This window comes from Microbacterium sp. Mcb102, assembly GCF_024519805.1.
Classification (GTDB): domain Bacteria; phylum Actinomycetota; class Actinomycetes; order Actinomycetales; family Microbacteriaceae; genus Microbacterium.
In genome coordinates, this window is sequence record NZ_JALJRG010000004.1 from 269,559 (window position 1) to 325,918 (window position 56,360).

Annotated in this window: 57 protein-coding genes (1 of these 57 only partly in view); 32 read left to right on the top strand and 25 right to left on the bottom strand. The window is 69.3% G+C overall.

Annotated features, from left to right (window positions below; all coding sequences use genetic code 11):
* Positions 1–284: 284 nt before the first annotated feature.
* From OC372_RS12650 to OC372_RS12660, 3 genes are all read left to right on the top strand, one after another.
* Positions 285–935 (top strand): GntR family transcriptional regulator, encoded by a 651-nt coding sequence (locus tag OC372_RS12650; protein ID WP_029273773.1) that lies wholly within the window; start codon positions 285–287, stop codon positions 933–935.
* Between the two features lie 197 nt (positions 936–1,132).
* Complete coding sequence (locus tag OC372_RS12655) at positions 1,133–2,155, top strand: TerC family protein (protein ID WP_262002275.1); 1,023 nt, start codon at positions 1,133–1,135, stop codon at positions 2,153–2,155.
* A gap of 94 nt (positions 2,156–2,249) precedes the next feature.
* Positions 2,250–3,530, top strand: a complete 1,281-nt coding sequence (locus OC372_RS12660; RefSeq protein WP_262002276.1) for a hemolysin family protein — start codon at positions 2,250–2,252, stop codon at positions 3,528–3,530.
* Positions 3,531–3,548: 18 nt separating this feature from the next.
* On the opposite strand, the gene OC372_RS12665 is transcribed toward OC372_RS12660, so the two are convergent.
* The 5 genes from OC372_RS12665 to OC372_RS12685 all read right to left on the bottom strand — a co-directional run bounded on the left by OC372_RS12665 (position 3,549) and on the right by OC372_RS12685 (position 7,078).
* On the bottom strand, positions 3,549–4,454 hold the full coding sequence (locus OC372_RS12665; protein ID WP_262002277.1) for an arginase family protein: 906 nt from the start codon (positions 4,452–4,454) through the stop codon (positions 3,549–3,551).
* Positions 4,455–4,494: 40 nt separating this feature from the next.
* A complete protein-coding gene (locus OC372_RS12670; protein WP_262002278.1) occupies positions 4,495–5,400 on the bottom strand; it encodes an SDR family NAD(P)-dependent oxidoreductase in 906 nt (301 codons plus the stop codon).
* Between the two features lie 34 nt (positions 5,401–5,434).
* Entirely contained in the window at positions 5,435–6,103 is a 669-nt protein-coding gene (locus tag OC372_RS12675; protein ID WP_262002279.1) for a cation transporter, read from the bottom strand.
* On the bottom strand, positions 6,103–6,441 hold the full coding sequence (locus tag OC372_RS12680; RefSeq protein ID WP_262002280.1) for an ArsR/SmtB family transcription factor: 339 nt from the start codon (positions 6,439–6,441) through the stop codon (positions 6,103–6,105). The genes OC372_RS12675 and OC372_RS12680 overlap by 1 nt, the downstream gene beginning before the upstream one ends.
* Before the next feature lie 94 nt (positions 6,442–6,535).
* Complete coding sequence (locus OC372_RS12685) at positions 6,536–7,078, bottom strand: hypothetical protein (protein ID WP_029263804.1); 543 nt, start codon at positions 7,076–7,078, stop codon at positions 6,536–6,538.
* Between the two features lie 156 nt (positions 7,079–7,234).
* Here OC372_RS12685 and OC372_RS12690 point away from each other — a divergent pair, with 156 nt between their 5' ends.
* The 11 genes from OC372_RS12690 (at position 7,235) to OC372_RS12740 (ending at position 20,050) form a co-directional block, all read left to right on the top strand.
* Positions 7,235–8,434, top strand: a complete 1,200-nt coding sequence (locus OC372_RS12690; RefSeq protein WP_262002281.1) for a sensor histidine kinase — start codon at positions 7,235–7,237, stop codon at positions 8,432–8,434.
* Positions 8,431–9,033: a response regulator transcription factor gene (locus tag OC372_RS12695; RefSeq protein ID WP_105711110.1), complete on the top strand. Its 603-nt coding sequence runs from the start codon at positions 8,431–8,433 to the stop codon at positions 9,031–9,033. Before OC372_RS12690 ends, OC372_RS12695 begins: the two co-directional genes overlap by 4 nt.
* A 225-nt stretch (positions 9,034–9,258) precedes the next feature.
* Positions 9,259–10,023: a 23S ribosomal RNA methyltransferase Erm gene (erm, locus tag OC372_RS12700; protein WP_262002282.1), complete on the top strand. Its 765-nt coding sequence runs from the start codon at positions 9,259–9,261 to the stop codon at positions 10,021–10,023.
* Between the two features lie 91 nt (positions 10,024–10,114).
* Positions 10,115–10,621, top strand: a complete 507-nt coding sequence (locus tag OC372_RS12705; RefSeq protein ID WP_262002283.1) for a methylated-DNA--[protein]-cysteine S-methyltransferase — start codon at positions 10,115–10,117, stop codon at positions 10,619–10,621.
* 89 nt (positions 10,622–10,710) lie between these two features.
* Positions 10,711–12,114 (top strand): threonine synthase, encoded by a 1,404-nt coding sequence (gene thrC / locus OC372_RS12710; protein WP_262002284.1) that lies wholly within the window; start codon positions 10,711–10,713, stop codon positions 12,112–12,114.
* Positions 12,115–12,357: 243 nt separating this feature from the next.
* Positions 12,358–13,695 carry a purine-cytosine permease family protein gene (locus OC372_RS12715; RefSeq protein ID WP_262002285.1) on the top strand — a complete coding sequence of 446 codons (1,338 nt, stop codon included), beginning with the start codon at positions 12,358–12,360 and terminating at the stop codon, positions 13,693–13,695.
* A gap of 40 nt (positions 13,696–13,735) precedes the next feature.
* On the top strand, positions 13,736–15,283 hold the full coding sequence (locus tag OC372_RS12720) for a hydantoinase/oxoprolinase family protein (protein WP_262002286.1): 1,548 nt from the start codon (positions 13,736–13,738) through the stop codon (positions 15,281–15,283).
* A gap of 1 nt (position 15,284) precedes the next feature.
* Entirely contained in the window at positions 15,285–16,385 is a 1,101-nt protein-coding gene (locus OC372_RS12725) for a DUF917 domain-containing protein (protein WP_262002287.1), read from the top strand.
* Positions 16,382–17,500 carry a DUF917 domain-containing protein gene (locus OC372_RS12730; protein ID WP_029263813.1) on the top strand — a complete coding sequence of 373 codons (1,119 nt, stop codon included), beginning with the start codon at positions 16,382–16,384 and terminating at the stop codon, positions 17,498–17,500. The genes OC372_RS12725 and OC372_RS12730 overlap by 4 nt, the downstream gene beginning before the upstream one ends.
* Before the next feature lie 10 nt (positions 17,501–17,510).
* Positions 17,511–18,539, top strand: a complete 1,029-nt coding sequence (locus OC372_RS12735) for a DUF917 family protein (RefSeq protein ID WP_105711115.1) — start codon at positions 17,511–17,513, stop codon at positions 18,537–18,539.
* Positions 18,536–20,050 carry a PucR family transcriptional regulator gene (locus OC372_RS12740; protein ID WP_262002288.1) on the top strand — a complete coding sequence of 505 codons (1,515 nt, stop codon included), beginning with the start codon at positions 18,536–18,538 and terminating at the stop codon, positions 20,048–20,050. The genes OC372_RS12735 and OC372_RS12740 overlap by 4 nt, the downstream gene beginning before the upstream one ends.
* Positions 20,051–20,061: 11 nt before the next feature.
* On the opposite strand, the gene OC372_RS12745 is transcribed toward OC372_RS12740, so the two are convergent.
* From OC372_RS12745 to OC372_RS12755, 3 genes are all read right to left on the bottom strand, one after another.
* Positions 20,062–20,475 (bottom strand): VOC family protein, encoded by a 414-nt coding sequence (locus OC372_RS12745; RefSeq protein ID WP_262002289.1) that lies wholly within the window; start codon positions 20,473–20,475, stop codon positions 20,062–20,064.
* 100 nt (positions 20,476–20,575) lie between these two features.
* Positions 20,576–20,842: a glutaredoxin domain-containing protein gene (locus tag OC372_RS12750; RefSeq protein WP_105711117.1), complete on the bottom strand. Its 267-nt coding sequence runs from the start codon at positions 20,840–20,842 to the stop codon at positions 20,576–20,578.
* 69 nt (positions 20,843–20,911) lie between these two features.
* Positions 20,912–21,649, bottom strand: coding sequence for an SDR family oxidoreductase (locus OC372_RS12755; protein ID WP_262002290.1), 738 nt, complete (start codon positions 21,647–21,649; stop codon positions 20,912–20,914).
* Between the two features lie 152 nt (positions 21,650–21,801).
* Here OC372_RS12755 and OC372_RS12760 point away from each other — a divergent pair, with 152 nt between their 5' ends.
* The 3 genes from OC372_RS12760 to OC372_RS12770 all read left to right on the top strand — a co-directional run bounded on the left by OC372_RS12760 (position 21,802) and on the right by OC372_RS12770 (position 25,548).
* Positions 21,802–22,623 (top strand): MerR family transcriptional regulator, encoded by an 822-nt coding sequence (locus OC372_RS12760; RefSeq protein WP_181156296.1) that lies wholly within the window; start codon positions 21,802–21,804, stop codon positions 22,621–22,623.
* Between the two features lie 68 nt (positions 22,624–22,691).
* Positions 22,692–24,032, top strand: coding sequence for a M20/M25/M40 family metallo-hydrolase (locus OC372_RS12765; RefSeq protein ID WP_262002291.1), 1,341 nt, complete (start codon positions 22,692–22,694; stop codon positions 24,030–24,032).
* Between the two features lie 55 nt (positions 24,033–24,087).
* Positions 24,088–25,548 carry an MFS transporter gene (locus OC372_RS12770; protein WP_262002292.1) on the top strand — a complete coding sequence of 487 codons (1,461 nt, stop codon included), beginning with the start codon at positions 24,088–24,090 and terminating at the stop codon, positions 25,546–25,548.
* Between the two features lie 12 nt (positions 25,549–25,560).
* On the opposite strand, the gene OC372_RS12775 is transcribed toward OC372_RS12770, so the two are convergent.
* The 5 genes from OC372_RS12775 to OC372_RS12795 all read right to left on the bottom strand — a co-directional run bounded on the left by OC372_RS12775 (position 25,561) and on the right by OC372_RS12795 (position 29,129).
* Complete coding sequence (locus OC372_RS12775) at positions 25,561–25,806, bottom strand: hypothetical protein (protein WP_262002293.1); 246 nt, start codon at positions 25,804–25,806, stop codon at positions 25,561–25,563.
* 195 nt (positions 25,807–26,001) lie between these two features.
* On the bottom strand, positions 26,002–27,171 hold the full coding sequence (locus tag OC372_RS12780; protein ID WP_262002294.1) for an RtcB family protein: 1,170 nt from the start codon (positions 27,169–27,171) through the stop codon (positions 26,002–26,004).
* A 275-nt stretch (positions 27,172–27,446) separates the two neighbouring features.
* Positions 27,447–27,851 (bottom strand): VOC family protein, encoded by a 405-nt coding sequence (locus OC372_RS12785; protein ID WP_105711122.1) that lies wholly within the window; start codon positions 27,849–27,851, stop codon positions 27,447–27,449.
* A 32-nt stretch (positions 27,852–27,883) separates the two neighbouring features.
* The gene (locus OC372_RS12790; protein ID WP_105711123.1) at positions 27,884–28,270 is read right to left on the bottom strand and encodes an MmcQ/YjbR family DNA-binding protein; all 387 of its coding nucleotides are present in this window, start codon (positions 28,268–28,270) and stop codon (positions 27,884–27,886) included.
* A gap of 91 nt (positions 28,271–28,361) precedes the next feature.
* Complete coding sequence (locus tag OC372_RS12795) at positions 28,362–29,129, bottom strand: siderophore-interacting protein (RefSeq protein ID WP_091035461.1); 768 nt, start codon at positions 29,127–29,129, stop codon at positions 28,362–28,364.
* Between the two features lie 100 nt (positions 29,130–29,229).
* Between OC372_RS12795 and OC372_RS12800 the strand changes: the two genes are divergently transcribed.
* Genes OC372_RS12800 through OC372_RS12815 form a run of 4 tightly spaced genes read left to right on the top strand, consistent with a single transcriptional unit; the run spans position 29,230 to position 33,045 of the window.
* Complete coding sequence (locus OC372_RS12800; protein ID WP_105711124.1) at positions 29,230–30,222, top strand: siderophore ABC transporter substrate-binding protein; 993 nt, start codon at positions 29,230–29,232, stop codon at positions 30,220–30,222.
* A 48-nt stretch (positions 30,223–30,270) separates the two neighbouring features.
* The gene (locus OC372_RS12805) at positions 30,271–31,257 is read left to right on the top strand and encodes an ABC transporter permease (protein WP_105711125.1); all 987 of its coding nucleotides are present in this window, start codon (positions 30,271–30,273) and stop codon (positions 31,255–31,257) included.
* Positions 31,250–32,293 carry an iron chelate uptake ABC transporter family permease subunit gene (locus OC372_RS12810; RefSeq protein ID WP_258134185.1) on the top strand — a complete coding sequence of 348 codons (1,044 nt, stop codon included), beginning with the start codon at positions 31,250–31,252 and terminating at the stop codon, positions 32,291–32,293. The genes OC372_RS12805 and OC372_RS12810 overlap by 8 nt, the downstream gene beginning before the upstream one ends.
* Entirely contained in the window at positions 32,290–33,045 is a 756-nt protein-coding gene (locus tag OC372_RS12815) for an ABC transporter ATP-binding protein (RefSeq protein ID WP_105711127.1), read from the top strand. The genes OC372_RS12810 and OC372_RS12815 overlap by 4 nt, the downstream gene beginning before the upstream one ends.
* Positions 33,046–33,069: 24 nt before the next feature.
* Here the strand turns inward: OC372_RS12815 and OC372_RS12820 are convergent, their stop codons facing one another.
* From OC372_RS12820 to OC372_RS12830, 3 genes are read right to left on the bottom strand one after another with little or no spacing between them, the layout of a single operon-like run.
* Positions 33,070–33,267, bottom strand: coding sequence for a hypothetical protein (locus OC372_RS12820; protein WP_105711128.1), 198 nt, complete (start codon positions 33,265–33,267; stop codon positions 33,070–33,072).
* Positions 33,268–33,290: 23 nt separating this feature from the next.
* Positions 33,291–34,250 (bottom strand): DNA-3-methyladenine glycosylase family protein, encoded by a 960-nt coding sequence (locus tag OC372_RS12825; protein WP_105711129.1) that lies wholly within the window; start codon positions 34,248–34,250, stop codon positions 33,291–33,293.
* Between the two features lie 43 nt (positions 34,251–34,293).
* Entirely contained in the window at positions 34,294–35,001 is a 708-nt protein-coding gene (locus OC372_RS12830; RefSeq protein ID WP_105711130.1) for a winged helix-turn-helix domain-containing protein, read from the bottom strand.
* A gap of 332 nt (positions 35,002–35,333) precedes the next feature.
* Here OC372_RS12830 and OC372_RS12835 point away from each other — a divergent pair, with 332 nt between their 5' ends.
* The 5 genes from OC372_RS12835 to OC372_RS12855 all read left to right on the top strand — a co-directional run bounded on the left by OC372_RS12835 (position 35,334) and on the right by OC372_RS12855 (position 42,201).
* Positions 35,334–35,642, top strand: a complete 309-nt coding sequence (locus OC372_RS12835) for a GNAT family N-acetyltransferase (protein WP_262002295.1) — start codon at positions 35,334–35,336, stop codon at positions 35,640–35,642.
* A 52-nt stretch (positions 35,643–35,694) separates the two neighbouring features.
* Entirely contained in the window at positions 35,695–36,177 is a 483-nt protein-coding gene (locus tag OC372_RS12840; RefSeq protein WP_105711131.1) for a DIP1984 family protein, read from the top strand.
* A gap of 310 nt (positions 36,178–36,487) precedes the next feature.
* Positions 36,488–37,933: an MFS transporter gene (locus OC372_RS12845; RefSeq protein ID WP_262002296.1), complete on the top strand. Its 1,446-nt coding sequence runs from the start codon at positions 36,488–36,490 to the stop codon at positions 37,931–37,933.
* Between the two features lie 110 nt (positions 37,934–38,043).
* A complete protein-coding gene (locus OC372_RS12850) occupies positions 38,044–39,213 on the top strand; it encodes an exonuclease SbcCD subunit D (RefSeq protein WP_105711133.1) in 1,170 nt (389 codons plus the stop codon).
* On the top strand, positions 39,214–42,201 hold the full coding sequence (locus tag OC372_RS12855; protein WP_262002297.1) for an AAA family ATPase: 2,988 nt from the start codon (positions 39,214–39,216) through the stop codon (positions 42,199–42,201).
* Between the two features lie 30 nt (positions 42,202–42,231).
* On the opposite strand, the gene OC372_RS12860 is transcribed toward OC372_RS12855, so the two are convergent.
* A complete protein-coding gene (locus OC372_RS12860; protein WP_262002298.1) occupies positions 42,232–42,789 on the bottom strand; it encodes a nucleoside phosphorylase in 558 nt (185 codons plus the stop codon).
* 109 nt (positions 42,790–42,898) lie between these two features.
* On the opposite strand from OC372_RS12860, the gene nadE reads away from it, so the two are divergent.
* Together nadE and OC372_RS12870 are read left to right on the top strand one after the other, a co-directional pair.
* Positions 42,899–43,717, top strand: a complete 819-nt coding sequence (gene nadE / locus OC372_RS12865; protein WP_262002299.1) for an ammonia-dependent NAD(+) synthetase — start codon at positions 42,899–42,901, stop codon at positions 43,715–43,717.
* Positions 43,718–43,804: 87 nt separating this feature from the next.
* Entirely contained in the window at positions 43,805–47,275 is a 3,471-nt protein-coding gene (locus OC372_RS12870; RefSeq protein WP_262002300.1) for a TM0106 family RecB-like putative nuclease, read from the top strand.
* A gap of 59 nt (positions 47,276–47,334) precedes the next feature.
* On the opposite strand, the gene upp is transcribed toward OC372_RS12870, so the two are convergent.
* The gene (gene upp, locus OC372_RS12875; RefSeq protein WP_262002301.1) at positions 47,335–47,967 is read right to left on the bottom strand and encodes a uracil phosphoribosyltransferase; all 633 of its coding nucleotides are present in this window, start codon (positions 47,965–47,967) and stop codon (positions 47,335–47,337) included.
* Between the two features lie 80 nt (positions 47,968–48,047).
* On the opposite strand from upp, the gene OC372_RS12880 reads away from it, so the two are divergent.
* Positions 48,048–48,503 carry a nucleoside deaminase gene (locus tag OC372_RS12880; protein WP_105711139.1) on the top strand — a complete coding sequence of 152 codons (456 nt, stop codon included), beginning with the start codon at positions 48,048–48,050 and terminating at the stop codon, positions 48,501–48,503.
* A 32-nt stretch (positions 48,504–48,535) separates the two neighbouring features.
* Here the strand turns inward: OC372_RS12880 and OC372_RS12885 are convergent, their stop codons facing one another.
* Together OC372_RS12885 and OC372_RS12890 are read right to left on the bottom strand one after the other, a co-directional pair.
* Positions 48,536–48,961, bottom strand: a complete 426-nt coding sequence (locus OC372_RS12885) for a hypothetical protein (RefSeq protein ID WP_029263844.1) — start codon at positions 48,959–48,961, stop codon at positions 48,536–48,538.
* Between the two features lie 14 nt (positions 48,962–48,975).
* Positions 48,976–49,947, bottom strand: a complete 972-nt coding sequence (locus OC372_RS12890; protein WP_029263845.1) for a cation diffusion facilitator family transporter — start codon at positions 49,945–49,947, stop codon at positions 48,976–48,978.
* A gap of 59 nt (positions 49,948–50,006) precedes the next feature.
* On the opposite strand from OC372_RS12890, the gene proC reads away from it, so the two are divergent.
* Both proC and OC372_RS12900 read left to right on the top strand, forming a co-directional pair.
* Entirely contained in the window at positions 50,007–50,846 is an 840-nt protein-coding gene (gene proC / locus OC372_RS12895; protein WP_262002302.1) for a pyrroline-5-carboxylate reductase, read from the top strand.
* A gap of 3 nt (positions 50,847–50,849) precedes the next feature.
* Positions 50,850–51,137, top strand: a complete 288-nt coding sequence (locus OC372_RS12900) for a DUF1905 domain-containing protein (RefSeq protein WP_029263847.1) — start codon at positions 50,850–50,852, stop codon at positions 51,135–51,137.
* Positions 51,138–51,152: 15 nt separating this feature from the next.
* On the opposite strand, the gene OC372_RS12905 is transcribed toward OC372_RS12900, so the two are convergent.
* The 4 genes from OC372_RS12905 to OC372_RS12920 form a co-directional block, all read right to left on the bottom strand.
* Positions 51,153–52,745 (bottom strand): hypothetical protein, encoded by a 1,593-nt coding sequence (locus OC372_RS12905; RefSeq protein ID WP_262002303.1) that lies wholly within the window; start codon positions 52,743–52,745, stop codon positions 51,153–51,155.
* A complete protein-coding gene (locus OC372_RS12910) occupies positions 52,727–53,503 on the bottom strand; it encodes an ABC transporter ATP-binding protein (RefSeq protein WP_029263849.1) in 777 nt (258 codons plus the stop codon). The genes OC372_RS12905 and OC372_RS12910 overlap by 19 nt, the downstream gene beginning before the upstream one ends.
* A gap of 77 nt (positions 53,504–53,580) precedes the next feature.
* Positions 53,581–54,252, bottom strand: coding sequence for a potassium channel family protein (locus tag OC372_RS12915; RefSeq protein WP_029263850.1), 672 nt, complete (start codon positions 54,250–54,252; stop codon positions 53,581–53,583).
* Positions 54,245–55,675 (bottom strand): TrkH family potassium uptake protein, encoded by a 1,431-nt coding sequence (locus tag OC372_RS12920; RefSeq protein WP_029263851.1) that lies wholly within the window; start codon positions 55,673–55,675, stop codon positions 54,245–54,247. Before OC372_RS12920 ends, OC372_RS12915 begins: the two co-directional genes overlap by 8 nt.
* A gap of 106 nt (positions 55,676–55,781) precedes the next feature.
* On the opposite strand from OC372_RS12920, the gene OC372_RS12925 reads away from it, so the two are divergent.
* Complete coding sequence (locus OC372_RS12925; RefSeq protein WP_029263852.1) at positions 55,782–56,189, top strand: ArsR/SmtB family transcription factor; 408 nt, start codon at positions 55,782–55,784, stop codon at positions 56,187–56,189.
* A 7-nt stretch (positions 56,190–56,196) separates the two neighbouring features.
* Here the strand turns inward: OC372_RS12925 and OC372_RS12930 are convergent, their stop codons facing one another.
* Positions 56,197–56,360, bottom strand: partial view of an ABC transporter permease gene (locus OC372_RS12930; RefSeq protein ID WP_262002304.1) — the 3' portion only. The gene runs 664 nt beyond the window's last position; the window shows 164 of its 828 coding nt (coding positions 665–828); its start codon lies beyond the right edge, outside the window; it ends in the stop codon at positions 56,197–56,199.

Consider the following 56,360-nt stretch of genomic DNA (forward strand, 5'->3'; position numbering starts at 1 on the left):
GGGTCGACGAAGGGATCGACGAGGGGATGATCCGCGCGTCATGCTCTGTCGTCGATGCCCCGGATTGACATCGGCACCTGGCCGGAGATGACCTGTCGCTGTGGGAGCCGCTGCGACCGGAAGGCTTCTGCACCCCGGCCTGGCGCCCTCACGGCGGTTTCCACGGTCGTCGGCCTCTGGGATGCGATACATTGCATGGTAGGTAGAACTTCAGGCTCTACGTCGCTTTCCGTTCGAGTGGAGGAAAATTGGCACTCTCAGGTGGACCCCTCGAGCGCAGATCCATGAGTGACGAGGCATACGCCCGGTTGCAGGAAGCGATCATCAGCGGCGAGCTGCGCCCCGGTGAGCGTCTGCGGGACTACGAGCTCGCCGAGCGGCTCGGCACCTCGAAGACGCCGATCCGCCACGCGCTGGACCGCTTGGCCGATCACGGCCTGGTCGAGATGCAGCGCAACCGCTACACGCGAGTCGCGCCGATCGACCTCGATCGGGTCCGCAACGCCGTCGACCTCTTCGGCGACATCTGGATCGGCTCCGTACGCCACGTCATGCCGGTGATCCAGGATGACGACGTCGCGTACCTCACGGATCTCGCCGACGACATGTCGCGGTCGGTGAAGTCACGTGACGTGACGGGCTTCGGGACTGCGCTGCGCGCCATCGCCACCGGCTTCGCCCGCATCGAGGGCAACGCTGCGCGAGCGGTCATCATCGAACGTCTCGGACCGCAGATCCGGCGCTTCGGCGAGCACTCGCGGGACGCTTTCGAGTGGGACAAGATCGAGGCCTTCACCGTCGCCATGCGCGAAGCGATCAACGCGCGCGATGCGGTCCAGACCCGAGCAGTGCTCGTCACGCTCTTCGACGACGTGCTCCCCGCGACGATCGACCGTGCCGAAGTCGCGGGTGTGGACATCATCGACGAGGACTGAGTCCACCGGCGCCGGCATTCCAGGCGAACCCACAGGAATCGCAAAGGGTCGTCTTCTAGCCTGGAGATCCCAAGGGGAGTACTCCGATACGGTCGGGTCGTCATTACGGATGCACGTCGCATCCCGGGCCACCGGTTCCTGTTCAGGAATGGAGAAGACTTTGGCGGTGCAGTCGTACCCCGAAGTCTGGAGCCCGTTTGGACATCACCCCCCTGATCTGGATCATCACGATCGCGGTCACGATCGCGTTCTTCGTCTATGAGTTCTTCGCGCACGTGCGCACGCCTCACGAGCCGACGATCGCGGAGTCGGCGCGCTGGTCGATCTTCTACATCAGCCTCGCGCTGCTGTTCGGCGTCGGCATCGGCGTCTTCTCCGGCTGGACGTTCGGCGGTGAGTACTTCGCCGGTTATCTGACTGAGAAGGCACTGTCGATCGACAACCTGTTCGTCTTCCTCATCGTGATGACCGGCTTCGCAGTGCCGAAGATCTATCAGCAGAAGGTTCTGATGATCGGCATCGTGATCGCGCTGATCCTGCGCGGCATCTTCATCGCCGTCGGCGCGACTCTCATCGAGAACTTCTCGTGGATCTTCTACCTGTTCGGCGCACTGCTCCTCGTGCTCGCCTACCGTCAGGCGTTCAGTAACCACGAGAGCAACCCCGCGAACGGGCGCTTCATGACGTTCGTCCGTCGACACCTGCCCGTCAGCGACGAGTACCACGGCGACAAGCTGACCGTCGTCAAGAACGGCAAGCGCTTCGTCACGCCGATGCTGCTCACGATCATCGCGATCGGGTTCATCGACCTGGTGTTCGCCGTCGACTCGATCCCCGCGATCTACGGTCTCACCGACCAGGCGTACATCGTCTTCACCGCCAACGCCTTCGCGCTCATGGGCCTCCGACAGCTCTACTTCCTCATCGGCGGCCTGCTCGAGCGGCTCGTCTACCTGGCCCAGGGGCTCGCGATCATCCTCGGGTTCATCGGCGTCAAGCTCGTCCTGCACGCGCTGCACGTCAACGAGCTGCCGTTCATCAACGGCGGCCAGGGCGTCGAGTGGGCACCCGAGATCCCGATCTGGTTCTCGCTGCTGTTCATCGGCCTGACCATCGCGGTGGCCACGGCGGCGAGCCTCATCAAGACCCGTCGTGCCCCGGATGCCGTCACCGCTTCTACCGACACCACCCCCACCATCACCCAGAAGGAGCACTCTTGAGCGCGCAGCGCTGTTCTGACTCTTCGGACTCCGACAGTACGAGCGCCCGGTTCATCCCGGGCGCTCACCCCACCACAGAGGAGGCGGCCCGCTGATGGGCGACCTCCTCTGGAACATCGCCCTGGTCTTCGCGTTCGTGCTGATCGGCGGTGTCTTCGCCGCCACCGAGATGGCACTCGTCACGCTGCGCGAGAGCCAGATCAACGCGATCGGCCAGCGCGGGCGCCGCGGGGCGAAGGTCGCGGCCCTCGCCCGCAACCCCAACACCTTCCTCTCGGCGGTGCAGATCGGTGTGACCGTCGCCGGGTTCGCCTCGGCGGCGTACGGTGCGACATCGATCGCGCCGTCCCTGGCGCCCGTGCTCGAGTCGTGGGGGCTGGCCCCCGCGCTCGCGCTCACGGTCGCGACACTCGTTCTCACGCTCGTGATCGCCTACCTGTCGCTCGTGCTCGGAGAGCTCGTGCCCAAGCGCCTCGCGATCCAGCGCAACGCGCAGTTCGCCTACGCGGTCGCGCCCGCTCTCAACGGCTTCGCCACGGTCATGCGTCCGGTGATCTGGCTGCTCTCGGTGTCGACGAACGCCCTCGTCCGGCTGCTCGGCGGAGACCCGCACAAGACGAGCGACGAGATGACCGATGAGGAGGTGCGCGACATCGTGGCCAGCCATCAGGGGCTGCCGGATGACGAGCGACGCATCCTCGACGACGTGCTCTCCCTGCGGGGGCGGCAGGTCAGCGAGGTCATGCGCCCGCGCCCGGAGGTCGTCGCCCTCGACGAGGCCGCGAGCGTCGGCGAGGTGATGGCGCAGGTGCGTGATCTTCCGTTCTCGCGCTACCCCGTCTCGGAGACCTCGATCGACGACATCACCGGGTTCGTGCACGTCCGTGATCTGTTCGAGGCCGCGTCCGACGATCCGACGCGGCCGCTGCGCGCGCTCATGCGCGAGATCCCGTACATCCCCTCGTCCGCGCGTGTGCTGCCGACCCTGACCCGGATGCGTGCGGAAGGGCACCACATCGCCGTCGTCGTCGACGAGTACGGCGGCACCGACGGCCTCGTCACCCTGGAAGACCTCGTGGAGGAGGTGGTCGGCGAGATCTTCGACGAGTATGACGCCGAGGTGTTCATCTCCGCAGACGACGGACTCGACGGGCGACTCAACCTGCAGGACTTCGAGGAGGCCACTGGCCTGGCGATGCCGCGCGGCTCGTCCGACACCATCGCCGGATTCGTGACGGAGCAGCTGGGGCGACTCGCCGTCGTCGGCGACACGGTCGAGGTTCCGGGCGCGACGATCCAGGTGGCGGAGCTCGATCGACGTCGGATTTCGCGTGTGCGGGTCACGCTCGAGCAGGTCGGGGAGCCGCAGGTCTGACCGCGCGATCGTCCGGGCTCAGGGCTGCTGCACGCGGCTGCCGAGCTCGCTGAGGCCTTCGGTGAGGATCTCGACCAGCAGGCGGGCATAGCGTCCGTCGGGATCGAGGTCGGGGTCGAACACCGTGATCGACGCGCCGACCGCGCCCGGTGCGAGTTCGCGCAACAGAGTCGTGAGTTCTGCCGCCCCGATCCCCCCGGGGTCGGGGCTGTCGACGGCGGGCATGATCGCGGCATCGAGCACGTCGACGTCGACCTGGAGCCAGTATGCGGAACCCGCGACGGCGGCGGCCTCCGCGCCGACGTGAGCGGCGCCGAGGGAGAGGATGTCGGCGGAAGAGAAGACACCGCCCAGGATGCCGCGAACCTCCGGCAGATCTTCGTCATCGTCGCGGTGGCCGATGTGCGCGGTGTGCTCGGCCGCGAAGGAAGGGCCGAGCCCGTCGATGTCGGCGACGGCCGGCCAGTGCCTGCCGATCGCCGCGGCGAGAGCCTCTCCGGCCACGCTCGCGCACTCGTCGCTGTTGCCCGGATGCCGGAAGTCGGTGTGACCGTCGACATGCACCAGTCCGATGCCGCCACGGCGCACGGTCGCGAGACCTGCGCCGAGCAGGATCGCGCAGTCGCCGCCGATCACGAGCGGAGCCTCGCCCCTGTCGAGCGCTGCGCCGATGCGTGCCGCCAGACGCCGCGAATGGTCGATCGTGGCACCCTCGTTGCGCACGTGTCCGGGCGGTCTCATGGCATCGTCGTCGACGTAGCGGCCGGCCAGGACGACGCCGGAGTCGGTCGCCCCGAGCTCGGCGAACCGGGCGAACAGGCCGGCCTCGCGCAGAGCCTCCGGTGCCTTCGCTGCGCCGGGGACGCTGCCCGGCTCGGGCGGACGCAGGCCGAGATCGGACGGAGCCGACAGCATCGTGATCATGCCTGCATCCTGAACCGGGGGTCGGACATTCGCGCGGGGATCAGGCAGGGAAGCGCACCCCGGTGATGCGCTCCGCAGCCGCCCACACTGCGGACCCGATCGCCGCGGAGCGCACCTCGTCCGATGCGGCAACCCGCGCCGGCGCCCCACGGAACTCGAGCAGACCGCCGGGGCCCCAGTAGTCGCCGTTCCTCACGTCTGCGGCCGTGGCCGCGTGGACGACGGGCAGCGCGCCGCCGTCCTTGCCCTGCACGAGCAGGCGGGTCGGCGCGGACAGGGCGCGGACGACGCCGGACACCTCGGCGAGACCGGGACGCGCAGGCGTGAGCGGGTCGACCGCATAGCCCGGGTGTGCACAGACAGCCGAGCGGGAGGAGTCCGACCACCGTCGGGACAGTTCGAACGCGAAGGCCATCAGCGCCGCCTTCGACCGCCCGTATTGCCGGAGCGAAGCGCCGGTCCACGGGGCGTCGAGGGTCGCCGCGTCGAGGGTCGCGAAGCGGTGGGCGATCGAGCCCACCGCGACGACACGGGCGTCCGGCCCGAGGCTCGACTCGAGCTGCGCCACGAGGGCGAAGTGACCGAGGAAGTTGGTGCCGACCATGAGGTCGAAACCGTCGCTCGTGCGGGCCGAGCGGTCGGCCGCCTTGACCCCGGCATTGCAGATGACCGCGTCGAGCCGTTCGCCGATGTCGGCTGCCGCTTCGGTCACGCTGTCGAGGGAGCCGAGGTCGAGTGGCAGCACGCGCAGGTCGGCGTCGGGCACCTGGGCGCGGATCGCCGTGACCGCTGTCGCCGCGCGTTCGGCGGAGCGGCATCCGAGCAGAACCCGCGCACCCCTCGCGGCGAGCTGCTCTGCGCACCAGTACCCGATTCCCGCGTTCGCGCCGGTGACGAGCATGGTGCGCCCGAAGAGATCGCGGGGGAGAGGAGGGGCGGCATCCATTCCCCCAACCTAGGCCGCGCGGATGTCTCCTGCCTCAGTGATCGTGGTCGTGGTGCTCGTCGTCTTCGTCTTCGAGAAGCATGCCGACCGACGTCGCGCAGGCGTCGCCCTTCCACGCCTCGATGCCCTCGCGCACGGCGAAGGCCGCGATGACCAGTCCGGCGACGGCATCCGCCCACCACCACCCGAGCAGGGAGTTCGCGACCAGCCCGATCAGCACCGCGGCCGAGAGGTACGTGCAGATGAGCGTCTGCTTCGAGTCCGCGACGGCGGTGGCGGAGCCGAGCTCGCGACCCGCACGGCGCTCCGCGAACGACAGGAAGGGCATGACCGCGACGCTGACGGCGGTCAGGACGATGCCGACGGTGCTGTGCTCCGGACGTTCGACCATGACCAGCGCTGCCACCGAGGTCGCGGTGACGTAGGCCGCGAGGGCGAAGAAGGCGACCGCGATGACGCGCAGGGTCGGCTTCTCCCAGCGCTCCGGATCACGGCGGGTGAACTGCCAGGCGACCGCGCCCGCAGACAGGACCTCGATCGTGGAGTCCAGGCCGAACCCGATGAGCGCGGCCGAGGAGGCGACGGATCCGGCGGCGATCGCGACGACCGCCTCGATCAGGTTGTAGGCGATCGTGATGCCGACGATGAGGCGGATGCGGCGATGCAGGGTCTGGCGACGGGGAAGGGTGAGCGTCGCGGTCATCAGCAGGTGCAGCCTTCACCGGAGCAGCAGTCCGGCTCCACGATGAGCGTCACCCGCATGAGCATGTCGAGCGCGGGTGCGAGGTGCCGGTCTGCCAGGCGATAGCTGCTACGGCGGCCGTCCGGCACGCTCTCGACGAGGCCGCATCCACGGAGGCACGCGAGATGGTTCGACATGGCCTGGCGCGAGACGCCGAGCGCTTCGGCGAGGTCGGCGGGATAGGCGGCGCCCTCCCGCAGGGCGAGCAGGACACCGGCGCGTGTGGGGTCGGAGAGCGCGTGCCCGAGGCGAGCGACGGCGGCCGTGTGCGTGGGGGAAGAGGCGAGGGCGGTGGTCACGTGACCACTGTACAGAAGACAATGAATTCAGAACAGGCTGAACTCAAAGATGTGGGGACGCGACGAGATGTCACGCCCCCGCACCCTGACCTGCTCAGCGGATCGCGTACACCGCGCTGCCGACGATGACGGCGACGATGGTCGTCCAACCGATGATCGCGAGCGCCTGCCAGAAGAGGATGCGGGCCTTGCCGACGCCGGAGGCGGCGAGCATCGTCGCCGTGAACTGCGTCGGCAGCAGGAGGGGGCCGAGCAGGCTGACTCCCGGGACGCCGTAGCGCTCGAACGCGCGCTGGAACTTCTCGCGACGCGGGGTGCTGTGCACGGTGTCCGCGGTGCCCACCGCACCCTCTTCCGTCGTGCCGCCGCCGGCGAGGGCGACCGCCTTGGCTCGCGAGCGGTTCACGACGGCCTGCCGGGCCCCCGAACTCACCAGCACCACCACCAGGACGCACAGGAAGTTGCCCACGATCGCGGCGATCGCGGCGACCACGGGTGGGATGCCGCCGATGATGCCGATGCTCACCGCCCCCTCGCCCTCGATGAAGGGGATCGCGCCGGCGAGGGCGACGATGAGGGGCTGCACGAGCTCGGGAACCTGGGCGACCAGGTCCTGGAAGGTCTCGATGAGGTTCATGGGGGTGCTCCCTGATGTCGGTGCGAACGGTCTCTCCGCTGCGATGACCCCAGTCCACTCGACGCGAGGGCGTGGCGGCAGTGTCGGGCCGTCACCGATTCCCGGGTGGATCGCACGCGGCATCCGTGACAACTGTCACGGCCCTATCGTGGGAGCGTGAGCAGCCGCGCCGAGCCCCTCGCCCCCGTCGAGCCGAGTCCGGGGGCGCGACAGCTGTCCCGCGGCGTCACGGCCACGTGGTGGTACACCGTGACCGCCGTGATCGCGTTCGAGCTCGCGCTGATCGTTTCGTGGACGCTCACGTCCCTCGCGGACGACCTCGCGGGTTTCGTCGGCCTCGTGGTCGGCGTCGGCGGCATCCTCTGGTGCGCGTCCACGATCCCGTTGCTGCTCGACTACCGGCACCGACTGGACGCCGAACCGGGCGTGCGCTGGATGCGTCTGCTGCTGCCGTTGCTCGTCGCCCTGATCTACGGAGTCGTCGCTGGCGTCGTGGTCGGCAGTTGGCAGCTCGCAGTGATGCCCCTCGTGCTGACGCTCGTCCTGCTGAACTGGCCGCGCGGGGTGCGGTACAAGGTGGTGATCACGGCGACGATCGCCCTCATCCTCCTCGGCATCGCGGATTCCGCTCTCGACGTCGCCGACGACAACCCGTTCCTGATCCCCGCCGTGTACACCGTCTTCTTCCCGGTGATGCTGGTCAGCTCGCTGTGGTGGTGGGACGTGCTGATCACGCTCGACCGCGCCCGCGCATCCGAGGCGAGGCTCGCCGCCACGCAGGAGCGGCTGCGGGTCGCCACGGATGTGCACGATCTGCAGGGGCACCACCTGCAGGTCATCGCGCTGCAGCTGGAACTCGCGGAGCGTCTGCTGCCGACCGACCCGGACGCGGGGATGGAGCAGCTCCGTGCCGCCCGGGTGAGCGTCGACGAGGCGCGCCAGGGGACCAGGGACCTCGCGACCCGCTTCCGTTCGGTGCCGTTGGGGGATGAGCTGGCCAACGCCCGCGACCTTCTCACCGCGGCCGGGCTCGAGGTGGAGTCCGCCATCGACGCGGATGCCGATTCCGCTCCGGCATCCGCGCTGGGCCCCGTGATAAGGGAGACGACGACGAACGTGCTGCGGCACGGCGGGGGAGCGCGGGCGCGGCTGGCGCTCCGCAGGACCGCGGATGCGTGGCGGTACGAGATCGCGAACGATGTGGTCCCCGGCGTCGACGTCGAGCACGACGGCTCCGGGCTGGAAGGTGTGCGCCGCAGGATCGAGGAGGCGCACGGCTCCCTCGAGGTGCGACGCGACGCCGACGAGTTCGTGGTGGTCGTGACGGTGCCGACGCAGGGTGAGGGCGCTCGATGATCCGCGTGCTGCTCGCCGATGACGAGGCGATGATCCGCTCCGCTCTCGCAGCGCTGCTGCGCCTGGAACCCGACATCGAGGTGGTCGCCGAGTGCGCCGACGGCGAGCAGGCCGTCGCCGAAGCCCTGCGCCTGCAGCCGGACGTGTGCCTGCTCGACCTCGAGATGCCGGGACTCGACGGGGTGCAGGTCGCCGAGAAGCTGCACAGGGCGATCGCGACGCGCTGCGTGGTCGTCACCCGTCATGCGCGACCCGGTGTGCTCCGTCGCGCGCTCGCCTCCGGCGTCTCGGGTTTCCTGCCGAAGTCCCGCGGTGCCGACGAGGTCGCCGCCGTCATCCGCCGGGTCGCCGCGGGCGCTCGCTACGTGGATCCCGAGATCGCCGCCGACGCCTTGAGCGACGAGCGCTCGCCGCTCACCGACCGGGAACTCGACGTGCTGCGCGCCGGACGCCGGGGCGAGACGACCGGTCAGATCGCGCGGGCACTCGCGCTCGCGCCGGGCACCGTGCGCAACCACATCTCGGTCATCCTCGGAAAGCTCTCCGTCGGCACCCGCCAGCAGGCCGTGCTCATCGCCGAGGAGCGCGGATGGATCTGACGGCCGATATGCTGTCAGGCATGGGAACAATATGCGCTGCGCCCATGATGGGGCGCATCTACGCGATCCGCGACCGCCGCGCCTGACGGCGCGCTCGCTCTCCGCACGCATCTGCGCGCCGTCCACCGAGATGTCATCGCACCTCGGGACGGGCAGTCCTCTCTGACGCCTCTTCGCGTCCTCCCCTCCTTCGAGGTGCTCCGATTCTTCTTCTGGAGCGCACTCATGCCTCGTTCAATCCATGGCGGCCGACACGAACTCGGCCAGAACTTCCTCACCCATCGTCCGACCCTCGCCCGCATCACCGACCTCGTCGGGCGCACCTCGGGCTCGATCCTCGAGCTCGGGTGCGGTGACGGCGCACTCACCCGCTCGCTCGCAAGGTTGGAGCGACCCCTCGCGGCGATCGACGTCGATGAGCATCGGGTGCATCGTCTGCGAAAGGCGCTGCCCGGCGTGCGCATCGAGGTCGCGGATGCGACTCGCCATCCGCTCGACGCCGAGGTGGTCGTCGGCAACATCCCGTTCCATGTGACGACACCGATCCTCCGGCGACTGCTGTCCAGCGGCCGGTGGAGTCAGGCGGTGCTGCTGACGCAGTGGGAGGTGGCCCGCAAGCGGGCAGGTGTCGGCGGCGGCACCATGATGACCGCCCAGTCCGCGCCGTGGTTCGAGTTCTCTCTGGAAGGGCGCGTTCCGGCCTGGGGCTTCTCGCCGCAGCCGAGCGTCGACGGCGGGGTGCTGGCCATCACCCGTCGCGGCTCACCGCTCGTCCCGGCATCCGACCGCCGGGAGTACGAGGCGTTCGTGCGGGCGATGTTCACGGGACGGGGATCGAACCTCGCTGCGGTGGTGGCGACGGCGGCGCGAGTGCCCGTGTCCCGTGCGCGTCGATCCGTCGCGGCGGCCGGCGCCGACGACCGGCGTCTTCCCCGTGACCTCCGTCCGGAGCACTGGGCCGCGCTCTGGCGGCACCTCTCCCACGGCTGACACGGCCGGGCCGTCTCGCAGACTCCTCTGCGCGACGGCCCGGTCTCGTCGTCGTGAGTCCGATGTCGGAGCATCCGGGTAGCCTCGACGCATGTCCGCCTTCGCCACGCTCGCGACCCCGGTCGGGATGATCGGGGTGGTCAGCGACAGTGTGGCGATCACCCGCGTCACGTGGCGGTCCACTCCGCCTGAGGGCAGCGCACTCCCGGCCAGCCCGACTGCTGATCCGCTGCTCGCCGAGGCACTCGCGCAGCTGGCCGCCTACTTCGCGGGCACGCTGCGCCGCTTCGACGTTCCGGTTGATCTCGGCGTGCAGACCGTGGCGACGCGAGCCGTCCTCACGGCCCTCCACGAGACGGTCGGGCACGGAGAGACGATCACGTACGGCGGCCTCGCCGCGCGCAGCGGCACCGACGTCCCCGCCCGGGGGATCGGTTCGATCATGGGTGCGAACCCCGTCCCCCTGATCGTGCCCTGTCATCGGGTGGTGGCCGGCGACGGCCTCGGCGGATACTCCGGCGGCGATGCGGGCCAGGGCCTCGAGACCAAGCGCTGGCTGTTGGAGCATGAGGGAGCTCTGCCGACCTCGCTGTTCTGAGCCGGCGCGGCGGCATCCGTCATCCCGTCATCTCACCGACGAACACCCTGCGAGAATGGACGTGCCGAGTCCCGAGCCGAGGAGCCAACGTGCAGTTCATCTCCACCCGCGGCGGCATGCAGCCGCAGTCGTTCAGCGAGACGCTGTTGGAGGGCCTCGCGCCCGACGGCGGACTGGCGGTGCCCGAGGTCATGCCGACCGTCGACGGCGAAACGCTCGAGCGCTGGCGTGCGCTGACGTACCCGCAGCTGGCGACCGAGGTGCTCGGGCTGTTCGCGACCGACATCCCGCGCGCGGATCTCGCGCGGATGACCGATGCGGCATACGCCGGCTTCCCCGACGGCGTCGTGCCGCTGCGGGCCATCGATGACGAGCTGACGCTCGTCGGACTCTCCGAGGGGCCGACGCTCGCGTTCAAGGACATGGCGATGCAGTTCCTCGGACAGGTGCTCGAGTACACGCTGGAGCGCAACGACGCCGTGCTCAACATCCTCGGCGCGACCTCGGGCGACACCGGTTCTGCGGCCGAGCACGCCCTCCGCGGCAAGGAGCGCGTCGCGGTGTTCATGCTGTCGCCGCAGGGCCGCATGAGCGCATTCCAGCGGGCGCAGATGTTCTCGCTCGACGACGCGAACGTGCACAACATCGCGGTCGAGGGCGTCTTCGACGACTGCCAGAACCTCGTGAAGAAGCTCGCCGGCGATCTCGACTTCAAGCGCGCGCAGCACCTGGGCGCGGTGAACTCGATCAACCTGGCGCGCATCACGGCGCAGACCGTCTACTACTTCTGGGCGTGGTTGCGGGCGACGGATGCCGGCGGTTGGACCGAGCTGTCCTTCACGGTGCCCTCCGGAAACTTCGGCAACATCCTCTCCGGCTTCTTCGCCAAGCAGATGGGTCTCCCGATCCGTCGCCTCGTGCTCGCCGCGAACGAGAACAACGTCCTCGACGAGTTCTTCCGCTCCGGCGTCTACCGCCCGCGCAGCGCCGCTCAGACGCTCGCGACCTCGAGCCCCTCGATGGACATCTCCAAGGCGTCGAACCTCGAGCGGTTCATCTTCGAACTCGTCGGCCGTGACCCCGCCCGCGTCGTGGGGGCCTGGGACGACCTCGAGGCCCAGGGGTACTTCGACTTCTCGGCCGATCAGGAGCGCTTCCTCGAGGAGTTCGGCATCGTCAGCGGCACCTCGACGCACGCTGACCGGCTGGCGACGATCCGCTCGGTGTACGAGACGACGGGTGAGGTCATCGACCCGCACACGGCCGACGGCGTAAAGGTCGCGCGCGAGTTCGTCGAGCCGGGTGTCCCGATGCTCGTGCTCGAGACGGCCAAGCCCGAGAAGTTCGCCGAGACGATCCATGAGGCCATCGGTGTCGAGCTCGGCTACGCGCCCGAGCTCCAGGAGATGCTCGACGCTCCCCAGCACGTGACCGAGATGGGTGACGACGAGCACGCGCTCCGCGCCTTCATCGAGACGAACGCGCTGCACTGACCTTCGCGGCGGTCGTCGAGACCCCCACTTCACGTCGAGACCCCCTCGTGCCGCTGTCGGCAGGAGGGGGTCTCGGTGTTTCTCGGGGTCGCTACGCGAGCTGTCGCGGGCGTGACGCCGAGCCGGCACGTGCGATGCGCACATCCGGGTTCGATTCTCGTGCGATATGCACATGTCGTGCGGTGTGCGAGCGTGGCTACTGTGGCGCACAACCCGTTCCCCTCCTCCTCCCGAAGGATCCTCATGGCACGCACGGCGCACGCAGACGACTTCGCGCTCTCCCGGGTGACTCCCGAGGCCCGCAAACCCTGGTTCGGCATCGCCGTGCAGCGATTCGGACAGGTCTCGGCCCTCTCGCAGTTCCTCCTCGGAGCGACCCTCGGCTACAGCATGACTTTCGGCGAGGCTGTCCTCGCCTTCCTCTTCGGCTCGCTCATCCTCGAGGTGATCATGTGCGTGGTCGGCTTCATCGGCCAGCGCGAGGGCCTCAACACCGCCCTCCTCGCACGCTGGACCGGCTTCGGCGAGATCGGCGCCTCCCTCGTCGGGCTCGCGATCGGCATCAGCCTGATCGGCTGGTTCGGCATCCAGTCCGCCATCTCGGCGCAGTCGCTCGATGCCCTCATGCCCGGCGCTCTGCCGGTCTGGGCCTGGAGCCTCATCTTCGGCCTCGCGGTCACCGCGATCGTGGCCTTCGGCTTCGTCGGGATGCAGTGGCTCGCGAACATCACCGTGCCGCTGTTCCTCATCCTCGTCGGCTGGTCGGTCATCTCCGAGCTGAGCCGTCACGACATCGGCGAACTGCTCACGGGCCCCGCGCCCGGACCCACGATGAGCGTGTGGGCCGGAACCGGCATCGTCGCGGGTGGCCTCATCGTCGGCGCGATCATCACGGGCGACATGACCCGCTTCAACCGCTCGCGCGCCGACGTCATCAAGCAGACCGTGGTCGGCGTCTCCCTCGGCGAGTTCGTGATCGGCCTCGCCGGCGTGCTGCTGGCGCACGCCGCGGCCACGGGGGACATCGTCGCGATCGTGACCTCCTCGGTCGGGTTCATCGGCCTGTTCATCGTGCTCACCGGCACCCTGAAGATCAACGACTGGAACCTGTACTCCTCCACACTGGGCCTGGTGAACTTCATCTCGACCGCGTTCGGGAAGAACCTGCACCGCGTCACCACGACCATCGTGCTGGGCGTCGTCGGATCCGTGCTCGCCGCGGTCGGCATCCTCGGACAGTTCACCGAGTTCCTGATCGTGCTGAGCGTCGCGTTCCCCCCGATCGCCGGCATCATGGTCGCCGAGTACTACATCGTGCGTCGCTGGCGTCCCGACCTCGACGCGACGCGCGACGAAGGCACCCTCCCGGCGACCGCCCCGCGCATCGTCCCCGCGACGATCGTCGTCTGGCTGGTCTCCGCGCTGGTCGGCTACTTCGTGACGTGGGGCATCCCGTCGCTTCTCAGCCTTTTCCTCTCGATGGCCCTCTACATCGTCGCGGGCAAGCTCGGCTGGGTGCGCGGCGTCGGCGTGGCCACCACACGGCAGGCCGCACCGGTCGAACAGACAGCAGCGGCCTGAGCCGCCACAGACAGACACCCCTCACAGGAAAGCGAGCATCATGCACATCGGCATCGACGTCGGCGGCACCAACACCGACGCAGTCCTCATGGACGGCACCCGCACCCTGGCGGGGGTGAAGCACTCGACCACCCCCGACGTCACCAGCGGCATCATCCAGGCGATCGAGGACCTGCGGGCCGGACACTCGTTCGAGGGCGCCGACATCGATGCCGTCATGATCGGCACGACGCACTTCATCAACGCGCTCGTGCAGGCGAGCCGTCTCGCCCCGGTCGCGGCCCTCCGGCTCGGGCTGCCCGCCACCCGTGCGCTGCCGCCCCTGATCGATTGGCCCGAGGTGCTGGTCGAAGCGACCCAGGCCCGCAGCTACCTCGCGCACGGCGGCTACGAGTTCGACGGCCGACCGATCTCACCGCTCGACCCCGACGAGATCCGGGCGCACGCCGAGGACATGAAGGCGCACGGCATCCGCTCGGTCGCCATCTCCTCGGTGTTCAGCCCCGTGAACCACGACCTCGAGGTGCGGGCGGCCGAGATCGTCGCGGAGGTGCTGGGGGCGGATGCCGCCATCTCGCTGTCGCACGAGATCGGACGCATCGGGCTCCTGGAGCGCGAGAACGCGACGATCATCAACGCCGCGCTGCGCGAACTCGCCTCCGAGATCGTCGACGGGCTCACCTCGGCCGTTCGCGCCCAGGGCATCGAGGCGCCGATCTTCCTCAGCCAGAACGACGGCACGCTGATGGACGAGGAGTACGTGCGCCGCTACCCGGTCGCGACCTTCGCGTCCGGCCCGACCAACTCGATGCGCGGGGCAGCGGCCACCAGCGGCCTCGACGACTGCGCCGTGATCGACGTGGGCGGCACCACCGCCGACATCGGGTTGCTGATCAACGGCTTCCCACGCGAGACGGCGAACGAGGTCAAGGTCGCCGGCATCCGCACCAACTTCCGGATGCCCGATGTGCTCTCGCTCGGCATCGGCGGCGGCAGCATCGTCGACGAGGAGACGGCCGAGGTCGGCCCGGCTTCCGTCGGCTACAAGCTGACCACGGAGGCACTGGTCTTCGGCGGATCGACTCTGACCGCCACCGACATCGCCGTCGCGGCCGGTCGCGCGCAGGTCGGGGATGCGAGCAAGGTCGCGCACCTCGACCCGGCGTTCGTCGAGCGGGTGCTCGCGCGCATCGCCGAGCGCGTGTCCGAGGCCGTCGACCGCATGCGCACCTCGCCCGAGCCCATCGCGGTGGTCGCGGTCGGCGGCGGATCCATCCTGCTCCCCGACGAGCTTCCGCTGTTCGGCACGGTGCACCGGCCGGAGAACTACGCGGTCGCGAACGCCATCGGCGCCTCGATCGCACAGGTCGGCGGCGAGATCGACAAGGTCTACGCGATCGAACCCGGTCGCCGCGAGGAGACGCTCGCCGAGGTGCGGGCCGAGGCCGTCGACAAGGCCATCGCCGCCGGCGCCAAACCCTCGACCGTGTCGCTCATCGACTTCGACGAGGTGCCCATCCCGTACCTCCCCGGCAACGCGACGCGCATCCGCGTGAAAGCCGTCGGCGACCTCGACATGGGGGCGTGACATGAGCTGGACCATCACTCCCGCACACATCGACGGACTCGCCCGCGGCGCCGCCGTTCTCGGCACCGGTGGGGGAGGAGACCCCTACATCGGCGCGCTCCTCGCCCGTCAGGCGCTGACTTCCGGCGACGTCACCGTCGTCGGTCTCGACGAGGTGCCCGACGACGCGCTGGTGCTGTTCGTCGCGATGATGGGCGCGCCGACCGTCATGGTCGAGAAGCTCCCGAGCCTGGCCGAGGTCGTGGAGCCCGTCAAGGCGCTCGCCATCCACCTCGGTCGTCCCGTCACGCACATCGCGTGCGCGGAGGTCGGCGGTGTCAACTCGACCATCCCGATCGCCGCGGCCGCCGCGCTCGGGCTGCCGCTGGTCGACGCCGACGGCATGGGGCGCGCTTTCCCCGAGCTGCAGATGGTGCTCCCGACCCTGTACGGCGTCACGGCATCGCCCCTCGCGTTCAGCGACGAGAAGGGCAACACCGGCGTGCTGCAGACGGCGGACAACTCCTGGACCGAGCGCATCGCCCGCGTGGCCTGCGTCGAGATGGGCTGCTCGGTCATGATCTCCGGGTTCTCCATGTCCGGCACGGCCGCGCGGGAGTCGCTCGTCTCCGGTTCACTGTCGCGCTGCATCGAGATCGGGCAGCGCATCGCCACGGCCCGCGACGAGAAGACCGACCCGGTCGACGCGGTCGTCGATCTCCTGAGCGGCCGAGAGCTGTTCGACGGCAAGGTCGTCGACGTGCACCGGGCCACCACGACCGGCTTCGCACGCGGGCGCGCACGCATCGACGGTGACGCCGGTGCGACGCTGACTCTCCAGTTCCAGAACGAGAACCTCGTGGCCGAGGCCGACGGGGCGGTTCTCGCGACTACTCCCGACCTGATCATGGTGCTCGACGGTGAGTCCGGCGAGCCGATCACGACCGAGGGCCTGCGCTACGGGCAGCGGGTGCGGGTGATCGCGGCTCCGGCGGATGAGCGCTGGCATTCGGAGGCCGCCCTCGCGATGGTGGGCCCCGGCTACTTCGGCTATGACATGCCGGCGCACCGTTTCGACGGCAGCATCTCCACCGGATCGGCGTCGGCGGGAGCCGCGGCATGAGCTGGCAGCTCACGGCTGCCGACCTCCCCGATCTCGCCCGCGGCGCGACGCTCCTCGGCACGGGCGGAGGCGGCGACCCCTACATCGGCAAGATGCTGGTCGAGCGGGTGCTGGGGAAGGGGAGCATCACGATCCTCGACCCGGACGAGCTCGCCGACGACCTGTTCGTGATCCCGACGGCGCAGATGGGCGCCCCGACCGTGATGATCGAGAAGATCCCGGCCGGGACGGAGCCCACGCTCGCCCTGCGCACGCTCGAGGAGCACCTCGGACGGACCGCGGACGCGACCATGCCGATCGAGTGCGGCGGCATCAACTCGATGATCCCGCTCATCGTCGCGGCCGAGACCGGGCTCCCGGTGGTGGACGCCGACGGCATGGGCCGCGCGTTCCCCGAGCTGTCCATGGAGACCTTCGCCGTGTACGGCGTGCACGGGTCGCCGCTCGCGCTCGCCGGGGAACGCGGCGAGAAGGTCGTGATCGACACCGGCGACGACGACCGGCAGATGGAGTGGCTCGCCCGCGGCATCACCATCCGCCTCGGTGGCGTCGGTCACATCGCGGAGTACGCGATGACCGGAGCCGACGTCCGGCGAACGGCCGTGCCCCGCACGATCTCGATGGCACTCGCGCTCGGCCGCGCCATCCGGGTCGCCCGAGAGGAGCACCGTTCGCCGTTCGAGGCGATCGCCGACACCCTCTCGACGACTCTCTACCCGCACCTGCGTGAGCTCTGCGTCGGCAAGGTCATCGACGTGGAACGCCGCACGACAGAGGGCTTCGCCAAGGGGCGGGCGGTCATCGCACCGCTCGGGGCGGAGGAGGGCGACACGTTCGAGATCTCCTTCCAGAATGAGAACCTCATCGCCCACCGTGGAGAGACGCTCGTGGCGATCGTGCCCGACCTCATCTGCGTCGTCGACCACGAGACCGCCGAGCCGATCACGACCGAGGGGCTCCGGTACGGACAGCGCGTGCGGGTGCTGGGCATCTCCACTCCCGAGATGATGCGCACTCCCGATGCGCTCGCCGCGTTCGGCCCGTCCGCATTCGGGCTCTCGGCGGAGTTCGTCCCGGTGGAGACGCTGTCCGCAGGCGAGGGCGTTTCTCCCTAGGCTGGAGCGCATGATGCTGCAGCGCGACGACCTCACGGCGCTCGCCCGCGGCTATGCGCTGCTCGGCTCGGGCGGCGGCGGCTCGACCACCATGCTCGAACTCATGCTCGCGCGGGCGACGGACTGGCCCATCGAGGTCTCCCCGGTCTCCTCGCTCGACCCCGCCACGCCCTGTCTCGGGGTCGCGTTCGTGGGGTCGACGATGCTGCTCGGGGAGCGGCTTCCGGGGGAGGAGCCGTTCGCCCGCCTCCTCGACGCGGTCGAGCGCTGGGTCGGGCATCCGGTTCCCGCAGTCTGCTCGCTCGAAGGCGGGGGGATGAACGGGCTCGCACCACTGACGCTCGCCGGATCGCACGTCGTGCTCGACGCGGACTGCACCGGCCGCGCCGTGCCGGGGCTGGACCAGATGTCGCTCTTCGTCGACAGCGTGCCGGGGCTCGTCTTCGCCTGCGACACGGGTGCCGACGGAGTCGCGCTCGTCGAGGCGCATCGGGCCATCGACGCCGAGCGCGTCGTGCGATCGGCGATCATCCAGGCCGGCGGTGTCGGCTGTGCGGTGCTCGGCGGCTTCACCGTCGGCGATCTGCGGGAGCACGCGATCGGAGGCCACCTCGCGTACGCGCTCGAGCTCGGCAGGGCCTACCTCGCCGCCGCCGCTGCTCCGCTTCCCCTCCTCGCCGACGCTCTGGGGGCCGAGCTGCTCGCCGAAGGACGTATCGTCTCGGTCGCGCCCTCGCTCCAGGACCCGCACGTGAACGCGGTCGAGATCAGCGGTCTCGGCGGCGCGGTGCACCGCGTGGTCACCCGATCCGAGGCGCTGGCCGTGCTCACCGACGGACTCCTCGTCGCCTCGGCCCCCACCATCATCGTGATCGTCGATGCGGTGTCCCGGGAGATCCTCGAGGTCACCGAGCTGGGTCTCGCCCGGAACGTGGCGGTCTTCGCCGTCCCCGCGCCCGAGTGGTGGAACGCGCGGCCCGACCGGCGGTCCCAGGTGGTGCCGTCGGCGTACGGTCTCGACGATCTGGACGCAGCGTGATCGAGCGGCTGCGGTTGAGCGCATTGCTCGCCCATGCGGAGAACGGCGGGCTGCGGCGAATCGCCGGCCCTGCGGATACCGCCTGGGAGGCGGTCGCCGTCGGAGCGGGGGAGGCGGAGCTGACGGACAGCGGTGCGGACCGCCTGGCGATCGTCACCTCGACGGCCCCGAGCGCGACCTGGCAGCAGGACGCGCTGCTGCGACGACTGCGGGACCGCGGTTTCACGGGACTCGCCCTCCCCGGCGCGGCCGGCTTCGATGCGGGCGCGTTCCGGCTCGCCGACCGCATCGGCCTGTGTCTGCTCGACGTCGAGCGCCCTGTGCAGCTCGCGAAGGCCTGCTGGATGCTGCTCGAGGCCCGTGACGCGCTGACGCTCAGCCAGGTGCGCAAGGTCGCCCAGTCCTTCGAGTACGCCGCCGACGACCTCGCCGACCTGCTGGGGCACATCGCGGCGAACCTCGGTGTCGGGGCCGCATTGATCGACTCGTCCGGGGTTCTCCAGGAGGCAGGGGCCCACCTCGACGAACACCTGCACGCCGCGATCGGCTTCGATTCCTGGCTCGATCAGGCGAAGGCCGGCGACTCCGCGGCGGCTTCGGTGCGCGTCGACAGTCCAGGGCGCAGCGGCCTGCGGCTCGTGCTCTTCGGTCGCGAGCTCGGAGAGGCGCAGGTGCAGTCGCTCTCGGTCGCGGCAGAGATCGCGATGCCGGCAGTCGCGGCGCGCATCCTGATCGACGAGGTGGCGGCGGTGAACGACGTCGCCGTGTCGTCAGGTCTGCTTCGGGACTTCGTCGACCTGCACGGGGCCGCCGATGCCGACGTCGAGCGTCGCATGGCGGAGCGCGGCTGGCGCACGGGCGGGCACCACATCGGCTTCCGTGTGGTGGCGAGGGGACGACTCGATTCCTTCTCGCTGCTGCGTTCGGTGAGCGCCGGTCTCTCCGCGATCGACGGCGAGGCGCATGCGACCACGGCGGGCCGCGGACTCAGCGGATGGCTGTCGTTCCCGGAAGCCCCGCATCCGGATCGGGTGGAGCGCGCCGTCGCCTCACTGCGGGAACTCCACCTCGCCGTGCTGCGCGATTTCGCGGTGGCGACCGGTGTCGGGTCGCTGCAGGCCGGGGCGGAAGGTCTGGCCACGACCCTGGACGAGGCCGGCGACGCGGCGCGCATCGCCGCATCGCGATCCGCGACCGGGTGGTTCGTGCGTGTCGACAGCCTCGGCCTGGAGCAGCTGCTGCTCGCCTGGACCGGGAACGACACCTTCGTCCCGGCGGCGGAATCGCTGTTGGCGCCGTTGCGCGACGGCGGTGGGGAGCTGCTCACCACGCTCTCCGCCTACCTCGATCACGAGTCCGGCATCGCGGCGACGGCGAGTGCGCTCGGCCTGCACCGCAACACGGTCATGGTCCGGATCCGGCGCGTGCAGGAACTCCTCGGTATTGACATGACCGATCCCGAGGCGCGGCTGGCCCTGCACCTCGCGTGTCGCGCCGTGCAGCCGCGCTGAGCGGTGCCCGCTCACTCCTCCGGATCGCCGTGCAGCATCCACGGGATGCCGAAGCGGTCGACGAGCATCCCGAAGAGGCCGCCCCACGGCGGCACGTCCAGGGGCATCGTGATCGTGGCCCCGTCGGCCAGCTTCTCCCACACCGCACGGGTCGCGTCCTGCGAGTTGCCGCTGAGCGAGACCGAGAAGCCCTGCGGCTTCTCGTAGGGCATGCCGTCGGGAGAATCGGATGCCATGAGGACGAGTCCACCGGGTGCATCGAGCTGGGCATGCATGACGAGATCCTTCTGGCTCGAATCCTGCACCATGTCGGGGAACTCTCCGAAGGTGTTGATCACGAGCTCACCGCCGAGCACCCCCTGATAGAACTCCATCGCCTCGCGGGCTTCGATGCGGAACGAGAGATACGGGTTGAGGGCAGGCATGAGGACTCCAGGAGGTGAGAGGTGAGACTACGGCACCGCTGACGCTCAGTCTGCGCCCCGGGCCCTGCCTCCGCAAGAGATCCGACGCGGACGGGCGGGCTCAGGCCGGGAGAGCCTTGACCGCTGCGGTGAGCACCTGCGGAACCGTCGGCACCCCCGTGGCTCGGAACACCTCGACTCCCGATGCGTCGCGGATGATCACGGTCGGCGTGTGGTCGATGTCGAGTGCCTCCGCGGCGTCCGGATCCTGAGCGACATCGATCTCGGTCACCGTCGCATCCGGCAGGAATCGAGCGGCGTCGGCCAACACCGACCGAGTGCGTGCGCAGGCGCCGCAGAACGACGATGACACCAGGGTCAGCTCCATCCCCGCCTCCTCGGATCCGCGATGCTTCTCCCGGATGCAACCGACGACCGTGCCGGCCTGTTCCCGGAGCTAGGACGCGAGCCACTCGTCGAACGTCTGGACACCCAGGTCCGCACCGGGGCCGGGCAGCGCATGCCCCGCGCGCATCCCCGCCATCTGGGGGCCCGGCACGTTCACAGCCGGAATCCACCCGCGGTATCCCTCGCGGCGGGCGAAGGCGCGGATCATGGTCGCGAGGCTCTCCTCGCGCGGGCCGGCGAAGTCGCGCACGCGGCCCTGCGGCTCCGCTGCGGCGAGGGCAGCGAGGCGCTCGCCCACTTCGGCGGCAGCCACGGGCTGCGTCCGCGCGTTCGGGGCGAGGTGCAGCGGCCCCACCTTCGCGTTCTCGAACATCTGGCCCGCGAACTCATGGAACTGCGTCGCGCGGAGGATCGTCCACGGCACGCGTGAGGCCTCGACGACCTTCTCCTGCGCGACCTTTCCCGCGTAGTAGTCGTAGGGGATGCGATCGATCCCGACGATCGACAGCAGCACGGCGTGCGAAACCCCTGCATCCGCTGCCGCCGACAGCAGGTTCCCGGTCGCGGCGGTGAAGAACTCGATCGCCGCGCTCGCCTTGAGCGTCTGGATGCTCGCCACGTCGATCACCGCGTCCGCACCGGCCAGGGCAGCATCCAGGCCCTGCCCGGTCACCAGGTCGACTCCCTGCGACCGGCTGAGAACGACCGCCTCATGTCCTGCGGCCCGCACCGCCTCCACGGTGTGCCGGCCTACGGTCCCGGTTCCTCCTGCGACGGCGATTCTCATGCGTGCTCCTTCGTCTTCTCGGTACATCCTTCTCCATGGCTGACCGGACAGGTGCGCGAAATGTGAGACATCGGCGGAAATTGCTCGCTACGATTCCCCGGAGCGGGTGACCGCTTGACCTTGTCCCGAGGGCATAGAGCATCGTGAACCCTGTGAGCCACTCCATCGACCTCCTCAGCATCGGTCCCTTCTCCGAGGCCGCTCTGCTCTCGCCGAAGGCCCTGCGCCTCTACGAGAAGCGCGGGCTCCTGGTGCCGCATGCGGTGGACCCGGACAACGGGTACCGCTTCTATCGGATCGAGCAGGCGAGGACGGGACGGCTCATCTCCCTGCTGCGGACGGCGGGCATGAGCCTCGATGCGATCCAGGAGGTGATCGCGCTGCCCGACCGCGACGCGGTCGCGGCTCTGGATGCATTCCGGGATCAGGTCCGAACGTCCGCAGCCTCGACCGCCACGCTCCTCGATCAGGCGCGTGGCCATTTCAGAGGATCACCGATGAACACGAAGTCCCTCACGACCGACATCCGCCCCGAGCAGGCGGTGCTCAGCCTGCTCGTCACGACGTACGTCGGCGAGCTCGACGAACGCATCCGCGAGGCGCACGAGCGGTTGAGTGCACTGGCGGCCGAGCGCGGTCTCACCGTCCCCTCCGACGCGTTCGGCATCTTCCACGCCCCGATCACCGCCGACAGCGACGGCCCCATCGAGGTGTGCCTTCCGGTCGACCGCGTCATCCGGGACACCCCGGAGGGCATCCGGAGCCATCGACTCGGCGGCGGTGCGGCCGTCGCCGTCACGGTCGAAGGCGACGACACGGCGTTCCCCGCGATCCTCGCCGCCTACGATCGCGGCTGCGAGTGGATCGACGAGCAGAAGGCGACCAGGGTGGGGCCGCCGCGGGAGATCTGGCATGTGCTTCCGTGGGACGAGACGCGTCCGGCGCGCATGACGGTGCTCTGGCACTACGCGTAAGCGACGCCGGGCGGCACTGTGTCCGGGTGGATGCAGGCGGAGCCGGGGCGCTCGGTACGATGGCGACTGTGACCACATCGACCGTGCGCCCCGGCATCGCCGAGCGGCTTTCGCAGATGATCCGGATCCCGACGGTCTCGGCTGAGCTCGACGAGCGCGGTGCCGCGCCGTTCGAGGAGTTCGTCGCACTGATCGCCGAGCTCTATCCCCTGACGCACGCGAAGCTGCGCCTCGAACGGCACACCGACTTCGGGCTGCTGTTCCACTGGGAGGGCACGGGCGCGGCATCGGGTGGACCGGTCGTGCTGATGGCGCACTACGACGTCGTCCCGGTCGATGAGAGCGACGCCTGGACCCATCCGCCCTTCGACGGCGTGATCGCCGACGGTTCGGTGTTCGGCCGCGGCGCCTTGGACGACAAGGGTCCGCTCATCGTCGTGCTCGAAGCGGTCGAGAATCTGCTCGCCGACGGATTCGTTCCGCCCCGCGACGTGTATCTCTCGTTCGGCGGCAACGAGGAGACCTACGGGAAGGCGGCGGAGGAGATCGCCCGGGTCCTGCGCGAACGCGGCGTCGTGCCCTGGCTCGTGGTCGATGAGGGCGGTGCCGTCGTCGACGCGCCTCTGCCGTTCGTCCCCGGTCGGGCGGCGATGATCGGCGTCGGCGAGAAGGGCGTGATGACGCTCCGGTTGTCGGCGCGCGGCGAGGGCGGTCATGCCTCGGCTCCGCCGTCACTCACCGCTGTGCGACGCATCGGGAGGGCCGTCGACCGTCTCGGACCCGCCACCTTCCGCCCTCGCGCCTCGAAAGCGGTTCTGCGGATGCTGTCGCAGCTGGCGGCGCAGACGCCGGGGCCGGCCCGCCACCTGCTGCGGTTGCTCGGATCGGCGCCGCTGCTGACCGGGCAGGTGTTCGCGGCGCTCGGCGGTGAACCGGCGGCACTCGTGCGCACGACCGTCGCCCCGACGATGCAGTCCGGAGGGACTGCGGCCAACGTGCTGCCCTCGCAGGCGTCCGCGACCGTCAACCTCCGCATCGCGCTGGGGGAGACGACGCAGCAGACCGTGTTCCGGGTGCGCCGCCGCATCCGCGATCCGCTCGTGTCCGTCGAGGTGGTCGAGGCCAGCGAGCCCTCGCCGGAATCGCCCACCGACAACGCGCAGTTCGCGCTGCTTGCGGCCGCGCTCGAGGTCTCGCATCCCGGGGTGCCCGCGGTGCCCTACGTGATGATGGCCGCCACCGACTCCCGGCACTTCCACCGCTTCTCGCCGGCGGTCTACCGCTTCGCTCCGTTGGACATGTCGAACGCGCAGCGCGCCTCGATCCACGGCGTCGACGAGAGCGTCGAGATCGCGGCGCTGGAGCGCGGAGAGCGATTCCATCGCGCGCTTCTCGAACGGCTAGGGTGATCTCACCCTCCTCCCGCCTCGAGTGGGAGTACCCGAACAAGAAGCAGGAGACGCGATGACGCGCACCCGCACTCTGGGCACCCTCGCCGTCGTCGTCGGCTTCCTCGCGTTCGTGGAGTTCACGAGTGGTGTGCTGCAGGGCTACTACACGCCCATGCTCAGCGACATCGCCCGGCACCTCGGCATCCACGACGCCGACGTGAACTGGCTCGAGGGCGCGCAGCTCATGCTGTCGGCGCTCGTCGTCCCGGCGTTCGCGAAGCTCGGCGACATGGTCGGCCACAAGCGGATGCTGCTGATCTCGACGGCCGTCACCGCGGCGGCGGCTCTGGTGCTGCCGTTCACGGACTCCTTCGGCGTGTTCCTCGCGGCCTGGGCGCTCATGGGTTTCTACGTCGTCTGGCTCCCGCTCGAGATCGCCCTGATCTGGTCACGGTCGCGTCGCATGGAAGGACGCTCCTCGATCACGGCCAAGGCGGCCGGCCTCCTGGTCGCGGCCCTCGAAGGTGGTGCGATCATCGGCGCTCTCGTGGGCGGCGCGCTGATCGACGTCCTGCCCCTCACGGTCGTCCTCCTGGTTCCGGCTGTGCTCATCGTGGTGTGCTTCTTCGTGATCCTGTTCGGGGTCAAGGAATCTCCCGAGCCGACCGGCGGCATCTTCGACACGGTCGGCCTCGTGCTGATCTCCCTGGCCCTCGTCTGTTTCACCGGCGGACTCAGCCTGCTCCGCCTCGAGGGCGGTCTCGTGAATCCGTGGTCCTGGGCCGTGGTCGTCTTCGGTGTGCTGCTGGTGATCCCGTTCGTGCTCTGGGAGCTGCGCTGCGACGACCCGCTCATCGACGTGCGCATGTTCCGCTCACCCGCGCTCGGACCGGTGTTCCTCACCGCAGGGCTCTTCGGAGTCAGCGTGCTCGGTGCTCAGGCGCCGCTGTCGACGTTCGCGCGGACCGATCCGTCGGTCTACGGTTACGGTCTCGGCACGAGCGGGTTCGCGACCTCGCTCATCATCGGCGTGTACCTCGTGGCGATGATCGCGGGTGCGCTCCTGTTCCCGACCATCGCACGATGGGCGACTCCACGGGTCACGCTGATGGGCGCTTCGGTGCTGGTGGGGCTCGGCTTCCTGTTGTTCCTGCCGTTCCATGACACCTATGGTCAGGTCATCACGAACATGGTCGTCGTGGGCCTCGGTTCCGGCGCGCTGGTCGCCGCTCTTCCCGCTGCCGCCGCATCGGCCGCGCCCGCCACGCAGACCGGTGTCGCGACGGGGCTCACCAACTCGGTGAAGACCGTGGGCGGGGCGATCGCCTCGTGCGTTTTCGGCATCGCGCTGCTGCACGGTGTCGCCACGACCGCCGGCGCGACCGAGGGGACGGCCGGTTCGCTGGCGGGGTACTTCACCGTCTGGATCGTCTGCGGTGTCACCGCACTTGTCGCAGCCGTCATCCTCGTATTCGTGCCGAAGGCCGCGTTCACCGACCGGTCCGTCGACGCGGAGGTCGCCCCGGTCGTCTGACGTCGGTTCTGATCATTCCCGATCGAGACCGAACGTCCGCTTCACGATGGCCTGCACGTCGCCGTCGACACCGTCGATGCGCGTGTTGACGGCGTCGAACCGCGCGTCCACGGCGTCGAAGCGGGCATTCATCTCGTTGCGGAGCCCGCCGATCTCACTGCGGACGACATGGATGAACAGGGTCGAGACCACGGTGAGGGTGCTGAACATCAGCGCGCTGAACGCTCCGATCAGGGTCCAGATCTGCGCGTCATTCATGAATCCCACCCCGTCATCGTCGCATCGATTCGGCAAGCTTGCCAGGCCGCGGGCAGCGAAGATATCGGTGACCCGGGAGGTGGGGACAAGACGTTTCGAGCGTGCCCGGGGAGGAGTAGTCGAGCCGCTCTGACGAGGGCGACGAGGATGCGGCCGGAGCCGGGCAGCGGGCTCCCCGCCGCCCGGCTCCTTTTCTCAATCGCCCTTCACGTTGACGAGCTGCCGCAGCGTGTGCCGGATCGACACCAGGCTCGCGGCATCCGCCATCACCCGATCGATCGGCTTGTACGCCTGCGGGATCTCATCGACGAAGGCGTCCGTGTCGCGGAACTCGATGCCCGTCATCGCCTCCCGCAGCTGGTCGTGCGTGAACGTCCGCCTCGCGGCCGACCGGGAGTACTCCCGACCCGCGCCGTGCGGCGAGGAGTTCAGCGACTGCGGGTCGCCGAGCCCCTCGACCACGTAGGAGGCAGTGCCCATCGATCCGGGGATGAGCCCCGGCCGACCGGCGTCCGCCTGGATCGCGCCCTTCCGCGACACCCACACCTGCTTGCCGTAATGCTTCTCCGACTCGGTGAAGTTGTGGTGGCAGTTGATGCGCTCCTGCTCGTCGACCGCGGTGCCGAGGAACTCGGACACTTGCCGGATGACCCGGTCCATCATCTCCTCCCGGTTCAGCAGGGCGAAGTGCTGTGCCCACCGCAGCTCCCGGATGTACCGGGTGAACTCCTCGGTGCCCTCGACCAGGTACGCCAGGTCGGGGTCGGGGAGGTCGATCCACCATCGCTTCGCCAGCTTCTGGGCCACCGAGATGTGGTGCCCGGCGATCCTGTTGCCGACGCCTCGGGAGCCCGAGTGCAGGAACAGCCACACCCGGTCGAGCTCGTCGACCGACACCTCGATGAAGTGGTTGCCCGAACCGAGCGTGCCCAGCTGCAGGCGCCAGTTGCCGGCGTAGCTCGCGGGGTCGAAGCCGTTGTTCTCGGCGAGCTGCTCGAGCTCGGCGATGCGCGGCTCGGCGGTCGCGACGACCTTGCGGTTGTATCGGCCGGCCGACAGCGGGATGGCGCGTTCGATCTGCTCCCGAAGCTCGGCGAGGTCACGACCTTCCAGTTCGCTCCTCGTGAACTGGGTGCGGACGGCGATCATGCCGCAGCCGATGTCGACGCCGACGGCTGCGGGGATGATCGCGCCGAGCGTCGGGATGACCGAGCCGACCGTCGCCCCCTTGCCGAGGTGCGCATCCGGCATCAGCGCCAGGTGCGGGTGGATGAACGGCATGCGGGCCGTGGTGTGCGCCTGAGCGAGTGTCTTCTCGTCGATCAGCGACGCCCACGACAGCAGCCGTGCGGAGAGCCTCTCCATGATTCCTTTCCATGTGGTGGTGGTCAGCCACAGGTCAGGGTGCTCTCCGAACGGAAAACGCCCCGGACCTGACGGTGCGGGGCGTTGCGAGAGCGGATGCTGTCACACGGCGCGCGCCGGAGGGTACGACTCGTTGCGGTCATTGCGCTTCGACTGAAGCTGCAACACCGCTCCGATGGGAAGGTTCCGCTGGGCGGTCATCCGTCGACTCCTCGGCTGGCGTGCTGGGCCGATCGGCACAGCTTTGCCACATTAGGGGGCGACACGCCCGGGAGTCAAGCCGTCTCGCGCGGCGGGTTGTACATGAATTCGATGCGGATGCCGTCGGCGTCCTCGACGAATGAGGCGTAGTAGCGCTCGGAGTAGCGGGGATACTCCTTGGGGTCACGCACGGCGGTCCAGCCCGCATCCAACGCGATCGCGTGCAGGCGTTCGACCTCGTCGCGCGTCGGAACGGCGAAGGCGATGTGCTGCCAGCCGACCTTGCCGTGCCGGTGCGGGGCGGAGTCCTCGTCCCAGGTGTACAGGATGATCTCGGTCTCTTCGCCGTTGTGCCACGAGATCGAATGGTCGTCTTCGCCGCCGCTCTGATAGCCCAGGGCGGTGAGGACCGGATGGAACTGCGCTCGGCCGCGCTCGAGGTCGTCGACGGTGATGCCCAGATGATCCAGAAGTGCCATGCGGCCCAGTCTTCCAGAAACGCCCCACGGCGTCAGGGAGCGATCTTCCCGAATGTGGCGGGGTCGACGGGCCGTTGGCGACGAGGGAGGTTCTCCACGACGAGGAGGTACGACTCGGTCACCAGCTCCCGGACGAGGTCCTGGGGCAGCTTGCCGCCGGGGCGGAGCGAGATCCAGTGCTTCTTGTTCATGTGATAGCCGGGGATGATGTCATCGAACTGGCGGCGGAGCGCGTCGCCGTCTTCGGGCGCCGCCTTGAGGGTCACCATGGCCTCGCCCGTGGCCGATGTGAGCAGCATGAACACCTTGTCGCGCACCTTGAACACGTCCCATTCGGGCCCGAAAGGATGCTCGAGTCGAGCCCCCGGCAGTTCCTCGGCGCGGTCGCGCGCACACTGCTGCAGGCGGTCACCTTTCATGAGCACTCCTCTTCCGAAACGGTGCCAAACGACCGTACGCACCACCGTACGGCCTCCCACCGACAGTGGAGGCCACGGAGCCGGAACGGGCTCAGTGCGGTGCGTGGTACTCCGCTTCGCCGCGCTTCCAGTAGCCCTTCACAACGGCGTTCGCGGTGTCGACGCCCCACCGGCCGAGGAGTGCCCGACCCGGCTTGACGATCGACTGCTCGGCGGCGATGAAGACGAACGGGTCGGAGCCCACGGCATCTTCGGCGGTCAGGCGCTCGAGGAAGGCGATGAGCGCGGAGCCGGAAGGAGCATCGCCGCGGTGCAGCCACTCGACCTCGACCGGCGCTTCGATGTCGAACTCGCGGCCCTGATTGACGGTTTCCACCACGATGCGTGCCGGGGTTCCCTCGGGGATCAGCGCGGCAAAGCGGCGGATCGCGGGGATCGCCGTCTCGTCGCCGACGAGCAGCCATCCACCGGGCTCGCCGACCAGCACGGCCGACCCGCGGGGGCCACCGACGCCGATGGATGAACCGAGCGGCGCGGTCGCCGCCCACGGCGCCGCGACACCCTGATCGCCGTGCACGGCGAACTCGACGTCGAGCCAGTCGTCGCCCCAGTCCAGCGGCGTGTACTCACGGCTCGGAGACGCGCGCAGCTCCTCGACGGAGCCGACCGGCCCTGCCGGGAAGAACAGCCGCATGTGGTCGTCGGAACCCAGCGACTCGAAGCCGGCGAGGTCGGAGCCGGTGAGTCGCACCCGCACGAAGTCCGGAGCCAGCCATTCGCGGGCGCTCAGAGTCACGGTGCGGAAGCGCAGCTCGAGGCCGCGACGCTCGATCGAGAAGCCGGATTTCGTATCGCTCATGAAGTAAGGCTAACCTAAATATGTCGAGGGAAGGGCACCCTAACCTCGACCTCCCAGCGCCACCGTGTGCGCACAGATCCCGCAGAACAGGAGTCTCTCCATGTCCGTGCCCAGAACCCTCACCGCCACGAGCGTCGCGCTCGTCGGCCTCCTCGCCCTCGCCGGCTGCGCTTCCGGCAGCACGGCGGAACCTGCGAAGGACGAACCTGCGGCGGCATCCGTCACGATCGAGGACAACACCGGCACGCACGAGATCGCGACCCCTCCGGCCTCCGTCGTCGCCCTCGACAACCGCACTTTCCAGACGCTCTCCGACTGGGGAGTCGAGCTCTCGGCCGGCGCCGTCGCGCTCATGCCCGAGACCGTGTCGTACGTGAAGGACGACGGCATCGTCGACATCGGACTGCACAGCGAACCCGACCTCGAGGCCGTCGTCGCGGTCGAACCCGACCTCATCATCAGCGGTCAGCGCTTCACCCAGCACAACGCGGCCATCGCCGATCTCGTGCCCGAAGCCACGATCATCGACCTCGAGCCGCGTGAAGGCGAGCCCTTCGACGAGGAGCTCAAGCGCCAGGTCACCGCGCTGGGCGAGATCTTCGGCAAGCAGGACGAGGCGCAGAAGCTGGTGGATGACTTCGACGCCGCCGTCGAGCGCGCCCAGGCCGCCTACGATGACGCCGACACCGTCATGGCTGTGAACACCTCCGGCGGTGAGATCGGGTACCTCGCCCCGACCGTCGGCCGCTCGCTCGGCCCGATCTACGACATCCTCGGACTCACGCCGGCGCTCGAGGTCGAGGACGCGACCGACGATCACCAGGGCGACGACATCTCGGTCGAGGCGATCGCGGCTTCGAACCCCGACTGGATCCTCGTGCTCGACCGCGACGCCGTGTTCGCTGCGGAGACCCCCGACTACGTGCAGGCGGCCGAGATCCTGGAGAACTCCGAGGCGCTCGCCGGTGTCACGGCGGTGAAGGACGAGCAGATCGTCTACATGCCCACCGACACCTACTTGAACGAGGGAATCCAGACGTACACGACGTTCCTCGAGGACTTCGCCGACGCCCTCGAGGCCGCGAAGAACTGAGGCAACGCGGCGGCATCCGGATGATTCGGGTGCCGCCGCACCGTCATCATGGTCTCCACCGACATCACCCCGCCGCCCCGGTACACCGGGCGGCTCTTCGACGGCACGCTGCTCATCGGCGTGCTCGTCGTCGTCGTTCTCCTCGTCATCTCGCTGTTCACCGGCGTGTACGACATCGCCGGAGCCGACGACGGCGCGGAGATGTTCCAGATCACGCGCGTGCCCCGCACGATCGCCCTCGTCCTCTCGGGCGCGGCGATGGCGATGGCAGGCCTCGTGATGCAGCTGCTCACCCAGAACCGTTTCGTCGAGCCGACGACGACCGGAACCACCGAGTGGGCGGGGCTCGGACTCCTCATGGTCATGATCCTCGTCCCGCAGCCGTCGCTCCCGTTACGGATGGCGGGGGCAGTGCTCGCGGCGTTCGTCGGCACGATGGTGTTCTTCGCCTTCCTGCGCCGCGTCGCCCTCAAGTCCTCGCTCATCGTCCCGATCGTCGGCATCATGCTCGGCGCGGTCGTCGGCGCCCTGTCGACGTATCTCGCACTGGCGACCAACTCGCTGCAGATCCTGGGCGTGTGGTTCGCCGGCAGCTTCACCTCGGTGATGCGCGGCCAGTACGAGATGCTGTGGATCGTGGCGATCATCGGTGTGATCGTCTTCCTCGTCGCCGATCGGCTGACCATCGCCGGACTCGGCGAAGAGGTGGCCACGAACGTCGGCGTGAACTACAACCGGATCATCCTGCTCGGCACCGTCCTCATCGCGATCACCACGGGCGTGGTCACGGTCGTCGTCGGCAACCTGCCCTTCCTCGGACTGATCGTGCCCAACATCGTCTCGATGGTGCGCGGCGACGACCTGCGCAGCAACCTGCCCTGGGTGTGCCTGCTCGGCATCGCGATCGTCACGGTGTGCGACATCATCGGGCGCACGATCATTATGCCGTTCGAGGTACCGGTGTCGCTGATCCTCGGCGTCGTCGGGGCCGTGGTGTTCGTGCTACTTCTGCTGAGGCAGCGTCGACGTGGTTAGCGGCGTGGGGGAGCAGCTGACGACGACCCCGGCGACGCGCTCGGCCGGCTCGTTCACGACCCCGCGTGCGCGTCGGCGTTACCTGATCGTGCTGGGCATCCTCATCGTCCTGGCCGCGGGATCCGGATTCGGCCTCCTCGCGTGGGGGAACCCCATGCCCGTCGGCTCGACGGGGTTCTGGCGCATCGCCCAGCATCGCGCGATCGATGTGACGGTGATGGCGCTCGTCGCGGTCGCGCAGGCCATCGCCACCGTGAGCTTCCAGACGGTCACCAACAACCGCATCATCACGCCGTCGATCATGGGCTTCGAGTCGCTCTACCGCGTCGTGCAGACCTCGACCGTGTACCTGTTCGGGGTGGCCGGGCTCGTGGCGATCCAGGGGGTCGGCCAGTTCGCGATCCAGGTCGCGATCATGGTCGGGCTCGCGGTCGCGCTCTACGGCTGGCTGCTGTCCGGTCGATACGGGAACCTGCAGATCATGCTCCTGGTGGGCATCGTGATCGGCGGGGGGCTGGGCGCGATCGCCACGTTCATGCAGCGACTGCTCACCCCGAGCGAGTTCGACGTGCTCGCCGCCCGGCTGTTCGGCAACGTGTCCAACGCCGATCCCTCGTACCTCCCGTTGGCGATCCCGCTCGTCGTCGCGGCATCCGCACTGTTGTGGCTGCGATCCCGTCGGCTGAACCTGATGGCCTTGGGGCCGGATGCCGCGCGCTCCCTCGGCGTCGACCATCGCCGCGAGCTCTTCCTCGTGCTCTTCCTGGTGGCCGTGCTGATGGCGACCTCGACCGCGCTCGTCGGCCCGATGACGTTCCTCGGATTCCTGGTGGCGACCCTCGCGTATCAGTTCGCCGACACGCACGACCATCGGCTCATCTTCCCCGTCGCGGTGCTCACGGCCTTCACGATCCTCGCGGGCGCGTACTTCGTGATGAAGAACGTCTTCTACGCGCAGGGGATGGTGTCGATCCTGATCGAGCTCGTCGGCGGCACCGTGTTCCTCATCGTCATCCTCAGAAAGGGCCGACTGTGATCGCACTCGACGGCGTCCGCCGTGACTACAGCAGCGAGGTCGCGATCGGCCCCGTCGACCTCGAGATCCCCGCCGGTGGCATCACCGCGCTCATCGGACCGAACGGCGCCGGCAAGTCGACGCTGCTGACGATGATGGGTCGCTTGAACGGCATGGACGCCGGTGCGATCGAGATCGCCGGGCTCGACGTCGCCTCCACCAAGTCGAAGGACCTCGCGAAGGTCGTGTCGATCCTGCGGCAGGAGAACCACTTCGTCACCCGGCTCACAGTGCGGCAGCTGGTCGGCTTCGGACGCTTCCCGCACTCGAAGGGGCGGCTGACCCGGGCGGACGAGGAGATCATCAGCCAGGCGATCGACTTCCTCGATCTCGGACCGCTCGAAGGGCGCTATCTCGACGAGCTCTCCGGCGGGCAACGCCAGCGCGCCTACGTCGCGATGGTCTTAGCGCAGGACACCGAGTTCGTGCTGTTGGACGAGCCGCTGAACAACCTCGACATGCGGCACGCGGTGCAGATGATGAAACACCTGCGCCGGGCTGCGGAGGAACTCGGACGCACGATCGTCATCGTGCTGCACGACATCAACTTCGCCGGGCACTACTCCGACCACATCTGCGCCATGAAAGACGGAGCGGTGGTGGAGTTCGGGTCCCCGGCCGAGATCATGACCGACGAGGTGCTCACCCGGGTGTTCGACACCCCGGTGCGCGTCGTCGACGGTCCGTCGGGGCCGCTCGCCGTCTACTACTGAGCGGACGATACGGTGCCAGGGGCCTCAGAGCTCGATGCCGTGATCCTCGTCGTTGACGCCGGCGTTGTTGCCACGACGCGACTCGTAGCCGAGGAACCATCCCAGCCACACGATGGCGGCGAGGAGCACACCGAGCCAGACGTTCTGGAAGATCAACCCGACGACGACTCCGACGACGAGCAGGCCGACGGTGATGGAGATGCGTAGCGCAGAACGGGACATGGCCCCAGCATAGGCGGACGGAGTCAGCGACCGCGATGGTCCTCGGGGGCGAGACGGGGTCCGCGGCGCGGTTCCTGAACCCCGCTGGCGAAGATGAGACGGATGACACGCTGCCGCTGACCCGCCCAGGGCTCGAGGAGCTCGAGCATCCCGTCGTCGTCGGTGCGCTTCCCGGTGAGCGCATGTCCTACCTCGTGCGCCAGGTGGTAGTCGCCGACGCTGACGGCATCGGGATCACCCAGCGCGCGGATGCGGGTCTCCGCCGAGGTCCAGACGCCGACTCCCGGGAGGCTGGTGAGCACGCGGTCGCGGTCGGCGCCGGTCGTGGCCGCGCTCACGGCACGGGCGATGCGGTCACCGCGCTCGGCTGCGCGCACGATGGTGCGGGACTGCGGGGGCTCGACGCCGGCGCGGTGCCAGGCCCACGAGGGGATGCGGTACCACTGCTCGGCGGTCGGCGCGACGAACATCGGTCGCGGCGTGGGGCCGGGCGCACGCTCGCCGAAGCGGGAGACGAGCCAGCGCCAGGCGCCGAAGGCCTGCATGCCGGTGACTTTCTGCTCGATGATCGCGCAGGCGAGAGCATCGAACACCGCGTCGGTGCGGGCGAGCCGCAGTCCGGGGGTGCGCCGGGCGGACTCTGCGATGAGCGGATGCAGCGACGCGTCGAAGTCGCCGGGCTCGTCGTATGCGCCGCAGAGTGCGGGAACGCCCTCGAGAGCGTGCTCGGCTCCGGAACCCCAGGCCGAGCCCCTGACCTCGTTGCCGGACATGCGCAGGGCGAGTGTCGCGGGGCCGAGCGGCGTGCGCACGGCACGCCAGATGACGCCGCCGTCGACGATCATCGTCGGATCGGTGCCGCCGCGGCGGAGCATGCCGACGGTGCGTCGAAGATCGAGCGGATGCGGCGGCCGGTAGACGGTCTCCCATCGAGCATCCGCGGACGCGGCGTCGGCCGCTGCAGGGTGCTCGATCAGGGTCATGCGCCCACCCTACGCGCCGGTCCTGACACCGACCCGGGGTGACTCAGAAGCGGTCGGGCGAGGGGGTGCCGTGGCCGTAGCGGATGACGACGTCGGCGTGGCGGTCGAACCGGTACCCGATGCCGCGCACGGTCCGGACGATGTCCTCGTAGCGGCCGAGCTTGGCGCGAAGGCGGCGGACGTGCACGTCGATCGTGCGCTCGCCGGGCGTCTCGTCATCCTGTGCCTGCCAGAGCGCGGAGACCAGCTCGCTGCGCTCGATCGTGCGTCCCTCACGGAGCACCAGGTACTGCAGCAGCTCGAACTCCTTGTAGGTGAAGGCCGCGGACTCTCCGTCGATGAGCACGCGCTTGCGGGAGATGTCGACGGTCACGCCGGTCTCCTCTTCCACGGTCTCCTCTTCGGCGGCGGCCTTGGTGCGGGCGATGGCACCCGGCTCCTGCAGGGCGAGGCGGACGACGTCGAGGTCGCGGCCTCCGGAGCCATGGGGAGCGAGGGCGACCGTGGCGTGCGTCTCGGCGCCCGGTGCGAGCTCGGCGAGAGTGCGGCGCAGTGCGTCGACGAGGAGGGGGAGGCTCACTCCGGCTTCGGCTGCCTTGATCTCGTCGAGTCCGACGTAGAGGGCGAAGCCGCGGGGCGAGCGGACGGCGGGCAGATCGGCTCCGGCGGCGGCCAGGGGAGCAGCGGCGTCCGGCTGCGTGCGGATCGCGGCGGTGGTGGCGGGACGCTCGAGAAGTGCGGTGTTCGACATGATGATGAGTCCTCAGGACGTGAGCCCGGATCGAGCGGGGCTCTGATGCGTTGCATGAATGACCGGCGGAGCCGGGAAGCGAGCAAAGGGTGGATGCTCGGTGACTCTGACCTCGCAGATGGCGAGGCGTCAGGTCAGGCGGGGTGGCTGTTCGTTCAGCGACACATTCGGCAACACATGCCAACGCGACCGGGCATCATCATCCCGGCAGTCCTGTTCGCCTCCTGGGCGGACAAAGGGCTTGCGTTGGTGGTCATGGGGGGATTATGTCCGATCATGACCGCTCATGTCAAAACGCCCGGGCGTCCGTGAGCGGGCGTAACGTTGTGCGGATGACGATCTCGCACACTGTCGGCGGTTTCATCCTGACCGACGAGAAGGATGCGTCGCGCTACACGCTCATGCGCGACGGAAAGCTCGTGAGCGTTCTCGACTACCGCGACGACGGACACACGATCGCCCTGACGCGAGCCTTCACGGTCCCGACTTTCCGCGGCAACGGCTATGCCGGAAAGGTCGTCGAGGGGGCCGTCGCCGACATCGAGGAGCGCGGAGACCGCAAGGTCGACGCCGTCTGCTGGTACGTCGCGGACTGGTTCGTAGCGAACCCCGAGCACGCCCCGCTGCTGCGCTCGCGCTGACTCGCCTGCTGTATGACGCCGTGTTACAGCCGCCTGCTGCGAGGATGGGCCCATGAAACTCGCTGAGGCCCTCACCGCACGAGCCGATCTGCAGCGCCGCATCGAGCAGCTGCGTGCCCGCATCGTCGCGAACGCCCGCTTCCAGGAGGGGGAGGAGCCGGCTGAGGATGCCGCGGCCCTCATCGTCGAAGCGGACGCCGCACTGACCCAGCTGCGCGATCTGATCCGTCGCATCAACGCGACCAACGCACGACTCGATCTCGGCGCGGACGGCACGATGACGGATGCGCTCGCCGCCCGCGACGTGCTGCGTCTGCGCCACTCCGTGCTGACGGATGCGGCCGCCGCGGCATCCGGATCCAACGACCAGTACCTGCGCCAGATGCGGTCGGAGCTGCGGCAGGTCTCGGCGCTGCCGGTCGCGCAGCTGCGATCGAGGGCCGACGCCGTCGCGCAGGAGCTGCGGGAGCTCGATAACCGGATCCAGCAGGCGAACTGGTCGAACGACCTCGAGGAGGAGAGCGGAAGTCGGTAGTCACGACGAAGCGGGCACAACCCTCAGCCGGCGGGGCAAGCCGGCACCTGTCGGGCGGAGGGCAGCCCTGATATCGCATCGCGCAGCCCCGCACGCCGCACAGGTGAAGGTGCACAGCGCATCTCGCATCACCGCGTGCCGATCGTCGCGACGAGGGTGGGTCAGGGGACCTTCCGCTTCCTCCTCGAACATCATGCGATAGAATGGAGTTCTGCTCAGCCCCGTTGGCTGAGGTGGTCAGGCGCCGAGAGGCGCGCTGATCCGAGGCTCGAAACCTCCGGCATCCTCATCAGACACCGGAGGTTTTTCCATGTCTTCATCCCTGCGCGCCCGTCCACATTCCCGGTGGTGGGCACTCATCGTCATCTCCCTCACCCAGCTCGTCGTGGTGCTCGACGGCACCATCGTGAGCATCGCGCTGCCGCGTGCACAGGCCGCTCTCGGTCTCACCGACGGACAGCGGCAGTGGGTCGTCACGGCTTACGCCCTCGCGTTCGGTGCGCTCCTCCTCTTCGGCGGACGCCTCGCCGACTACATCGGCCGCAAGCGCATCTTCATGATCGGCATGATCGGATTCGGCGCGGCATCGCTGTACGGCGGATTCGCGCAGCAGGGGTGGGAGCTCATCCTCGCGCGCGGACTCCAGGGCGTCTTCGCGGCGCTGCTCGCACCGGCGGCACTGGCGCTGCTGACGGTGACGTTCCCCTCCGGCCGTGAGCGCAACACCGCCTTCGCCGTGTTCGGCACCGTCGCGGGAACGGGGGCAGCGGTCGGCCTCCTGCTCGGCGGGCTGCTGACCGAGTTCGCCGACTGGCGCTGGTGCCTCTTCGTGAACATCTTCTTCGTCGTGGTCGGGCTCATCGGCGGCGCCCTCTTCCTCACCGAGAGCAAGGCCGAGGGTGAGAACCGGTACGACGTCTGGGGGACCATCACGGTGACCCTCGGGCTCGGGGCCCTCGTCTACGGGTTCAGCCTCGCCGAGCACGGCTGGGGCGATCCACTGACGATCACGTTCCTGGCGCTCGGTGTCGTCCTGCTCGCGGTCTTCGTCTGGATCGAGAGCCGGGTCGCGCAGCCGCTGCTGCCGTTGCGGATCGTGGCCGACCGCGTCCGGGGCGGCGCGTTTCTCATCCAGGGTGTCGCCGGCGCCATCATGATCGGCGCCACGATGTACCTCACGTTCCACCTGCAGTTCGTGCTCGGGATGGGGGCGTTCCCGGCAGGACTCGCCACGCTGCCCCTGCCGATCGCGACCATGATCATCGCCCCGATCGCGACCCGGCTGCTGCCGGTGATCGGACCGCGGCCGATGCTCATCGTCGGACCGCTGCTCGCCGCGGCGGGGATGGTCTACCTCTCGGGGATCACGCCGGACGGCGCGTACCTCCTGCAGGTCGCCCCTGCGCTGGTGGTGCTCGGTGTCGGCATGGCTTTCATCTTCATCCCGCTGCAGAACCTGGCGCTGTCGGGGGTGGCCCCGCACGATGCCGGCGTCGCGTCCGCCATGGCGAACTCGGCGATGCAGATCGGCGGATCGATCGGGCTGTCGGTGTTCACCGCCGTGTACGCGGCTTCCGTGGGCGGGCACGCTCAGGCCGACGTCACGCCGTCGCAGTTGACCGACGCATACGGCTGGACGTTCATCGCCGCCGCGATCTTCATGGTCGCCGCCTCCGTGATCGCGATGTTCCTGGTGCGCGGCACCAAGGAGGAGCTGATGCCCACGCAGGGCGAGCGGGCCCTCGCCGCGCACTGAGCCGTGGTCGCGGCATCCGTCCCGGCGTAGATCGCCCGATTCCCGCCCCGGGAACGGATGCCGCGGCACGCCTCGGACGTAATGTCCGAGGGTGTTCGTACCGTGTGAGTATGCGAATCCTGCACACCTCCGACTGGCACATCGGCCGGACGTTCCATGGCAACTCGACCATGGACGCGCTGGCCGAGGTGCTCGGCGCGCTCACGGAGCAGGTTCGCGAGAACGCAGTCGACGTCGTCGTCGTCGCGGGCGACGTCTTCGACTCCGCGACGCCGTCGGGCGCCGCGTACACGCTGCTCGGCGATGCGCTGGTGTCACTGCACGAGACGGGCGCCCGCGTCATCGTCACGAGCGGCAACCACGACTCGGCCGCGCGACTCGGTTTCCAGGCCCGGCTGCTCCGCGAGGGCATCCACGTGCTGACAGATCCGCTCGCGGTCGGCGTGCCGGTCACCATCGCCGACCCCGAGGGGCCTGTTCACTTCTTCGGAATCCCCTACCTCGAACCGGCGATCGTCCGTCAGCACTGGCCCGAGGGTGACAGTTCGGGGCGGCAGCTGCGCACGCAGGCGCAGACCATGGCCCATGCGATGGATCTGGTCCGCGCCGGCATGCGCGAGCACGAGGGACGTTCAGTGGCGATCGCGCACTGCTTCGCGGCCGGCGTCGACGCGACCGTCGGGCTCGAACGCGAGGTGCGTCAGGGCGGACTCGACGTCGTGCCGCTGAGCGTCTTCGACGGCCCCGATTACGTCGCGCTCGGGCACATCCACGGGCGCCAGCAGATCAGCGAGCGCGTCCGGTACGCGGGTGCTCCGCTGCACTACAGCTTCGGCGAGCAGGACAAGCCGCGCGGATCCTGGCTCGTCGACCTCGATGCCGACGGCCTCGCCGCGGTCGAGTGGCTCGACCTGCCGGTTCCGCGTCGGCTCGTCACGCTCACGGGCTCGCTCGAAGAGATCCTCGCAGCCGACACCGTCGCCGCACACGCCGACGACTGGGTCTGCGCCGTCTACACGGATGCGGTGCCGCAGTCCGAGCCGATGCGGCGTCTGCGAGAGAGCTATCCCCACTGCGCGATGGTTCAGCACCAGCCCGCAGCTGTCGCAGAGGTGGAGGAGAAGTCGTACGTGCAGCGGCTGCGCTCCGCCGTCACCGACGCCGACCGCATCGAGGCGTTCCTCGAGCATGTGCGGGCAGGTCACGGGCCCACCGAGGTCGAGCACGAGCTGATCCGTGCGGTGCTCGATGAGCGCGTGCGCGCGGAGGCACTCGTCTAGATGCGTCTCCATCGCCTGGAGGTCGAGGGCTTCGGTCCCTTCCGTTCGCGGCAGGTCGTCGATTTCGACGCGTTCGCCGATGACGGCATCTTCCTCATCGCCGGCCGCACGGGGGCAGGTAAATCGAGCATCCTCGACGCCGTGTGCTTCGGACTCTACGGCGGGGTGCCGCGTTACGACGGCGGTGAGAAGCGGCTGCGCAGCGATCACTGCGAGCCCGACGATCCGTCGGAGGTGGTGGTCGAGTTCAGCACTCCGGCGGGCCGTTTCCGTGTGACCCGTTCACCGGAGTACCTGCGTCCCGCCAAACGTGGCGGCGGCATGACCAAGCAGGCCTCGGCCGTCGCCCTCGACGAGTGGACCGATGCCGGCTGGGTGGGTCGCGCCGCTCGCGCCGTCGATGTCGCAGGCGAGCTCGATGAGATCCTCCAGCTCAGCCGCGAGCAGTTCCTCCAGGTGATCCTCCTCGCGCAGAACCGATTCTCGGAGTTCCTGCTCGCGGGCAGCAGAGACCGCCAGGCACTGCTGCGGCGGCTGTTCGGAACGCAGCGGTTCGAAGACGTGCAGGCACGGTTCGACGAGCGGCGCCGGGAGGCGGAACAGACACTCGGCGCTCGGCTCGCGACGGTGAATGCGCGTATCGACGAGGCCGAGCAGCTCGTGATCACGAGCGGGCTCTCCGACGACGTGACAGCGCCGACCGAGGACGCGGCGGTGTCCGGCCCCCCGTCGATCGAAGGGCGTCTCGAGGCACTCCGACGAGCGAGGGCGCGTGCCGACTATCGGGCGGAGCGCCGCGCCTCGGAGCAGGTGGAGGCGGAGAAGCGTGCGGCCGATGCCGATGCGGCGCTCGCCACCGCTCGCGAAGAGAAGCATGCCCAGGGGGAACGTGATCGCGCCCGGACAGCGCTCGAGCGACTGGATGCCGATGCGCCGTCGATCGACGAGGCCCGCGCCGAGCTCTCAGCCGCGCGTGCCGCCGAGGCGGTGCGGTCGACGATCACTGCCGCAGCCCGAGCGCAGGCGGCGGTCACCGTGGCGGCCGAAGACGAGCAGCGGTCACGGGCGGTGTGGGACGCGTTCGAGGTCACCGTCGATGGCGACCTCGACGGCTGGGTTGCTGCGCGCACCAGGGAAAGCGGTTCCTGGGAGCGCGCGCGGGAGCTCGAGGGCCAGGCGCCGGCGCTCGAGGCCGAGCTGCAGTCCGCCGACGAGGCCGTTGCGGCGGCGACCGCGCACCTCGAAGCCGGGGAAGCGGAACGCGCCGCCCTCCCCGCCGCGATCGCCGCGCTGACAGCGGAACGCGACGAGAAACGTCGTCTGGCCGACCGCGTGGGCGATGCCCGAGCGGCCCAGGAAGAGGCAGGCGCTCGACGCACGGCGGCTCGCGAGGCGGAGCGGCTGCAGAAGACGCAGGCCTCGACCGAGCTCGAACTCGCCGACGCCACTGCTGTGCACGCCGCCGCGCAGACGAACCTCGCACAGCTGCGGCAGCGCCGCATCGACGGGATGTCCGGCGAGCTCGCGTCGAGCCTGCGCCCCGAGCATCCGTGTCCGGTCTGTGGCTCACTCGAGCATCCGGCTCCGGCCACGCACGCCGATCCCGTCTCGCCCGACGACATCGCTGAAGCGGAGAAGGCCCGCGACGTCGCGGCGCAGCGGGAGCGTGAACTCTCCGCGGCGTCTTCGAGCCTGCGGGCTGAACTCGCTGCTGTCTCCGCCCGCGCGGACGGGCGGAGCGTCGACCAGGCCGAGACGGAGTACGAAGCAGCCGCCGCAGCCCACGCGCTCAGCCTGGCCGCAGCCGATGAGCTGACGGTGCTCGACGTGCAACTGAGCGGCCTCGTCGCCCGGGTCGATCAGCTCGAGGCCGAGAAGACCGAGGGCATGGCGGCGCTCGCTCGGGCGCGGGAGCAGCACGCTCTGCTGCAGCAGCGGAGCACGGAGGCCCACACGCTGATCGCCGAGGCGCGCGGCTCCTTCGACACGGTCGCCGAGCGTCTCGACGACATGGCCACCAGGATCTCCGCCGCCCGCGCGGTCGCCCAGGCGATGGCAGAACGTCTGCGCAGGACGCAGGCGCTGGCCGAGGCGGAGGCCGAGCGGGATGAGGCGATCGCCGACTCGCCGTTCGACGATGTGACCGCCGCTGAACACGCCCTCCGCTCCGCGGCGACGCAGGAAGCTCTGGATGCGCGGATCGCCGAGCACGCCGTGCAGCGGGAGAAGGAACGGGCGATCCTGTTCGATCTGGAGCTGCGGACGCTGCCGGAGGAGCCGATCGACCTCACGCCCGTCGAAGAGGCCTCGAAGGCCGCCCGAGCGATCTGGACCGACGCGGTCGACGCGGCGGCTCGAGCGGCGGGCACGGCCGAACGGCTCGGGGGACTGATCGATTCCGCCACCGCCGAGCATGCCCGCACCGCCACCGATGCCGCCGAGTTCGAGGTGCTGCAGAATCTCGCGGACACGATCGCCGGGCGAGGCGCCAACACCCGCAAGATGACGTTGGAGACGTTCGTCCTCGCGGCTGAGCTCGAAGAGATCGTCGAAGCGGCGAACCGGCGTCTGCACGACATGTCGACGGGCCGCTACCAGCTGCAGCACTCCGACGCGCTCGCGGCTCGAGGGGCAGCATCCGGACTCGGGATCGTGGTCTCCGATGCCTTCACCGGCCAGACCAGGCCGCCACAGTCGCTGTCGGGCGGTGAGACGTTCCTCACCTCACTCGCGCTCGCACTCGGTCTCGCCGAGGTGGTCACGGCCCGGGCCGGCGGCATCCGCCTCGACACGCTGTTCATCGACGAGGGATTCGGCTCGCTCGATGGTGACACGCTCGATGTGGCCATGCGCACGCTCGACGAGCTGCGACAGGGCGGCAGGACGGTCGGAGTCATCAGCCATGTCGAGGCCATGCAGGAGCAGATCCCGGCGCAGCTCACGGTGCGGGCGCTGCCGAACGGTCCGAGCATCATCGAGGCCCGCTGAGCCGCGCGAACGCCGACGGCCTCCGCCGCCTCAGACGCCGTACTCGGCGCGGATGAAGTCGCGAAGCTGCACGCTGCAGCGGGCGACCGCCTCGCGCCAGTCGGTCAATGCGCCGTCTTCAGCCTGGTCGGACACGGCGCGGAACACGCGGATGGGCACGCCGAACTGTCGTGCGACCCAGATGTAGGCGTAGGTCTCCATGTCGACCAGTGCCGCTCCGGAAGGACGGATCACGGCGGTGACCTCGGCATCCTCGACGAAGTGGTCGCCCGTCGCGATCAGCACGCCGTCGCGCCCAGTGGCGACCCGCGCCGGCAGCGACACGTGCTGGCCGGCGACGCCGTCGAGGTCGGTGACGTCGTGCTGGAACGCGGTGCCGACCTCGTGGACGGTCGCTTCGAGGTCGGGATCGATCGCGCCCGCCGTGCCGACGACCACGATCTCGTCGTAGACGGTGGCGTCGAGCGCACGCGTCAGGGCGTACGTCGCCTGCAGCTTGCCCGGGCCGGTCACGAGACGGTCGAAGCCCTCGAGTTCCTCGGGGAAGGCGGACAGTTCGGATGCGAGCGCGGCGACGAGGAGTTTCACTGCCCCATTCTCTCAGGTCGTGACTGGCAGGAGCATCCGAACGCCGCGACGTCACCCCGACGTAACACGGAAGCGGGATACTGATTCGAGGAAACGAGCGGAGGATCACATGTCGTTGCAGCAGCAGATCTCTGAGGACCTCGGTGTCAGGTCGCAGATCGACCCTGAAGCCGAGACCGAGCGTCGCATCGGTTTCCTCGCCGACTACCTGCACACGACCGGAGCGAGGGGCTATGTGCTCGGCATCTCGGGCGGGCAGGACTCGACGCTCGCCGGGCGCCTCGCCCAGCTCGCCGTCGAGCGGGTGCGCGCCGAGGGCGGCGAGGCGAAGTTCCTCGCCGTGCGTCTGCCCTACCGCGTGCAGCACGATGCCGATGACGCCCAGGCCGCCCTGGAGTTCATCGCGCCCGACTCCTCCGTCGAGGTCAACATCCAGAACGGCGTCGACGGCGTCGAGGAAGACATCGAGTTCGCGGTCACGAGCGACATCAGCGACTTCAACCGCGGCAACATCAAGGCACGCGTCCGCATGGTCACCCAGTACGCGCTCGCAGGTCACGACGGGCTCCTCGTGATCGGCACCGACCACGCCGCCGAGGCGGTCACGGGCTTCTACACGAAGTTCGGCGACGGCGCGGCCGACATCCTCCCGCTGTCCGGTCTCACCAAGCGCCAGGGACGCTCGCTCCTGCAGTTCCTGGATGCTCCGGATCGTCTCGCGTTCAAGGTGCCCACCGCCGACCTGCTCGACGGCCAGCCCGGTCGTGCCGACGAGGACGAGCTCGGTCTCACCTACGAGCAGATCGACGACTTCCTCGAGGGGCGCACCGTCGATCCCGAGGTCGCCGGTCGCATCGAGGCACGATACCTCGCCACGCAGCACAAGCGGCACCTCCCGGTGACCCCCGACGACACCTGGTGGCGCTGACCGCACGTTCGCATCTGCGGAGGCGCCGCTTCGCGTCGTGTCGGATGCCGCGGATAGTGTCGAGGCATCCGACAGAACGGGAGCATCGTGCGGATCGACACTCAGGCGCAGCGCGTCATCTGGAGCGCGAGCGACCTCAAGGCGGCCGCCGAATGTGAGTTCGCGTGGTGTCGGGCGATCGACGCGAAGCTGGGACGGGTCCCTGCCGTCGAAGAGCCCGAAGACGCGACTCTGAAGCGTGCCGCCGAGCTCGGCGACGTGCACGAGCAGAACGTGCTCGCCCGGTACATCGATGAACTCGGCGACGCGAGTGTCCACCGCATCGAGAAGGTCTCGTCGGTTGATGCCGAGGCGCTGGCGGCCGCGATCGACGAGACGGTCGCGGCGCTGCGCTCCGATGCGCTCGTGGTGTTCCAGGCGGCTTTCTCCACCGACGAGTTCGTCGGATTCGCCGACTTCCTCCGCAAGGACGACGACGGCCGGTGGCGCGTTCAGGACTCCAAGCTCGCGCGCAAGGCGCGAGTCACTGCCCTCATGCAGCTCGCGGCATACGTCGACCAGCTCGACCGCCTCGGCATCCCCCGGTCCGACGAGGTCGACCTGATCCTCGGCGACGGCACGCTCAGCACCCATCAGGTGGATGATCTCCTTCCGCTCTTCCAGGTGCGGCGCGCTCGGCTGCGGGCCCTCATCGCCGACCGGCGCATCGCCGATGGGGCGGCGGGTGCGCCGCTCGCCTGGGGAGACGATCGCGGCGACCTGCAGATCGTGGCCTGCGGACGCTGCGCGACCTGCGAGGAACAGGTGCTGGCGCACCGGGACCTGCTGATGGTCGCGAGGATGCGCCCGGTGCAGCGTGCGCGACTGCGTGCGTCCGGGATCGAGACGATCGATGCCCTGGCGGAGGCATCGGGGCCGCCAGCGGGGATGAACATCGACACGTTCGAGACGCTCCGCGACCAGGCGCGACTGCAGTTGCGCGCCGATGCCGAGGGGCGGCCCACCTACGACGTGCACTACGCGCCGGCGATCCACACCCTCCCGCTGCCCAGCCACGGCGACATCTTCTTCGACTTCGAGGGCGACCCCCTCTACACGGAGCCGGCTGCCGACGGCGAGGGGCACTGGGGAATCGACTACCTCTTCGGGTGGGTCGACAACGCCGACCAGTATTCGGCCCTCTGGGCGCATACCTTCGCCGACGAGAAGCGCGCGCTCGAGACGTTCCTCGACTTCGTGAATGCGCGCAGGATCGCCCACCCCGGCATGCACATCTACCACTACGCGCCCTACGAGACCTCGCACCTGGTGGCGATGGCGGCACGGCACGGGGTGCGCGAGGGGGAGGTCGATCGGCTGCTGCGCGAGGGCGTGTTCGTCGACCTGTACCCGCTCGTGCTGCGGACGGTGCGCGTCGGTTCGCGCTCGTACTCGATCAAGAAGCTCGAGCCGCTGTACATGGGCGACGACGTGCGAACCAGCGACGTGCAGAAGGGCGACGACTCGATCGTGCAGTACGTCGCGGCTCGTGAGCTCGCCGCTGCGGGGGAGCAGGCCGGGGCCGACGCGGTCCTGGCGGACCTCGCCGACTACAACCGCTACGACTGCGTGTCGACCAGGCGTCTGCGCAACTGGCTGATCGACATCGCGCGCAAAGAGGGCGTCACCCCGGCTCCGCCCGACGCAGCCGACGAGGTCATCTACGAGCCGTCCCCGCGCTCGGTCGCACTGCTCGCAGATGCCGAGCGCGCGGTCGAGGCGGGTGACGACGGGCTCGTCCATCGACTCGCGGCCGCCGCGATCGACTATTTCCCGCGCGAGGCGAAGAGCTTCTGGGTGTCGCATTTCCAGCGGCTGCGCGAACCGGTGACCATGTGGGACGGCACGCGCGATGTGGTGCGGGTCGACCGTCCGTCCTCGACCGTCCGTCGCGACTGGAGCATCGGTGAGGGGCGGCGGGTGATGTCCCGCGATGTCGAGATCCGCGGCGAGGTTTCGCCCGGCACGACGCTCGGCGCCGGGTCGCAGCCGTTCGCACTCTACGGAGTTCCGGCGCCGTTCGACACCGAGGTCCCGTCGCGTGCGGTGCATGTGCCGCACACGGTCACGGTGGCGGAGGTGCTCGACGACGGCTACCTCATCACCGAGTCGGCGGTCCAGGGACAGACGTGGGACGAGTTGCCGCTCGCCCTCACCCCGGCCGCACCGCCACGCGTCGTGTCCCTCCAGGGCGCGATCGACGAGTGGGCCGATGCGGTGCACGCCGCGGCTCCGGGGTTCCCCGACGATGCGGCGACCGACATCCTCCGTCGGATCCCCCCGCGCACCGTATCGGGCGCGCCGCTGCCCGCCCCGGGCGACGACACGGTCGACGCGATCGTGACGGGGGTGCTCGACCTCGACCACAGTTATCTGGCGGTGCAGGGCCCTCCGGGAACGGGCAAGACCTACACCGGATCCCGGGTCATCGCACGCCTCGTGAACGAGCACGGCTTCAAGGTCGGCGTCGTGGCGCAGTCGCACGCGATCATCGAGACGCTGCTCGAGCGGGTCGTGGCCGATGGGGTCGCACCGGCTCAGGTCGCCAAGGCTCCGAAGGATCCGGATGCGACGCACTCGTATACCGCCATCCCGAAGCCCGGGATGGCGGCCTTCCTCGCCGAGCACGCCTCCGAGGGTGCCGTCGTGGGCGGGACGGCCTGGGACTTCAGCAACACCCAGCGGGTCGACCGCGACGGGCTCGACCTGCTCGTGATCGACGAGGCGGGGCAGTTCTCGCTCGCCTCGACCATCGCGGTCGCCGCCGGGGCGAAGCGGCTCCTGCTCCTCGGCGATCCGCAGCAGCTTCCGCAGGTGAGTCAGGGAGCCCACCCCGAACCGGTCGATGCCTCCGCGCTCGGCTGGGTGATGGACGGCGACCCGGTCGTGCGGCCGGAGTACGGCTACTTCCTCGCGCGCTCCTGGCGGATGCATCCCTTCGTCGCGGCACCGGTATCCACGCTCGCCTACGCGGGACAGTTGGCGTCAGCCCCCGGTACCGAGCTGCGGGCGGTCCAGGGGATCGAACCTGGTCTGCACGTCATCCCACTGCGGCACCGCGGCAACTCCACGCAGTCGCCCGAGGAGGCAGCCGAGGTCGTCCGGCTGGTCCGTGACCTGGTCGGTCGCTCCTTCACCGACAACGACGAGTCCCGGTCCACCCGGCCGCTCGTGCCCGCCGACATCATCGTGGTCACGCCGTACAACGCACAGCGTCAGCTCGTGCTCGATGCACTCGCGACGGCGGGCTATCACGACGTCCCGGTCGGCACGGTCGACAACTTCCAGGGCAAGGAGGCGGTCGTCTCGATCACCTCGCTCGCGGCCTCCAGCGGGCGGGACGCTCCGCGCGGCCCGGAGTTCCTTCTGCTGCAGAACCGACTGAACGTGGCGATCTCCCGCGCGCAGGTTGTCGCCTACCTGATCCACTCGCCCGCACTGCTCGACGATCTGCCGTACACCCCGGAGGGAGTCGCTCGCCTCAGCGCGTTCGCCCGTCTGGTCGGCGCGGCGGACTGAGTGCCCCCGCTTCGACGGGCTCTGTGAGACGACCGCGTCGCGGGGTGCAGTCGGCCGGGTCAGACCGTGCCGTAGAGCCGATCGCCGGCGTCGCCGAGCCCGGGCACGATGTACCCCTTCTCGTCGAGACGCTCATCGAGCGCACCCAGCACGAGGGTCACATCGCGGTCACCGGCCATGGCCTCGATCGCGGCGACGCCCTCCGGTGTGCCCAGCAGGCAGATCGCGGTGACGTCCTTCGCGCCGCGGTCGAACAGGAACTGGATCGCCGCGGCGAGCGAGCCGCCGGTGGCCAGCATCGGGTCGATCGCGAAGCACTGGCGGTCGCTGAGGTCGTCGGGAAGGCGCTCGGCGTAGGTCGTCGGCTCGAACGTCGTCTCGTCGCGGACCATGCCGAGGAACCCGACCTCGGCGGTCGGGAGCAGCTTGACGAGGCCCTCGAGCATGCCGAGGCCGGCGCGCAGGATCGGCACCACGATCGGTCGCGGCTCGGAGATCTTGACGCCCATCGTCTTCGTCACCGGCGTGGTGATCTCGACCGGGCTCACTTTCACGCTGCGGGTCGCCTCGTACGCGAGCAGCGTGACGAGCTCCTCCGTGAGCTGCCGGAACACCGGCGAAGGGGTGCGCACGTCGCGCAGCACCGAGAGCTTGTGAGTGATGAGAGGGTGGTCGGCCACGTGAACGCGCATGGATACAGGGTAATGCGCCGCGCCTCCGGGAACGACATCGAGGCACCGGCGGCGGCCGGCGGCTGTCGTAGGCTCGACGCATGACCGCTGCCGACGACCTCGCGATGGGGCGTGCGCTCGAGCTCGCTGCCGAGGCCGCGGCAGCGTCGGAGATCCCCGTCGGCGCCGTGGTCCTGGACCCCGCCGGGCGGATCATCGCCGAGGGGCGCAACACCCGCGAGGCGACGAACGATCCGACCGGGCATGCCGAGATCGAGGCGCTGCGGCGTGCGGCGGCATCCGTCGGGTCCTGGAATCTCGAGGGGCACACGCTGGTCGTGACCCTCGAGCCGTGCATCATGTGCGCCGGCGCGATCCTGCAGGCACGCGTCGGTCGGGTGGTCTTCGGTGCCTGGGATGACAAGGCGGGTGCGGCCGGTTCGATGTACGACGTGCTGCGTGATCGGCGGCTGCCCTATCGGGCAGAGGTGATCGGCGGAATCGAGGCGGAGGCGGCGACGGCACTGCTGCGGACGTTCTTCGAGCAGCGGCGCTGAGCCGCCGCCGCAGCGCACGCGTGTCGGGCTCGTCAGCCCTCGGATTCGACGGTCCACCAGGTGACGTCGACGACGCACAGCCCGTCGTCGGTCTCCTGGTAGAAGACGTAGCCGGGGAATTCCACGCCACCGGCCACGCGCTCCGTAGGCAGGGAGAGGCCGATGTTCCAGCGTGGCTCCAGGGGGACCTGATCCGGCCAGTAGTCCGCCACGAAGCGTTCGGGCTCCTCCGCGGACAGCCCTTCCCAGTCCGCCGGTTCGCGAAGCTCCGGGTCGTGACCCTCGCACATGTACGAGTCGGCTTCGCCTTCCGTCGCTGCGTCGATCAGGCCCTCGGTCGTCTCGATCACCCCAGCTCCGTCGTCGCCCCAGAGCATCGTGTTCAGGGAGCAACCGGAGAGCAGGACGGCCAGACCGGCCGCGCCCAGGAGACCGACGAGTTTTTTCGCCTGCATCATGTCAGACTCCGCGATCAGTCCGACGACTTCAGCACGAAGACGTCGGTCGATGGCTCGGGGTCGATCGCCGGGCGGTACACATCCGGCTCGATGTACACGATGCGCGCGACCGGCACGGCGTCGCGGATACGGGCCTCGATCGCGTTGATGTCATCGGCGGCCTCGCGCAGCGGCTTGTCGGCGTTGAGGGCGATCTTCGCGGCGACCATCAGCTCGTCCGGGCCGAGGTAGAGGGTCTTCATGTGGATGATCTTCTCGATCTCGTCGCCCGCGTTGATGGCATCGACGATCCGGTCGTGGTCGGCCTGGGTCGCGCCCTCACCGACCAGCAGGCTCTTGGTCTCGATGCCCAGCACGATCGCGATCAGCACGAGCAGCACACCGATCATCACGGTGCCGAGTGCGTCGAACACGGGGTTTCCGGTGAGCAGTGTGAGCCCGACGCCGAGCAGAGCGAAGGTGAGACCGGTCAGAGCGCCCACATCTTCGAGCAGCACGACCGGCAGCTCGGGGGCCTTCGAACGGCGCACGAACGACACCCACGACTGCCCCTTCTCCCGCACGAGGTTGCTCTCGCGCACGGCCGTGCGCAGGGAGAACGACTCCAGCCCGATCGCGACGGCGAGGACGACCAGGGGCAGCCACCACCAGGTCTTGTCCAGCTCGTGCGGGTTCGTGAGCTTGTCGATGCCCTCGTAGATCGCGAACAGGCCACCGACCGAGAACAGGATGATCGAGACGACGAACGCGTACACGTAGCGTTCCCGGCCGTAGCCGAACGGGTGTGCGCGGTCGGCCTCCCGCTGGGCCTTGCGTCCGCCGAGCATCAGGAGCAGCTGGTTGCCCGAGTCGGCGACGGAGTGGATGGCCTCGGCGAGCATCGAGGCGGAGCCGGAGAGGGCCCAGGCGATGAACTTCGCGATGGCGATACCCAGGTTCGCCAGGAACGCCGCGACGATGGCCTTGTTGCCTCCGGATGCACTCATGGGACGAGTCTAGAACCGCCCGCCCGAGGTTGCGGGAGTGCCCGCCGTAGGATGACGACATGGCTCACTCGCTTCCTTCTCTCGCTTTTCTCGGTGCCGGTTCGATGGGCGGTGCGATCCTCCGGGGTGTGGTCGCCTCCGGCATCCGGATCGACGGCGGGATCACCGCCACGAACCGTACCGCGGAGAAGGCCGAGGCGTTCGCCGGCCTCGACGGGGTCACGAGTATCGCGCTCGCCGAACGGCCGGACGGCAACGCCGAGGCCGCCGCAAGCGCGCGGATCGTGCTGGTCGGCGTCAAGCCCGCGATGGTGCCCGACCTGCTGCGCGAGATCGCTCCGCACCTGACGGACGACGCGATCGTGGTGAGCGTCGCCGCCGGCGTCACGCTCCAGACCTTTGCCGACGTGCTCGGCGCCGACGCCCGCGTCATCCGCTCGATGCCGAACACGCCGTCGACCGTGCGCAAGGGCGTCACGGGTCTCGCTGCCGGTTCCGCCGCCACGGCCGAGGATCTGGCCCTCGTCCGACGGCTGTTCGAGACCGTCGGCGCGGTCGTCGAGGTTCCGGAGTCGCAGATCGACGCGCTGTCCACGATCTCGGGCTCCGGGCCCGCCTACGTGTACCTGCTGATCGAGGAGTTCACGAAGGCCGCGGTCGGCATGGGCTTCGCCGAGGCCGACGCCCGGCTGATGGTGGAGCAGACCTTCATCGGTGCGACCGCGCTGCTCGACGCGTCGGGGCAGGACCCCGCCGAGCTGCGTCGTCGTGTCACGAGCCCCAAGGGAACCACCGAGCGTGCGGTCGCCGTTCTGCAGGACGCGCAGCTCGACCGCACCTTCGCGGATGCCGCGGCCGCAGCCCTCGCGCGGGCGAAGGAACTCGCCGCCGGGGCCTGATCCATGCAGCTGCGGATCGAGGGAGTCATCTGGTACTGGCGCGGGCCGGCGCCGTTCCACTTCGTCACCGTGCCGCCTGCCGAGAGCGAGCTGATCCACGAGGTCGCGTCGATCGTCACCTACGGGTGGGGGATGATCCCCGCATCCGTCACCATCGGTTCCACCACCGTGACCACGGCCCTCTGGCCGAAGGACGGCGGCTACATCGTGCCGATCAAGAAGGTGCTCCAGGACCGCGAGGGCCTGGGCGTCGATGACGTGGTCGAACTCGTCCTCGACATCGACGCCTGACCGCCCGACCTCCGCTCAGCTCTCGCTGGAGACCTCGGCGAGAACTTCCGGCCAGCGCCGGTTCAGGATGCTGCCGCCCAGCACCGCCCCGCCCCACAGGGCCGCGGCGCCGAGCACGACGCCGCAGCCGAGGCTCACCCAGCCGAGCGCAGGATTCCAGATGCCGGCGATGGCGAACCCGAGCGCCGGCGCCCCGAGCACGAGCGTGATCGGCCCGATGATGATCATCGCCAGCAGCGACTGCACGCCGCCGGACGAGCCACGACCGAGCGGGTTCGCCTCGGGTGCGGGCGCGCGGCCAGGAAGGAAACTGCCAACCCAGGCCCCGGCGCCTGCCGAGATCGCCGTCAGGCCGAAGGCCGACCCGATGCTTGCGGGGAGCAGGTCCCATCGGCCGGCGATCAGGCAGGTGGCCGCGCACAGCAGCAGCGTCACGGGGATCGCGATCAGCCCGAATCCGAGCAGTCGCCCTGCCCGATCCGCGGCGCCGCTGACGCCGTTCAGGATGTGGGCCGCGACCGCGTCGTTGTCGTAGGCGATCGCCATCTGCACGATCGTGCCGGTGAGGAGCGCGTTGATCGTCGGGATGAGGATGATGGCCGGACCGAACCCGATGGACTCGTCCTGCAGCCCGTTCATCAGGGAGAGCCCGATGAAGATCGCGGGCAGCAGCAGGAGCATCACGATGTTCACGATCTGCCGGGGGTCGCGCCGGAAGTATCGCAGCGTGCGGGCGGCGATCGCCCCGACCGGGCTGGCCGGCAGTATCCGGTCGAGCAGCCCGGCCGAGCGCACGCGTCCGCCGCCGGTGTCCTGGATGGGGGCGACCAGGCGCGCAGCGAGCAGGCCCTGTGCCGCGAACCACAGGGCTGAGACTGTGGCGAGAGCGATGAGCAGCCGGAGCGCCGCCGTGAGGAAGTCGCCCTGAGCCACGGATCCGGAGACGCCGAAGACGGCGCCCATCGGAGTCCAGGCGGCGATGTCGGCGATGGTCGTGAAGGCTCCGCCGACATCGTTCACCCGGACCAGCGCGCCGATCCCCACGTTGAGCAGGACACCGGACGAGGAGAGAAGCACCACGCCGACGATCACCACCAGGTCGCGGGCGCTGCGTCGGGCGAGCCAGCCGGCCAGCACACCGCTCACCACGCGCGCGCCCAGCACGCAGGTGGCCACGGCGACGGGGATCATGATCAGGGCGGTCAGCAGCGCAGGCAGGCTCACCGACCAGCCGAGGAGCATGAGCAGGAGTGCGACGGTGGTGCCGATGCCGCCCACCGTCGTCGCCCCCGCGACGACGAAGCCCGGCAGCAGGGAGCTTGCGGTCAGGGGGAGCAACGCGAACCGTTCCGGCGCGAGCGAGTCATCGGCACTGACCAGGATCGACCCGACCCACCAGCCGAGGACGATGACGGTGCCCGCCAGCACGATCGCGGTGACGGCGGCGTCAGGGGCGGCGAACCGCAGCGCCACGAGTCCCGCCGTCAGTGCGGCGAGGAATCCGAGGGCGATCAGTCCGGTGATGATCAGGGTGACGACCATCCAGGGATTGCGCGACAACTGGTGGCGCAGCTGGCGCCAGCGCAGGCTTACGAGGAGCGCAACCATGCGAGCGTCTCCGTCCCGAGGTCATGCGCCCCCACCAGGGCGAGGAACCGCTGCTGCAGCGACAGTCCGGCGCGCACCTCGTCGAGAGTGCCGTTCGCGAGCAGGCGTCCCTCGGCGACGATCGCGACCCGATCGCACATCGACTCGACGAGCTCCATCACGTGGCTGGACAGCACCACGGTGCCGCCGCCGTCGACGAACGCCCGGAGGATCTGCCGGATCGTCTCGCCGGACACCGGGTCGACGGCTTCGAGCGGCTCGTCGAGGATCAGCAGACGAGGTGCATGGATCAGCGCGCACGCCAGGCCGATCTTCTTGCGCATGCCCGCCGAGTAGTCGACCACGAGCCGGTCCCGAGCATCGGTGAGGCCGAGCGCGGCGAGGAGCTCGTCACTGCGCGAGACCACCTCGGCTTCGGCCATGCCGCGCAGCAACCCGGTGTAGCGCAGCAGCTCTGCACCGGTGAGGCGGTCGAGCATGCGGATGCCGTCGGGGAGCACGCCCATCCGGGCCTTCGCGTCGGCGGGGTTCTGCCATACGTCCGCGCCCAGCACCCACGCGGCGCCGGCATCCGGCCGCAGCAGACCCGTGGTCATGGCGAGTGTCGTGGTCTTGCCCGCGCCGTTGGGGCCGAGGAGCCCGAGCATGGATCCGGCCGGCACATCGAGGGAGAGGTCATCGACCGCGATCTTCTGCCCGAATTGCTTGCGGAGCCCGCGGAGGGCGAGGACGGGAGGGGCCGCTGCGTTGTCGGTCATGCATCCCATCCCACCACGGCCGTGCACGACGATGCATCCGCCGTGAGGGGGAGTCGAGGGATCGGATGTGTCCGAGGTCAGCGGTCGAGGCCGGCGAAGCGTTCGATGTCGCTGTTGGTGCCGGACACGATGATGAGGTCGTGGTTCGTGACGATGGTGTTCGCCTCGGCATAGCGGAACGGCTTGCCGGGACTCTTCACACCGACGACCGTGACCTTGTACTTCGAGCGCACGCCCGACTCGTTCAGGCCGACGCCGCGGATGAACTTCGGCGGGTACATCTTGGCGAGGACGAAGTCGTCGTCGAAGCGGATGAAATCGAGCATCCGCCCGCTCACGAGGTGCGCCACGCGCTCGCCGGCCTCGCGCTCGGGGTAGATGACATGGTTCGCACCGACACGGGCGAGGATCTTGCCGTGGGACTGCGAGACCGCCTTGGCCCAGATCTGCGGGACCTTCAGGTCGACGAGGTTCGCGGTGATCAGCACGGACGCCTCGATCGAGGACCCGACCGCGACGACGGCGACCTGGAAGTCCTGGGCGCCGACCTGGCGGAGGGCGTCGATGTTCTTCGCGTCGGCCTGCACCGTGTGGGTGACGCGGTCGGACCACTTCTGCACGAGTTCGAGGTTGTCGTCGATCGCGAGCACCTCGCGGTCGAGGCGGTCGAGCTCGCCGGCGCAGGCAGCGCCGAACCGACCGAGACCGATGACGAGGACGGGAGCGTCGCCCCGGAGGACTTCAACCAACGATCGGCCTTTCCACGGGCAGTGAGTAGTACTGCGTTCGCGAGGTCGCGGCGACCGCCGCGGCGAGTGTCACTGTACCAACGCGCCCCATGAAGATGGTCGCGGCCATGACGTACGAGGCCGAATCAGGGAGCTCTGCCGTGAGCCCCGTGGACAGGCCGACGGTGCCGAACGCCGAGATGACGTCGAACAGCACGTGACTGATGTCATCCTTCGTGATCTGGGAGATCGTGATGGTCGAGAGCGCGACGATGGTCGCGCCCCACGCGACGACGCTGAGTGCCACGCGCTGCACGTCGCTGGGGATGCGGCGGCCGAAGGCTTCGACCGACTGGCGGCCCTTGGCCTCGGACCAGACGGCGATCGCGAGCACGGCCAGAGTGGTGACCTTGATGCCGCCGGCGGTCGAGGCGGAGCCGCCGCCGACGAACATCAGCATGCTGGCGGCCAGCAGGGACGAGCCGTTCAGATCGTCCATCTCGATCACGTTGAAGCCGCCCGATCTGGTCATGGCGGAGAGGAAGAAGGCTTGGAAGGTGGTGTCGGCCGCATCCATCGACCCGAACGTCTTCGGGTTGTTGAACTCGAGGACGACGAAGACGGCGGCGCCCAGGATGAACAGCAGCACCGTGGTGACGAGCGTCAGCTTGGTGTGCAGCGACCACCGCTTCACGTGCCAGACGTGCTTCGCGAGGGTGTAGATGACGGGGAAGCCGATGCTGCCGAGGAACACGCCCACCATGAGGAGGAACAGCACCAGGTAGTCGTCCGCGAACACGGCGACGCCGCCGTCGTTCGGAGCGAAACCGGTGTTCGTGAACGCCATGGCCGCGAAGTAGGGCGCCTCCCAGAGCGCGGCGATGGGGTCGACCTTCGCCATCACCAGCGCCGGGTACAGCAGGGCTGCCAGCGATGCCTCGATGATGAGGGCCGACACGGCGACCGTGGTCAGCAGCTGGCCGACCTCTCCGAGTCGCACGGTCTGGCTCTCGTTCACCACGCCGCCGTGTGCCCGCAGAGGATTGGTGTCGCCCGCCGCCAAGAGCTTGGCCCGCAGCCCGAGCCGCTTCGAGATCAGCATCCCCATGAGAGACGCGAGCGTGAGGACGCCGAGGGCGCCGATGTTCACCCCGAGGAAGATCAGGACGTGGCCGAAGGGTGACCAGTGGTTGGCCATGTCGACGGTGGCGAGGCCGGTGACGCAGATCGTCGACACGGCGGTGAAGAGCGCATCGCTCAGCGGTGTGACCGTGCCGCTCGCGGAGGCGATCGGCAGCGACAGCAGCACCGTGAACACGAGGATCAGGAGCGCGAACACGACGATCGCGAAGCGGGAGGGCGAGGACGTGACGAGGTGCTTCACCCGTCCGGCGGCGCCTTTGAGGGCCTGTCGTGGGGACGACGCCGAAACGATGCCCGACATCGCTGCCCCCTCGTGATTCTCTCTTGCCCGCGCGCTGCGGACACGCGGCGCCTGTCGCCGAGCCTTCGTCATGGTACTCCGTGCCGGAGCCGACTACCCTGATCACATGACGGACATCTTCGACGTGATCGCAGACGGTACGAGGCGCGACATCCTCCAGCTCCTGCTGCGACGCACGGAAGAAGGAGAGACGGGCACCAGCGTCAGCCAGATCGTCGCCGACCTCGGCATCAGCCAGCCCACCGTGTCGAAGCACCTGAAGGTGCTGCGCGATGCCGAGCTGGTCTCGGTGCGCGAAGACGGACAGCGTCGTTTCTACAGTCTCGCCGTCGAGCCGCTCGAGGTCGTCGACGACTGGCTGGTCCCCTTCCTCGTCGATGCGTACGGCGACGAGGCCCCCGACATCGACTACCCCGTGAACGACAGCGCCGCGCACGCCGCGGAGGTCGTCGGTCGCGCCGCGGCCTCCGCGAAGCATGCCGTCGCCAACGCACTCAAGCGCCTCGGCGCCTGAGGCATCCTCAGCGACGTCCCGCCTTGCGGCGGAAGAGCCACGCGCCCCACGTCACCGCGATCAGTAGGATGACCAGGCACCAGCCGATCGCCCACCAGGCTTCGCCCTGCAGGGGCGTATCCATCAGGAGGGCGCGGATCGTCTCGACGGTGGGCGTGATCGGCTGGTTGC

Coding starts and splice junctions, on each gene's coding strand:
- OC372_RS12650 (WP_029273773.1), top strand. CDS start 285: ATGAGTGACGAGGCATACGCCCGGTTGCAGGAAGCGATCATCAGCGGC.
- OC372_RS12660 (WP_262002276.1), top strand. CDS start 2,250: ATGGGCGACCTCCTCTGGAACATCGCCCTGGTCTTCGCGTTCGTGCTG.
- OC372_RS12665 (WP_262002277.1), bottom strand. CDS start 4,454: ATGATCACGATGCTGTCGGCTCCGTCCGATCTCGGCCTGCGTCCGCCC.
- OC372_RS12670 (WP_262002278.1), bottom strand. CDS start 5,400: ATGGATGCCGCCCCTCCTCTCCCCCGCGATCTCTTCGGGCGCACCATG.
- OC372_RS12675 (WP_262002279.1), bottom strand. CDS start 6,103: ATGACCGCGACGCTCACCCTTCCCCGTCGCCAGACCCTGCATCGCCGC.
- OC372_RS12685 (WP_029263804.1), bottom strand. CDS start 7,078: ATGAACCTCATCGAGACCTTCCAGGACCTGGTCGCCCAGGTTCCCGAG.
- OC372_RS12695 (WP_105711110.1), top strand. CDS start 8,431: ATGATCCGCGTGCTGCTCGCCGATGACGAGGCGATGATCCGCTCCGCT.
- erm (WP_262002282.1), top strand. CDS start 9,259: ATGCCTCGTTCAATCCATGGCGGCCGACACGAACTCGGCCAGAACTTC.
- OC372_RS12705 (WP_262002283.1), top strand. CDS start 10,115: ATGTCCGCCTTCGCCACGCTCGCGACCCCGGTCGGGATGATCGGGGTG.
- OC372_RS12715 (WP_262002285.1), top strand. CDS start 12,358: ATGGCACGCACGGCGCACGCAGACGACTTCGCGCTCTCCCGGGTGACT.
- OC372_RS12720 (WP_262002286.1), top strand. CDS start 13,736: ATGCACATCGGCATCGACGTCGGCGGCACCAACACCGACGCAGTCCTC.
- OC372_RS12725 (WP_262002287.1), top strand. CDS start 15,285: ATGAGCTGGACCATCACTCCCGCACACATCGACGGACTCGCCCGCGGC.
- OC372_RS12730 (WP_029263813.1), top strand. CDS start 16,382: ATGAGCTGGCAGCTCACGGCTGCCGACCTCCCCGATCTCGCCCGCGGC.
- OC372_RS12735 (WP_105711115.1), top strand. CDS start 17,511: ATGATGCTGCAGCGCGACGACCTCACGGCGCTCGCCCGCGGCTATGCG.
- OC372_RS12745 (WP_262002289.1), bottom strand. CDS start 20,475: ATGCCTGCCCTCAACCCGTATCTCTCGTTCCGCATCGAAGCCCGCGAG.
- OC372_RS12750 (WP_105711117.1), bottom strand. CDS start 20,842: ATGGAGCTGACCCTGGTGTCATCGTCGTTCTGCGGCGCCTGCGCACGC.
- OC372_RS12755 (WP_262002290.1), bottom strand. CDS start 21,649: ATGAGAATCGCCGTCGCAGGAGGAACCGGGACCGTAGGCCGGCACACC.
- OC372_RS12770 (WP_262002292.1), top strand. CDS start 24,088: ATGACGCGCACCCGCACTCTGGGCACCCTCGCCGTCGTCGTCGGCTTC.
- OC372_RS12775 (WP_262002293.1), bottom strand. CDS start 25,806: ATGAATGACGCGCAGATCTGGACCCTGATCGGAGCGTTCAGCGCGCTG.
- OC372_RS12780 (WP_262002294.1), bottom strand. CDS start 27,171: ATGGAGAGGCTCTCCGCACGGCTGCTGTCGTGGGCGTCGCTGATCGAC.
- OC372_RS12785 (WP_105711122.1), bottom strand. CDS start 27,851: ATGGCACTTCTGGATCATCTGGGCATCACCGTCGACGACCTCGAGCGC.
- OC372_RS12790 (WP_105711123.1), bottom strand. CDS start 28,270: ATGAAAGGTGACCGCCTGCAGCAGTGTGCGCGCGACCGCGCCGAGGAA.
- OC372_RS12795 (WP_091035461.1), bottom strand. CDS start 29,129: ATGAGCGATACGAAATCCGGCTTCTCGATCGAGCGTCGCGGCCTCGAG.
- OC372_RS12800 (WP_105711124.1), top strand. CDS start 29,230: ATGTCCGTGCCCAGAACCCTCACCGCCACGAGCGTCGCGCTCGTCGGC.
- OC372_RS12805 (WP_105711125.1), top strand. CDS start 30,271: ATGGTCTCCACCGACATCACCCCGCCGCCCCGGTACACCGGGCGGCTC.
- OC372_RS12820 (WP_105711128.1), bottom strand. CDS start 33,267: ATGTCCCGTTCTGCGCTACGCATCTCCATCACCGTCGGCCTGCTCGTC.
- OC372_RS12825 (WP_105711129.1), bottom strand. CDS start 34,250: ATGACCCTGATCGAGCACCCTGCAGCGGCCGACGCCGCGTCCGCGGAT.
- OC372_RS12830 (WP_105711130.1), bottom strand. CDS start 35,001: ATGTCGAACACCGCACTTCTCGAGCGTCCCGCCACCACCGCCGCGATC.
- OC372_RS12835 (WP_262002295.1), top strand. CDS start 35,334: ATGACGATCTCGCACACTGTCGGCGGTTTCATCCTGACCGACGAGAAG.
- OC372_RS12840 (WP_105711131.1), top strand. CDS start 35,695: ATGAAACTCGCTGAGGCCCTCACCGCACGAGCCGATCTGCAGCGCCGC.
- OC372_RS12845 (WP_262002296.1), top strand. CDS start 36,488: ATGTCTTCATCCCTGCGCGCCCGTCCACATTCCCGGTGGTGGGCACTC.
- OC372_RS12850 (WP_105711133.1), top strand. CDS start 38,044: ATGCGAATCCTGCACACCTCCGACTGGCACATCGGCCGGACGTTCCAT.
- OC372_RS12855 (WP_262002297.1), top strand. CDS start 39,214: ATGCGTCTCCATCGCCTGGAGGTCGAGGGCTTCGGTCCCTTCCGTTCG.
- nadE (WP_262002299.1), top strand. CDS start 42,899: ATGTCGTTGCAGCAGCAGATCTCTGAGGACCTCGGTGTCAGGTCGCAG.
- upp (WP_262002301.1), bottom strand. CDS start 47,967: ATGCGCGTTCACGTGGCCGACCACCCTCTCATCACTCACAAGCTCTCG.
- OC372_RS12880 (WP_105711139.1), top strand. CDS start 48,048: ATGACCGCTGCCGACGACCTCGCGATGGGGCGTGCGCTCGAGCTCGCT.
- OC372_RS12885 (WP_029263844.1), bottom strand. CDS start 48,961: ATGATGCAGGCGAAAAAACTCGTCGGTCTCCTGGGCGCGGCCGGTCTG.
- OC372_RS12890 (WP_029263845.1), bottom strand. CDS start 49,947: ATGAGTGCATCCGGAGGCAACAAGGCCATCGTCGCGGCGTTCCTGGCG.
- proC (WP_262002302.1), top strand. CDS start 50,007: ATGGCTCACTCGCTTCCTTCTCTCGCTTTTCTCGGTGCCGGTTCGATG.
- OC372_RS12900 (WP_029263847.1), top strand. CDS start 50,850: ATGCAGCTGCGGATCGAGGGAGTCATCTGGTACTGGCGCGGGCCGGCG.
- OC372_RS12905 (WP_262002303.1), bottom strand. CDS start 52,745: ATGGTTGCGCTCCTCGTAAGCCTGCGCTGGCGCCAGCTGCGCCACCAG.
- OC372_RS12910 (WP_029263849.1), bottom strand. CDS start 53,503: ATGACCGACAACGCAGCGGCCCCTCCCGTCCTCGCCCTCCGCGGGCTC.
- OC372_RS12920 (WP_029263851.1), bottom strand. CDS start 55,675: ATGTCGGGCATCGTTTCGGCGTCGTCCCCACGACAGGCCCTCAAAGGC.
- OC372_RS12925 (WP_029263852.1), top strand. CDS start 55,782: ATGACGGACATCTTCGACGTGATCGCAGACGGTACGAGGCGCGACATC.